The organism is Rhizobium leguminosarum (assembly GCF_010668065.1).
In the GTDB taxonomy this organism is placed as follows: Bacteria; Pseudomonadota; Alphaproteobacteria; order Rhizobiales; family Rhizobiaceae; genus Rhizobium; species Rhizobium leguminosarum_S.
In genome coordinates, this window is sequence record NZ_WUEN01000012.1 from 54,552 (window position 1) to 110,333 (window position 55,782).

General features: G+C 62.1%; 58 protein-coding genes (2 of these 58 running past the window's edge). 33 read left to right on the forward strand and 25 right to left on the reverse strand.

Features of this window, described 5'->3' with window-relative positions:
• On the forward strand, positions 1–602 hold the 3' portion of the coding sequence (gene dmeF / locus GR198_RS26780; RefSeq protein WP_164069799.1) for a CDF family Co(II)/Ni(II) efflux transporter DmeF. The gene continues 412 nt to the left of window position 1, outside the view; the window shows 602 of its 1,014 coding nt (coding positions 413–1,014); its start codon lies beyond the left edge, outside the window; its stop codon occupies positions 600–602.
• A gap of 146 nt (positions 603–748) precedes the next feature.
• Positions 749–1,651, forward strand: coding sequence for a class A beta-lactamase (gene bla / locus GR198_RS26785; RefSeq protein ID WP_164069800.1), 903 nt, complete (start codon positions 749–751; stop codon positions 1,649–1,651).
• A 270-nt stretch (positions 1,652–1,921) separates the two neighbouring features.
• Here the strand turns inward: bla and GR198_RS26790 are convergent, their stop codons facing one another.
• The 4 genes from GR198_RS26790 to GR198_RS26805 form a co-directional block, all read right to left on the reverse strand.
• On the reverse strand, positions 1,922–2,386 hold the full coding sequence (locus GR198_RS26790; protein WP_164069801.1) for a hypothetical protein: 465 nt from the start codon (positions 2,384–2,386) through the stop codon (positions 1,922–1,924).
• Positions 2,387–2,457: 71 nt separating this feature from the next.
• Positions 2,458–4,797 (reverse strand): glucose/quinate/shikimate family membrane-bound PQQ-dependent dehydrogenase, encoded by a 2,340-nt coding sequence (locus GR198_RS26795; protein ID WP_164069802.1) that lies wholly within the window; start codon positions 4,795–4,797, stop codon positions 2,458–2,460.
• 207 nt (positions 4,798–5,004) lie between these two features.
• Positions 5,005–6,735, reverse strand: a complete 1,731-nt coding sequence (locus tag GR198_RS26800; protein WP_164023152.1) for an ABC transporter ATP-binding protein — start codon at positions 6,733–6,735, stop codon at positions 5,005–5,007.
• Positions 6,736–6,890: 155 nt separating this feature from the next.
• Positions 6,891–8,393: a protein adenylyltransferase SelO gene (locus tag GR198_RS26805; protein ID WP_164069803.1), complete on the reverse strand. Its 1,503-nt coding sequence runs from the start codon at positions 8,391–8,393 to the stop codon at positions 6,891–6,893.
• Positions 8,394–8,633: 240 nt separating this feature from the next.
• Between GR198_RS26805 and GR198_RS26810 the strand changes: the two genes are divergently transcribed.
• Positions 8,634–10,088 carry an MFS transporter gene (locus GR198_RS26810; RefSeq protein ID WP_164069804.1) on the forward strand — a complete coding sequence of 485 codons (1,455 nt, stop codon included), beginning with the start codon at positions 8,634–8,636 and terminating at the stop codon, positions 10,086–10,088.
• 245 nt (positions 10,089–10,333) lie between these two features.
• Here the strand turns inward: GR198_RS26810 and GR198_RS26815 are convergent, their stop codons facing one another.
• Positions 10,334–11,281: a homocysteine S-methyltransferase family protein gene (locus GR198_RS26815; protein ID WP_164069805.1), complete on the reverse strand. Its 948-nt coding sequence runs from the start codon at positions 11,279–11,281 to the stop codon at positions 10,334–10,336.
• Positions 11,282–11,499: 218 nt separating this feature from the next.
• On the opposite strand from GR198_RS26815, the gene GR198_RS26820 reads away from it, so the two are divergent.
• Positions 11,500–12,129: a TetR/AcrR family transcriptional regulator gene (locus GR198_RS26820; RefSeq protein WP_164069806.1), complete on the forward strand. Its 630-nt coding sequence runs from the start codon at positions 11,500–11,502 to the stop codon at positions 12,127–12,129.
• Between the two features lie 7 nt (positions 12,130–12,136).
• Here GR198_RS26820 and GR198_RS26825 read toward each other — a convergent pair whose 3' ends face one another.
• Together GR198_RS26825 and GR198_RS26830 are read right to left on the reverse strand one after the other, a co-directional pair.
• The gene (locus GR198_RS26825; RefSeq protein WP_164069807.1) at positions 12,137–12,661 is read right to left on the reverse strand and encodes a DUF1697 domain-containing protein; all 525 of its coding nucleotides are present in this window, start codon (positions 12,659–12,661) and stop codon (positions 12,137–12,139) included.
• Between the two features lie 267 nt (positions 12,662–12,928).
• Positions 12,929–15,037, reverse strand: coding sequence for a S9 family peptidase (locus tag GR198_RS26830; RefSeq protein ID WP_164023145.1), 2,109 nt, complete (start codon positions 15,035–15,037; stop codon positions 12,929–12,931).
• Between the two features lie 250 nt (positions 15,038–15,287).
• Between GR198_RS26830 and GR198_RS26835 the strand changes: the two genes are divergently transcribed.
• On the forward strand, positions 15,288–15,677 hold the full coding sequence (locus GR198_RS26835) for a DUF930 domain-containing protein (RefSeq protein WP_003546591.1): 390 nt from the start codon (positions 15,288–15,290) through the stop codon (positions 15,675–15,677).
• 101 nt (positions 15,678–15,778) lie between these two features.
• Entirely contained in the window at positions 15,779–16,591 is an 813-nt protein-coding gene (locus GR198_RS26840) for a polysaccharide deacetylase family protein (protein ID WP_164023144.1), read from the forward strand.
• Between the two features lie 251 nt (positions 16,592–16,842).
• Here the strand turns inward: GR198_RS26840 and GR198_RS26845 are convergent, their stop codons facing one another.
• The 3 genes from GR198_RS26845 to GR198_RS26855 form a co-directional block, all read right to left on the reverse strand.
• A complete protein-coding gene (locus GR198_RS26845; RefSeq protein ID WP_164023143.1) occupies positions 16,843–18,135 on the reverse strand; it encodes an NAD(P)/FAD-dependent oxidoreductase in 1,293 nt (430 codons plus the stop codon).
• 18 nt (positions 18,136–18,153) lie between these two features.
• Positions 18,154–19,320, reverse strand: coding sequence for an AI-2E family transporter (locus GR198_RS26850; RefSeq protein WP_164023327.1), 1,167 nt, complete (start codon positions 19,318–19,320; stop codon positions 18,154–18,156).
• Positions 19,321–19,519: 199 nt separating this feature from the next.
• Positions 19,520–20,485, reverse strand: coding sequence for a VOC family protein (locus GR198_RS26855; RefSeq protein WP_204337238.1), 966 nt, complete (start codon positions 20,483–20,485; stop codon positions 19,520–19,522).
• Positions 20,486–20,676: 191 nt separating this feature from the next.
• Here GR198_RS26855 and GR198_RS26860 point away from each other — a divergent pair, with 191 nt between their 5' ends.
• From GR198_RS26860 to GR198_RS26875, 4 genes are all read left to right on the forward strand, one after another.
• Complete coding sequence (locus GR198_RS26860; RefSeq protein WP_029875312.1) at positions 20,677–21,096, forward strand: universal stress protein; 420 nt, start codon at positions 20,677–20,679, stop codon at positions 21,094–21,096.
• A gap of 113 nt (positions 21,097–21,209) precedes the next feature.
• Positions 21,210–21,878 (forward strand): PAQR family membrane homeostasis protein TrhA, encoded by a 669-nt coding sequence (gene trhA, locus GR198_RS26865; RefSeq protein ID WP_029875311.1) that lies wholly within the window; start codon positions 21,210–21,212, stop codon positions 21,876–21,878.
• Positions 21,879–21,944: 66 nt separating this feature from the next.
• A complete protein-coding gene (locus GR198_RS26870) occupies positions 21,945–22,496 on the forward strand; it encodes a GNAT family N-acetyltransferase (RefSeq protein WP_164069808.1) in 552 nt (183 codons plus the stop codon).
• Positions 22,497–22,670: 174 nt separating this feature from the next.
• On the forward strand, positions 22,671–23,372 hold the full coding sequence (locus tag GR198_RS26875) for a pentapeptide repeat-containing protein (protein WP_029875309.1): 702 nt from the start codon (positions 22,671–22,673) through the stop codon (positions 23,370–23,372).
• Positions 23,373–23,593: 221 nt separating this feature from the next.
• Here GR198_RS26875 and msrB read toward each other — a convergent pair whose 3' ends face one another.
• On the reverse strand, positions 23,594–24,007 hold the full coding sequence (msrB, locus tag GR198_RS26880) for a peptide-methionine (R)-S-oxide reductase MsrB (protein WP_017959622.1): 414 nt from the start codon (positions 24,005–24,007) through the stop codon (positions 23,594–23,596).
• 189 nt (positions 24,008–24,196) lie between these two features.
• On the opposite strand from msrB, the gene GR198_RS26885 reads away from it, so the two are divergent.
• The 9 genes from GR198_RS26885 to GR198_RS26925 all read left to right on the forward strand — a co-directional run bounded on the left by GR198_RS26885 (position 24,197) and on the right by GR198_RS26925 (position 31,443).
• On the forward strand, positions 24,197–24,412 hold the full coding sequence (locus tag GR198_RS26885) for a hypothetical protein (protein ID WP_029875308.1): 216 nt from the start codon (positions 24,197–24,199) through the stop codon (positions 24,410–24,412).
• Between the two features lie 230 nt (positions 24,413–24,642).
• On the forward strand, positions 24,643–27,000 hold the full coding sequence (locus GR198_RS26890; RefSeq protein ID WP_029875307.1) for a putative monovalent cation/H+ antiporter subunit A: 2,358 nt from the start codon (positions 24,643–24,645) through the stop codon (positions 26,998–27,000).
• Positions 27,001–27,004: 4 nt separating this feature from the next.
• Positions 27,005–27,424, forward strand: a complete 420-nt coding sequence (locus GR198_RS26895) for a Na(+)/H(+) antiporter subunit B (RefSeq protein ID WP_029875306.1) — start codon at positions 27,005–27,007, stop codon at positions 27,422–27,424.
• Positions 27,424–27,801 carry a Na+/H+ antiporter subunit C gene (locus GR198_RS26900; protein ID WP_032984803.1) on the forward strand — a complete coding sequence of 126 codons (378 nt, stop codon included), beginning with the start codon at positions 27,424–27,426 and terminating at the stop codon, positions 27,799–27,801. Before GR198_RS26895 ends, GR198_RS26900 begins: the two co-directional genes overlap by 1 nt.
• Before the next feature lie 67 nt (positions 27,802–27,868).
• Positions 27,869–29,422, forward strand: a complete 1,554-nt coding sequence (locus tag GR198_RS26905) for a Na+/H+ antiporter subunit D (protein ID WP_029875304.1) — start codon at positions 27,869–27,871, stop codon at positions 29,420–29,422.
• Entirely contained in the window at positions 29,419–29,892 is a 474-nt protein-coding gene (locus GR198_RS26910) for a Na+/H+ antiporter subunit E (protein WP_029875303.1), read from the forward strand. Before GR198_RS26905 ends, GR198_RS26910 begins: the two co-directional genes overlap by 4 nt.
• The gene (locus GR198_RS26915) at positions 29,889–30,239 is read left to right on the forward strand and encodes a cation:proton antiporter (RefSeq protein ID WP_029875302.1); all 351 of its coding nucleotides are present in this window, start codon (positions 29,889–29,891) and stop codon (positions 30,237–30,239) included. The genes GR198_RS26910 and GR198_RS26915 overlap by 4 nt, the downstream gene beginning before the upstream one ends.
• Positions 30,239–30,571 carry a monovalent cation/H(+) antiporter subunit G gene (gene mnhG / locus GR198_RS26920; RefSeq protein ID WP_029875301.1) on the forward strand — a complete coding sequence of 111 codons (333 nt, stop codon included), beginning with the start codon at positions 30,239–30,241 and terminating at the stop codon, positions 30,569–30,571. Before GR198_RS26915 ends, mnhG begins: the two co-directional genes overlap by 1 nt.
• A 440-nt stretch (positions 30,572–31,011) precedes the next feature.
• A complete protein-coding gene (locus tag GR198_RS26925) occupies positions 31,012–31,443 on the forward strand; it encodes a MucR family transcriptional regulator (protein WP_003546634.1) in 432 nt (143 codons plus the stop codon).
• A 329-nt stretch (positions 31,444–31,772) separates the two neighbouring features.
• On the opposite strand, the gene GR198_RS26930 is transcribed toward GR198_RS26925, so the two are convergent.
• Both GR198_RS26930 and GR198_RS26935 read right to left on the reverse strand, forming a co-directional pair.
• Positions 31,773–32,195 carry a SufE family protein gene (locus GR198_RS26930; protein ID WP_029875300.1) on the reverse strand — a complete coding sequence of 141 codons (423 nt, stop codon included), beginning with the start codon at positions 32,193–32,195 and terminating at the stop codon, positions 31,773–31,775.
• 329 nt (positions 32,196–32,524) lie between these two features.
• Positions 32,525–33,019 carry a DUF5330 domain-containing protein gene (locus tag GR198_RS26935; RefSeq protein ID WP_029875299.1) on the reverse strand — a complete coding sequence of 165 codons (495 nt, stop codon included), beginning with the start codon at positions 33,017–33,019 and terminating at the stop codon, positions 32,525–32,527.
• 412 nt (positions 33,020–33,431) lie between these two features.
• Here GR198_RS26935 and GR198_RS26940 point away from each other — a divergent pair, with 412 nt between their 5' ends.
• From GR198_RS26940 to GR198_RS26960, 5 genes are all read left to right on the forward strand, one after another.
• Positions 33,432–35,012 (forward strand): sensor histidine kinase, encoded by a 1,581-nt coding sequence (locus tag GR198_RS26940; protein WP_204337239.1) that lies wholly within the window; start codon positions 33,432–33,434, stop codon positions 35,010–35,012.
• The gene (locus GR198_RS26945) at positions 34,984–35,937 is read left to right on the forward strand and encodes a peptidoglycan-binding domain-containing protein (protein ID WP_164069810.1); all 954 of its coding nucleotides are present in this window, start codon (positions 34,984–34,986) and stop codon (positions 35,935–35,937) included. Before GR198_RS26940 ends, GR198_RS26945 begins: the two co-directional genes overlap by 29 nt.
• Positions 35,938–36,448: 511 nt before the next feature.
• Positions 36,449–36,799 (forward strand): hypothetical protein, encoded by a 351-nt coding sequence (locus tag GR198_RS26950; protein ID WP_155248987.1) that lies wholly within the window; start codon positions 36,449–36,451, stop codon positions 36,797–36,799.
• A 172-nt stretch (positions 36,800–36,971) separates the two neighbouring features.
• Entirely contained in the window at positions 36,972–37,739 is a 768-nt protein-coding gene (locus GR198_RS26955) for a Crp/Fnr family transcriptional regulator (RefSeq protein ID WP_164069811.1), read from the forward strand.
• A 46-nt stretch (positions 37,740–37,785) separates the two neighbouring features.
• The gene (locus GR198_RS26960; RefSeq protein ID WP_029875294.1) at positions 37,786–37,992 is read left to right on the forward strand and encodes a hypothetical protein; all 207 of its coding nucleotides are present in this window, start codon (positions 37,786–37,788) and stop codon (positions 37,990–37,992) included.
• A gap of 37 nt (positions 37,993–38,029) precedes the next feature.
• Here GR198_RS26960 and GR198_RS26965 read toward each other — a convergent pair whose 3' ends face one another.
• Positions 38,030–38,206, reverse strand: coding sequence for a hypothetical protein (locus tag GR198_RS26965; RefSeq protein WP_166471192.1), 177 nt, complete (start codon positions 38,204–38,206; stop codon positions 38,030–38,032).
• A gap of 315 nt (positions 38,207–38,521) precedes the next feature.
• Positions 38,522–39,559, reverse strand: a complete 1,038-nt coding sequence (locus tag GR198_RS26970) for an AraC family transcriptional regulator (protein ID WP_029875293.1) — start codon at positions 39,557–39,559, stop codon at positions 38,522–38,524.
• 58 nt (positions 39,560–39,617) lie between these two features.
• Between GR198_RS26970 and GR198_RS26975 the strand changes: the two genes are divergently transcribed.
• The 3 genes from GR198_RS26975 (at position 39,618) to GR198_RS26985 (ending at position 42,604) form a co-directional block, all read left to right on the forward strand.
• Positions 39,618–40,592 (forward strand): oxidoreductase, encoded by a 975-nt coding sequence (locus tag GR198_RS26975; RefSeq protein WP_029875292.1) that lies wholly within the window; start codon positions 39,618–39,620, stop codon positions 40,590–40,592.
• A 135-nt stretch (positions 40,593–40,727) separates the two neighbouring features.
• Complete coding sequence (locus GR198_RS26980; RefSeq protein ID WP_029875291.1) at positions 40,728–42,176, forward strand: methyl-accepting chemotaxis protein; 1,449 nt, start codon at positions 40,728–40,730, stop codon at positions 42,174–42,176.
• Between the two features lie 83 nt (positions 42,177–42,259).
• Positions 42,260–42,604, forward strand: coding sequence for a DUF1491 family protein (locus GR198_RS26985; RefSeq protein ID WP_017990823.1), 345 nt, complete (start codon positions 42,260–42,262; stop codon positions 42,602–42,604).
• A gap of 66 nt (positions 42,605–42,670) precedes the next feature.
• Here the strand turns inward: GR198_RS26985 and GR198_RS26990 are convergent, their stop codons facing one another.
• Complete coding sequence (locus GR198_RS26990; protein ID WP_029875290.1) at positions 42,671–43,720, reverse strand: DUF2336 domain-containing protein; 1,050 nt, start codon at positions 43,718–43,720, stop codon at positions 42,671–42,673.
• Between the two features lie 247 nt (positions 43,721–43,967).
• Positions 43,968–44,174 carry a hypothetical protein gene (locus tag GR198_RS26995; RefSeq protein ID WP_011651094.1) on the reverse strand — a complete coding sequence of 69 codons (207 nt, stop codon included), beginning with the start codon at positions 44,172–44,174 and terminating at the stop codon, positions 43,968–43,970.
• Positions 44,175–44,714: 540 nt separating this feature from the next.
• Between GR198_RS26995 and GR198_RS35540 the strand changes: the two genes are divergently transcribed.
• Positions 44,715–44,882 carry a hypothetical protein gene (locus GR198_RS35540; RefSeq protein WP_165447569.1) on the forward strand — a complete coding sequence of 56 codons (168 nt, stop codon included), beginning with the start codon at positions 44,715–44,717 and terminating at the stop codon, positions 44,880–44,882.
• Positions 44,883–44,895: 13 nt separating this feature from the next.
• On the opposite strand, the gene GR198_RS27000 is transcribed toward GR198_RS35540, so the two are convergent.
• The 3 genes from GR198_RS27000 to GR198_RS27010 all read right to left on the reverse strand — a co-directional run bounded on the left by GR198_RS27000 (position 44,896) and on the right by GR198_RS27010 (position 48,573).
• The gene (locus GR198_RS27000) at positions 44,896–45,444 is read right to left on the reverse strand and encodes a DUF1254 domain-containing protein (protein WP_017963550.1); all 549 of its coding nucleotides are present in this window, start codon (positions 45,442–45,444) and stop codon (positions 44,896–44,898) included.
• Positions 45,437–46,024 (reverse strand): DUF1214 domain-containing protein, encoded by a 588-nt coding sequence (locus GR198_RS27005; protein ID WP_164069812.1) that lies wholly within the window; start codon positions 46,022–46,024, stop codon positions 45,437–45,439. Before GR198_RS27005 ends, GR198_RS27000 begins: the two co-directional genes overlap by 8 nt.
• A 338-nt stretch (positions 46,025–46,362) precedes the next feature.
• Positions 46,363–48,573: a transglycosylase domain-containing protein gene (locus tag GR198_RS27010; protein ID WP_164046097.1), complete on the reverse strand. Its 2,211-nt coding sequence runs from the start codon at positions 48,571–48,573 to the stop codon at positions 46,363–46,365.
• 204 nt (positions 48,574–48,777) lie between these two features.
• Here GR198_RS27010 and GR198_RS27015 point away from each other — a divergent pair, with 204 nt between their 5' ends.
• From GR198_RS27015 to GR198_RS27030, 4 genes are all read left to right on the forward strand, one after another.
• The gene (locus GR198_RS27015) at positions 48,778–49,254 is read left to right on the forward strand and encodes a YcgN family cysteine cluster protein (RefSeq protein ID WP_029875287.1); all 477 of its coding nucleotides are present in this window, start codon (positions 48,778–48,780) and stop codon (positions 49,252–49,254) included.
• 225 nt (positions 49,255–49,479) lie between these two features.
• The gene (locus GR198_RS27020; protein WP_164023124.1) at positions 49,480–50,463 is read left to right on the forward strand and encodes a TerC family protein; all 984 of its coding nucleotides are present in this window, start codon (positions 49,480–49,482) and stop codon (positions 50,461–50,463) included.
• Positions 50,464–50,508: 45 nt separating this feature from the next.
• The gene (locus GR198_RS27025) at positions 50,509–50,811 is read left to right on the forward strand and encodes a hypothetical protein (protein ID WP_029875286.1); all 303 of its coding nucleotides are present in this window, start codon (positions 50,509–50,511) and stop codon (positions 50,809–50,811) included.
• Between the two features lie 29 nt (positions 50,812–50,840).
• Positions 50,841–51,467 carry an exopolysaccharide biosynthesis protein gene (locus tag GR198_RS27030; RefSeq protein WP_029875285.1) on the forward strand — a complete coding sequence of 209 codons (627 nt, stop codon included), beginning with the start codon at positions 50,841–50,843 and terminating at the stop codon, positions 51,465–51,467.
• Here the strand turns inward: GR198_RS27030 and GR198_RS27035 are convergent.
• Positions 51,464–52,033: a TetR family transcriptional regulator gene (locus GR198_RS27035; RefSeq protein WP_164046096.1), complete on the reverse strand. Its 570-nt coding sequence runs from the start codon at positions 52,031–52,033 to the stop codon at positions 51,464–51,466. The genes GR198_RS27030 and GR198_RS27035 overlap by 4 nt on opposite strands.
• Positions 52,034–52,263: 230 nt before the next feature.
• On the opposite strand from GR198_RS27035, the gene GR198_RS27040 reads away from it, so the two are divergent.
• Positions 52,264–53,178, forward strand: a complete 915-nt coding sequence (locus tag GR198_RS27040; RefSeq protein ID WP_164046095.1) for an SDR family oxidoreductase — start codon at positions 52,264–52,266, stop codon at positions 53,176–53,178.
• Positions 53,179–53,282: 104 nt separating this feature from the next.
• On the opposite strand, the gene GR198_RS27045 is transcribed toward GR198_RS27040, so the two are convergent.
• The 4 genes from GR198_RS27045 to GR198_RS27055 form a co-directional block, all read right to left on the reverse strand.
• Entirely contained in the window at positions 53,283–54,350 is a 1,068-nt protein-coding gene (locus GR198_RS27045; RefSeq protein WP_164023326.1) for a fatty acid desaturase, read from the reverse strand.
• Positions 54,351–54,652: 302 nt separating this feature from the next.
• Positions 54,653–54,796 (reverse strand): hypothetical protein, encoded by a 144-nt coding sequence (locus tag GR198_RS35545; RefSeq protein ID WP_003546677.1) that lies wholly within the window; start codon positions 54,794–54,796, stop codon positions 54,653–54,655.
• A 458-nt stretch (positions 54,797–55,254) separates the two neighbouring features.
• Positions 55,255–55,590, reverse strand: coding sequence for a hypothetical protein (locus GR198_RS27050; RefSeq protein WP_003546678.1), 336 nt, complete (start codon positions 55,588–55,590; stop codon positions 55,255–55,257).
• Positions 55,591–55,685: 95 nt separating this feature from the next.
• On the reverse strand, positions 55,686–55,782 hold the final stretch of the coding sequence (locus GR198_RS27055) for a hypothetical protein (RefSeq protein WP_011651107.1). The gene runs 281 nt beyond the window's last position; only the last 97 of its 378 coding nucleotides appear in the window; the start codon falls outside the window, past its right edge; it ends in the stop codon at positions 55,686–55,688.

Sequence of the window (55,782 nt, forward strand, 5' to 3'; positions counted from 1 at the left end):
TGGCGGTGATCGGCCTTGCCGTCAATCTGGTGAGCGCCTGGCTGCTGGCCGGCGGCGGCCATGTCGCGCATGGCAATCATGCGCATCACGGGCATGGCCATCACGGGCATGGCAGTCATGCCCATGCCCATGGCCATCATCATCACGGACATGGCGATCATGCCCATCACGCAAAGACCGGAGACAACAATATCCGCGCCGCCTATCTGCATGTCATCGCCGATGCCCTGACCTCCGTGCTCGCCATCGCGGCGCTGACGCTCGGCAGCCTCTATGGCTGGCTCTGGCTCGATCCGCTGATGGGCATTCTCGGCGGGTTGGTGATCGCTAACTGGTCCTGGAGCCTGATGAAATCTTCGGGCGGCGTCCTGCTCGATGTCATTTCCGAAGGCGAGACGCTGCCGGCCGAGATCCGCGGCGCCATCGAGACGGAGGACGACCGGATCACCGATCTGCATGTCTGGCAGGTCGGCCCCGGCCATCATGCCGCGATCGTCGCCGTCCTCACCTCGCAGCCGCGCGACCCGGCTTTCTACAAGGGCAGGCTCTCGGCGCTGGGAGAACTGTCGCATGTGACGGTCGAGGTCACGCGCGCCGCATGATCGAGGCGGGCGGAGATGCTCGGCGGACGACAAGATCGCTCGACGGACGATTAACATCGCTCGGCGGACGACAAAGGTCGCCGCGGGGACGAGATGCCGCCGCAATCGCTGCTTAGCTCTGTCCTCCTGATTCGCCGGAGGATTTCATGGATCTCAGTCTCACCCGCCGCATGCTGATAGGCTCGGCATTGTGCCTACCCGTGCTGACGCTTCGAGCCAATGCTGAGGAGGGGGCAAAAGAGAGTGCAGGCGAGGGCGAGGACAATATTGAACATCGCCTTGCCGCTTTGGAAAAACGCACCGGCGGCCGCCTCGGGGTCTCGGTGCTCGACACCGAGACGAGCATCTCATTCGGCTATCGCGGCAGCGAGGCCTTTCCGATGTGCAGCACCTTCAAGGCGCTGGCCGCCGCTTTCGTGCTTGCCCGGGGCGACAAGGGCGAGGAGAACCTCGACCGGCGGGTGAGCTACGGCAAGGACAAGCTCGTCGACTATTCGCCGATCAGCGAAAAACACGCCGGAACCGATGGCATGACCCTTGCCGAACTCTGCGAGGCGGCGGTGACCGTCAGCGACAACACCGCCGGCAATCTACTGCTCGAAAGTTTTGGCGGGCCCGCGGGCCTGACCGACTGGCTGCGCTCGATCGGCGACGGCACGACCCGTCTCGACCGCACCGAACCGACGCTGAACGAGGGCAGGAAGGGTGATCCGCGCGACACGACGACACCGGATGCGATACTCGACACGCTCGGCAACGTGACGCTCGGCTCGGTCCTGGCCGAGGCCTCCTCAGACAGGCTGATCGCCTGGCTGGTGGCAAGCGCGACGGGCAAGGAGCGGCTCAGGGCCGGCCTGCCGGCGGATTGGAAGGTCGGCGACAAGACCGGCACCGGCCCGAATGGATCTCTCGGCGATATCGCGGTGATCTGGCCGCCGGATCGCGGCCCGATCGTCGCCGCCGTCTATATCAGCGAGACGACCGTGCCGGTAAAGGAGCTCAACCCGGTCTTTGCCGAAGTCGGCCGCATGATCGTCGAGATGGTGTGAATCGGGAAAGCTGAAGCGCGTTTCCCGCGAGTTGTATGAAATCGGCGAAACCAGCCCCTCATCCGGCTGCCGCCACCTTTTCCCCGCCTGCGGGGAGAAGGGATATGCCGCAACCTCTCCGTTCTCCACAACCTCTCGCAGGGCACGTCCCCTCGCCCCGTTTTTACGGGGAGAGGGTTAGGGTGAGGGGCAGCCATCGGCGCCAACCGACAGCCGTGGACGGAGCCCGAGAAAAGCACTGCAATTCGAAACGCGCAGATTTTCCAGCGCTCAAGCAGCCGGAACGTCTTCCGTCGTCTCGGTGCCGTCATCCTCGATGCCGGCCATCTCGCGCTTGATCTGGTCGGCGATTTCCTTCTCGATTGCGGCGCGCTGGTCGGCCGGCATGGCGGCCAGATCGGCCTCGGTCAGATCGTGCTGCTCGAGGTAGCGGGCCCGGATATATTCCGCCGGCGTCATGTTGCCCCATTTGGAGAATTCGTCGACCAGGGAGTCATGCGCAGCGCTTGCCGCCACTTCTTCGTCGGAGGGCGGGTTGATATAAGGGCCTTCGCTGCTTTGAAGAGCCCAGATCGTATTGGCGATCGAAGGCGGCGTGCTGCTGGGCTCGAGACCGGGCGCGGTATTGCGCGCTGTTTTGGTGAAGTCCGTCGTCTGCTGATTCTTGGATTTGGCCGGCTGATCGAAAAGGCCGCCGATGCCGTAATAGTTGCGAATATTGCTAGAGATTTCCATAAAAACTCTCCCCGAAAACCGGGGAGAGAATGAAGCGGTAAACCTGCGCAGAGCTTGCGGGAAGCTTCGCGTCACGGCAACGTAAAGGCGATCACATAATCGCCGGGCGTGGTGCCGACCGAGCCGTGGCCGCCGGCGACCATGACGACATATTGCTTGTTGTCGTCGGTCATATAGGTCATCGGCGTCGCCTGGCCGCCGGCGGGAAGCCGTCCCTGCCAGAGCTCCCGGCCACTCGTCACGTCATAGGCGCGCAGGTAGTTGTCGACCGCGGCCCCCAGGAAGGCGACGCCGCCCTTGGTCAGCATCGGCCCGCCGATGCCGGGCACGCCCACCTTGAAGGGCAGGGGCAATGGCGTCATGTCGTGGACGGTGCCGTTCTTGTGCATATAGGCGATCTTGCCGGTGCGCAGGTCGACGCCGGCGACATAACCCCATGGCGGCGCCTGGCAGGGGATTTGGAGCAGCCCGAGGAAGGGACCCATGAAGACGCCGTAGGGCGCGCCGTCATTGCGGTTGAGCCCCTGTTCGCTGCCCTTCTCGTCCTGGCCTCTCGGAGGAATGTCGGCGGCCGGCACCAGGCGCGAGGTGAAGGCGAGATAGGTCGGCATGCCGAACATGATCTGCCGCTCCGGATCCACCGCCACCGAGCCCCAGTTGAAGGTGCCGAAATTGCCGGGATAGACGATCGTCCCTTTCAGCGAAGGCGGCGTAAAGCGGCCCTCATAGTGGTAGCGGTGGAAGTCGATGCGGCAGGCCATCTGATCGAACAGCGATACGCCCCACATGTCTCTTTCCTGGAGCGGCTCTGGCGAGAAGGTGAGGTCCGAGATCGGCTGCGTCGGCGAGGTATGATCGCCCGAGACCGCGCCGCCTGGCGCTGGTATTTCCTTGATCGGGATGATCGGCTCGCCGCTGCGCCGGTCGAGCACATAGATATCGCCCTGTTTGGTCGGGCCGACCAAGGCCGGAACCACGGTGCCGTCTTGCTTCGTCAGGTCGATCAGCGCCGGCTGGGCCGGCACGTCCATGTCCCAGAGATCGTGATGCACTGTCTGGCGCACCCAGCGCAACTGGCCGGTGGCGATATCGAGCGCGACGATAGAGGAGGAGAATTTCTCGACATTGTCGCTGCGGCCGATGCCGATCTGGTCGGGTACTTGGTTGCCGAGCGGGATGTAGACCATGCCGAGCGCCTCGTCGACGCTGAAGACCGACCAACTGTTCGGCGAGTTGGTCGTATAGGTCTGGCCCTCGGTGATCGGCGTCGTCACATCGGGATTGCCGGAATCCCAATTCCAGACCAGGGCGCCGGTATTGATGTCGAAGGCGCGGATGACGCCGGATTGCTCCTCAGTCGAATAATTGTCGTTCACCGCCCCGCCGACGATGATTTTGCCCGCCACCGCGACCGGCGGCGAAGTGGAATAATAGTATCCGGCCGGGTTGAACCGCATGCCGGTTTCCAAATGCAGCACGCCCTGGTCGGCAAAGCTGGTGCAGACCTTCCCGTCCGCCGCATCGAGCGCGATCAGCCGGGCGTCTGAGGTCGGCAGGTAGACGCGCTCGGCGCAGGGCTGGCCGGCGGCAACGGTTGGATCGGCATAATAGGTGACGCCGCGGCAGGTCTGATGCTGCCGGTCGGGGTTCATGCCCGAGTTGGCGTCGTATTTCCATTTCTCCTTGCCGGTCTTGGCGTCGAGCGCGATCGCCCAGTTATGCGGCGTGCAGAGATAGAGCGTGTCCTTCACCTTCAGCGGCGTCACCTGATAGGTCGTCTCGCCGACATCGTCCGGCCGCTTGACGTCGCCGGTCTGGTATCGCCACGCTTCCTTGAGGGTGGAGACGTTCTCGGCGGTGATCTGGTCGAGTGGCGAATAGCGCTGGCCGAAGGGCGTGCGGCCGTATTGATGCCATTCGCCGTCCGGGACGCTGCCGCCGAAGGCGGGATTGGCGGCGACCGTATCCTTGGGCAGCTCGCCGGCGAGATCATGCGGGTCAGTCGTCATCGAATAGAGGGCGACAAGGATGGCGAGAATGACAGGCGCGGCGAGCGGCCAGGGGTTTGCGGCATAGGTGATGCCCGTTGGGCTGCGCAGGCCAAGCGGCCGGCGGATCCATGGCGTCAGCAGCCAGAGCCCGAGCAGGATGATCATGCCGCCGCGGGGCCCAAGCTGCCACCAGTCGAAGCCGACCTCCCAAATCGCCCAGGCGAGTGCTGCGACGACGAGCACCGCATAGACCCAGAGCGCCACCGCCTTGCGCATCAGCAGCAGCCCGGCGGTAATCAGGAACATCAGCCCGGCGAACAGATAGAAGACGCTGCCGCCGAGCGTGACGAGCCAGAGCCCGCCGCCGCCGAGCGTGAGCCCGACGATGATGAAGAAGATGGAGGTGACGATGATCGCCATAAGGCTGTCTCCCGCTGAGGTTAGCCGGGCTGAAGGATCGGCGGAAAAGTCCCGCCGATCAGGCAGATAGCGCGAAGGAGATGCCTTTCAACGGCCACAATTGCCGCAGGGGCTGCAGCGCCACGCGTCTTTTAAGACGCGCAAAGGACGCTGTAACACTTTGAATGCTGCATAACTTTAGCCTTAAATCGATTCCGATTTAAGGAATTATGCAGTCGGTCCGGATGCACCGAACTGGGCTTGATGCAGCCTGGCGTAGCCGCCTTCGCGCGCCAGCAACTGGCTGTGCGTGCCCTGTTCGACGATGCCTGACGTTCCCACTACGACGATGCGGTCGGCGTTGCGGATGGTGGCGAGTCGATGGGCGACGACCAGCGTGGTGCGTCCCTTGGAGAGCGCCGACAGCGACTGCTGGATGGCATATTCGGTCGCCGAATCGAGCGCCGAGGTGGCTTCATCGAGGATGAGGATCGGCGGATTTTTCAGGAAGATGCGGGCGATCGCCAGGCGCTGCTTCTGCCCGCCGGAAAGCTTGACGCCGCGTTCGCCGACGACGGTATCGAGCCCGTTCGGCAGCGACAGCACGTATTCGTCGAGGGCGGCGCGCCGCAACGCGTCGATGATCGCCGCGTCGTCGGCGCCAAGCCGGCCATAGGCGATATTGTCGCGGATGGTGCCGCCGAACAGGAAGACGTCCTGGGCGACGATGCCGATCTGCGAGCGCAGCGACTTCTGGGTCATGTCGCGGATGTCGATGCCGTCGATCAGGATCGAGCCGGAATCCACCTCGTAAAAGCGCGGCAGCAACGAGCAGATCGTGGTCTTGCCGGCGCCGGACGGACCAACGAAGGCGATCGTCTCGCCGGCCGCGATCGAGAGTTCGAGCCCGTCGAGCACCTTGCCGTCGCCGGTATAGCCGAAGCTCACATTGCTGTAGACGATGTTGCCGGTAAGGTGATCGACGCTGGTCGCGTTCGGCCGGTCGGCGATATCTGGGGCGGTGTCGATCAGCTGCGTGAAGCGCTTGAAGCCGGCGATGCCCTTCGGATAGCTCTCCAGCACCGAGGTGATCTTGTCGATCGGCCGGAAGAACACATTGACCAGCAGCAGGAAGCCGACAAAGCCGCCATAGCTGAGTTCGCCCGATATGACGAACCAGGTTCCCGATATCATCACCACCAGCTGCACGAAGCGCGTGCTGAAATAGCTGAGCGTGATGCTGGCGGTCATATAGGCATAGGCGTTGAGTTTGGTTGCCCTGTAGCCCTCGTTGTTGCGGGCGAACAGATCCCGTTCGTGATCCTCGTTGGCGAAAGCCTTGACGACGCGGATGCCGCCGACGCTCTCATGCACGCGTGTATTGAATTCGCCGACCTGCCGGAACAGGTCTCGCCAGTTGAGCGTCATCTTGGCGCCGTAGCGGCTGACCAGCCAGGTCATGAGCGGCACGATGGCCGTCGTCAGCAGCGCCAGCTTCCAGTGCACGGTGAACATCAGGATGAAGGCACCGATGAAGGTCATGATCGCGATGAACAGATCTTCGGGACCGTGATGGGCGACCTCGCCGACTTCCTCGAGATCCTTGGTCACATGGGTGATCAGGTGGCCGGTCTTGTTGTTGTCGAAATAGCGGAAGGACAGCTTCTGGATATGGTCGAAAGCCTGCCGGCGCATATCGGTCTCGATGCCGATTCCGAGCGCATGGCCCCAATAATTGACCACCGCCATCAGCGCCGTGTTGAACAGGTAGATGATGAGCAGCAGCCCGGCCGTCGCCGCAATCAGCCACCAGTCCCGCTGCGGCAGCAGGGTGTCGACGAAGAGCTTGACGGCGATGGGAAAGCCGAGCTCGAGCAGCCCGGCAACGACCGCGCAGCCGAAATCGAGAAAGAACAATTGCTTGTAGGGACTGTAGTAGCGAAAAAATCTGAGCAGCATGGACGGCCCCACGGGAAATGCAGAAGGAGGCGCCGCTCCTCGTCAAGAACGCTGTAGCGGCGGTGATCCCGCAAGGACAGCCCTATTCTTCGCAGGCCGGATAGAAGCGGATCGTTGTGGCGCAACTGCCGCAGCGAAAACGATCGAAGCGCCCGTCACGTTCCGCAGAAGGTCGCAAGCACCCGTTCGCTGGGCTTCGGCGGTTCCCTATAGGCGACAAAGCCCGGCTGGTCCTCATAGGGTTTCGAAAGCACGCTCAGCAGCGCCTCGAACAGCGAGAAATCGCCGTTCTCGACCGCGGCCTCGATCGCCTGTTCGACGCGGTGATTGCGCGGAATGAAGGCCGGATTGACGCGGCGCATGGCAATGGCGCGCTCGGTTGCCGTCTGCGGATCGCGTGAGAGCCGCTCGCGCCACTGCGTAAGCCACGTGCCGCAGGCTTCCGGCTCGCGGAAACTCGCCGCGAATTCAGGCTCTGCGGCGTCATCGCCTGCAAGATCCGACAGCCGCCGGAAGGTCAGGGTGAAATCGGCACCCTGCGCCTGCATCAGCGACAGTAGCGCCTGCACCAGGTCGAGATCGCCGTCCTCTTCGCCGGCAAGGCCGATCTTTTCGCGCATACCGGCCACCCAATGCGCCTGGAAGCGTTCGCCGTAACTCTTGATCACGACATTTGCCTTGTCGACCGCGCTGTCAGGCTCGGCGTCGATCAGCGGCAGCAGCGTTTCGCCGAGCCTTGCGAGGTTCCATTGGCCGATGCCGGGCTGGTTGGCATAGGCGTAACGCCCATGCTGGTCGATCGACGAAAAAACGGTCGCCGGATCATAGGCATCCATGAAGGCGCAGGGGCCGAAATCGATCGTCTCGCCGGAGACGGTCATATTGTCCGTGTTCATCACGCCATGGATGAAGCCGACATGCAGCCAGCGGGCAATCAACGCCGCCTGGCGTTCGCAGACCGCCTCGAACAGTGAGAGGTAGGGGTTCTCGGCCTCTTTCAATGTGGGATAGTGCCGGTCGATCACATAGTCGGCCAGAGCCCGCACGCCGTCGGTGTCGCCCCTGGCCGCGAAGTATTGGAAGGTGCCGACGCGGATATGGCTGGCCGCGACGCGGGTGAAGACCGCGCCTGGCAGCACCTCTTCGCGATAGACCGGCTCGCCCGTCGTCACCGCCGCCAGCGCTCGTGTAGCGGGAATGCCGAGCGCAAACATCGCCTCGCTGATGATATATTCCCTGAGTACCGGCCCGATTGCCGCACGCCCATCGCCGCGGCGCGAAAACGGCGTTGGCCCGGCGCCCTTCAGCTGGATATCGTAGCGCTTGCCGCTGCGGTCGACCACTTCTCCGAGCAGGATCGCCCGCCCGTCGCCAAGCTGCGGCGAGAAGCCGCCGAACTGATGCCCGGCATAGGCCATCGCCAGCGGTTCGGCTCCTTCGGGAAGGAGATTGCCGGAAAAGATCGCCGCACCGTCGCGGCGCAAGGCGTCGACGTCGAGCCCGAGTTCGGCGGCGAGCGCCTCGTTGAGCTTGATCAGCCAGGGCTCAGCCACCGCGGTCGGCGCTTGCGCCGCAAAGAAGTGCGGCGGCAAACCGACATAGCTGTTGTCGAACGGAAAGGCCGCACCGGGCCGGTTTTTCTGCAGGGCGGAGGTCATGGTTCATAGGTAGGGCCGGGGTGCCTGCGGCGCAAGCCGGACCTTCACGAAGATCGAGCCGATGCAAGGAATCGTGACCTGCCTTTACCTCTCGTCAAAGCAGCTTTGCCATAAACGACATAGCGCCGCCATGATCGCGGGCGTATAGCAAATCGTCTCCCCTTGGCTTTGCGCCATGTCATCCCCCGCGGCCTTGCTGCCTTGTGTGCTCCGCCGCGCCACCGCGAGTGATCCCGGACGATGTCGGATCAGATTTACCAGGCGCCGATGGTTCGGCGCGCCGCGCCCAATTTCCGGGTGATCGCGATGATTGTCGCGAGTGCGATGCTGATGGAAAACATCGACGCGACCGTACTTGCGACCGCGCTGCCCACCATGGCGCGCGATTTCGGCGTCGGCGCCCCGGCCATGTCGATCGCCCTGACCTCCTATCTCCTGAGCCTTGCGATCTTCATTCCGGCAAGCGGCCGGATGGCCGACAGTTTCGGCTCCCGCACCGTTTTCCGCTCGGCCATCGCCGTCTTCGTCGTCGGCTCCATCCTCTGCGCGCTGGCGCCGACACTGTCCTTCCTGGTGCTGGCGCGGCTGCTGCAGGGCATCGGCGGCGCGATGATGATGCCGGTCGGGCGCCTGGTGCTGATGCGCAGCGTCGACCGCAAGGATATGGTCAGCGCCATGTCCTGGCTGCTCGTGCCGGCGCTGATCGGCCCGATCGTCGGCCCGCCGCTCGGCGGCTTCATCGTCACCTATCTCGACTGGCGCTGGATCTTTTATATCAACGTGCCGATCGGCATCATCGGCATGATCCTCGTCTCGATCTACATCGACGAGGTCAAGGGTAAGGCGAACGGTCGCTTCGATACGATCGGCTTCATCCTCTCGGGCATCTCGCTCGGTTCGCTGCTCTTCGGCTTCGAAATGTCGAGCCATGAGGGGGAGGGTGCGTTTTCGATCTTCCTGATCGCCATCGGCCTGCTCTTCGGCATCGGCTATCTCAGACATGCCCGCAAACACCCGTCGCCGATCATGGATTTCTCGCTGATGAAGGTGCCAAGCTTCGGCACGTCTGTTATCGCCGGTTCGCTGACCCGCATCACGCAAGGGGCGCAGCCCTTCCTGCTGCCGCTGCTCTTCCAGATCGGCTTCGGCCTGTCTGCGGCTGCGGCCGGCCAGATCATCATCGCGACCGCGCTTGGCGCTCTCGCCATGAAGCCGATGGCGAAGTTTGTCTTCCGCCGGCTGGGCTTCCGGCGAAGCCTCATCCTCAACGGCATCCTCGGGACGATCGGCTATGGCCTTTGTGCTGCCTTCCGGCCGGACTGGCCGATGCCGCTGATCTTCGTCGTCCTGGTGCTCAGCGCCTTCTTCCTGTCGTTCCAGTTCACCGCCTATAACACCATCGCCTATGACGAGATCAGCAAGGAGCGGATGAGCTCGGCCACCAGCTTCTACACCACCTTCCAGCAGCTGATGTTGTCGCTCGGCATCTGCATCGGCGCCTTGGCGCTGCACGGCTCCATGGCTTTCAACGGTGCCGAAACGCCGGCCCTTGGCGATTTCTCGGCGGCCTTCATCGTCGTCACCATCATCTCGATCACCGCCACCTTCTGGAACCTGCGCTTCTCGCCGACCGCCGGCGAGGAGATCACCGGCTACAAGGCCAAACAGAGGAAAGGCGCCGTCGCCGAAAGCTAACGTGGGCTTTGTGCCGTGTCAGCCCCCCTCTGCCCCGCCGGGCATCTCCCCCACGCGGGTGGGGAGATTGGCTGGGCGCACTGGCTTCCCCAAACAACAGGTGTCACAGCGCGGCGAAACGGTAGATGGGCAGGAAGGTTTAGCCACTTGTGATCTCCCCACCTGTGGGGGAGATGCCCGGCAGGGCAGAGGGGGGCACACACGGCATACCCTAGCCGGATACAGCGTCTCCCCCTCTCAGGTCGTCATGCCGCCTGCGGCAGGCATGCCTCGCAGATCGCTGCGACATGGCGGTGGTCGGTGCCGCAGCAGCCGCCGAGCACGCGCAGCGCAGGCATGCGGTCGATGAGCTTGCGGTAGCGGCGGCCGAGATCCTCGGGATCGCCCGCATCCAGCGTCTCGCTATTGTCGAGTTGCTCATGGCTCATGGTCGAGGCATTGGCGCGGATGCCGGAAATGCGCTTCACCCAAGTGCTTCCAGGATCGAGTGCCGTTTCGAAATGCGTCGGGTGGGCGCAGTTGATCATGTAATAGGCCGGCGCCCCGCCGGTCATCGCATCGGTCGTCTCGATGGCCTCCTGAATGCTGCGGCCCGTCACCAGCCGGCCATCCGTTTCCAGCGTGAAGGAGATGGCCGAGGGCATGCCGAGCGCCTGCGCCGCCCGCGCCACGCCGATCGCCTCGTCGATATTGGTGAGCGTGAAGGCGCTCACCATATCCGCCTCGGTGCCGGCGAAAGCCCCGATCTGGAAGGCGTGGTAGTCTTCCGCCTCGGCTGCATCCATGACGCCTGCCTTGTAGCCGTCGCCGCGCGGGCCGATGGCGCCGCTGATGACGATCGGTTGCTCCGGCCGCTCATAGGCGCTGCGCAAGCCGATGAGCAGGTCGACGGCTTCCTCGTTGACCGCCTTCAGGGCTTCGCTCGTATAGCCGAGCTTCTGCCCCCAGTCCGGATTGGCCCGCCATGTGGCAGTATCGAGCACGAAGCCCGTGCCGTGCCGCCGTGCGACATCGAGATAACGGCGATAGTAATTCTGCATCCGCTGCCGCCCGTCTTCGGAAGACAGCAATATGAAGGCGGCGAAATGCGGAAGCTCGATCCCTTCCTGGAAGATCATCGTCGTTTCCATGCCGCCATCGGTAATGAAGGTGCCGCCTTTGAGCTGCGGCAAACCGTTTCTGTACTTAGCCATTGTTGTAGCCTCTCCCTCGCGACATCCGATTGGCTGCCGTCGATGAATGATGTTCTGGCGCTTAATCGGCTGTCAAACTAGGCGACTTCAGGTATACTCCAAGCGGTTTTGGTTTTTGCGGATTGATATCAATCGCTTGCTTCAACCGATCCTGCTGGGGGCGGAGGCAGATCTGATCGTGAGACGCTGAAAACTGTACCGCCGGTACAGGAGGGGATATGCGAAAGGGCGAGGAAACGCGGACCCGCATCCTCGATGTGGCCGAAGCGGCCGTCTTGCAGAAGGGTTTCGGCGGCACCTCCATCGAGGAGCTGATCGCCGAGACCGGCATCACCAAGAGCGGCTTCTTCTATCATTTCAGGGACAAGAACGAGCTCGCCAAGGCGCTGCTCAATCGCTACATCGAAAATGACGAGCGCATCTACGATGAGATCTTCAGCCGCGCGCGCGAGCTGACCGGCGATCCGCTGCAATCCTTCCTTCTCGGCCTGAAATTGCTTTCCGAATTGCTCTCCGACCTGCCGAACGGCCATCCCGGCTGCCTCGTGGCGACCGTCTGCTATTACGAGCGGCTGTTCGATCGGGAGATACAGGAGACCAACCGGAATGCGGTGCTTGCCTGGCGGCGGCGTTTCGGCCGCATGCTCCGGGAGATCATGGAGGTCTATCCGCCGCGCGAACCCATCGATGTCGACCAGCTCGCCGACATGGTGTCCTCCGTCCTGGAAGGCGGCATTGTTCTGTCGAAGACGCTGAAGGAGCCGAACACGCTGGCCGAACAGGTGCTGATGCTCCGCACCTTCGTGAAGATGCTCTTCCTGCCGGTGGCGGAGATGCCGAGGGCTTAGCCGGCGCTCAGTCCCCGTCCTCCAGCGCCGCCGCCATGTCCGCGAGCTTGCGCACGGTGTTGCGGTTGCGCGAGGTCCCCGGTTTCAGCGCCGGCAGTTTCAGCTTCGAGCGGCCGGAACCATTGGGATAATGCACATAGATTTCCCGGCCGGCGAGCTTGGCCTCCTCGCCGTCGGGCGCCACCATCTTTTCCAGCGCATCGCCGGGCGGCTTTTCGGGCAGGAAATAGACGAGCAGGAAGTTCGGCTTGGCATCGGGAAAGGGTGCGTCGGCGGCAATCCCGTCGAGTTCCTTGCGGTTGCGCACCATCACGCCTGGCCGCTTGCCCAGCTTCTTGCCGAGCGCCTCGTCGAGCCGCTCCTCCACCGTCTTTTCCGCTTCATCCGAACGGAAAAGCACGTTGCCGCTCTGGATGTAGGTCTTGACGTCGGTGAAGCCCAGGCCTTCGCAGATCGCCTTCAACTCGGCCATCGGCAAAGAGCCGGTGCCGCCGACGTTCACCGCGCGGAGTAGGGCGACATAGACGGGCATTTCTCTCTCCCTTGACCTTGTGCCGAGCCCGCCCCCCTCTGCCCTGCCGGGCATCTCCCCCACAGGTGGGGAGATTGGCTGGGCGCTCTGGTTTCCCCAAACAATCAACGCTGCAGCACGGCGAAACGGTAGATGAGCAGGACGGCCAACCCACTTGTGATCTCCCCACCTGTGGGGGGTCCGAAGGACGGGTCGAGACACGTGGCTCGACCCCGGGCCCGGCAGGGCAGAGGGGGGTGCCACAGCACGCCCCACGCCTTCTAACCTTTACATCTTCCCAGCAACCTTGATCGCAAACGCATATTCAAACGCGATCTCTTCCAGCCGCTGGAAGCGGCCCGAGGCGCCGCCATGGCCAGCGTCCATGTTGGTCTTGAGCAGGATCGGCGCGTTACCCGTCGTCTTGTCGCGCAGCTTTGCCACCCACTTGGCCGGCTCCCAATAGGTGACGCGCGGGTCGGTCAGGCCGCCGAGCGCCAGGATCGGCGGGTAGGCTTTTGCGTCGACATTGTCGTAAGGCGAGTAGGAGGCGATCTGCTCGTATTCTTCCTTGCTGTCGATCGGGTTGCCCCATTCCGGCCATTCCGGCGGGGTGAGCGGCAAAGTGTCGTCGAGCATGGTGTTGAGCACGTCGACGAAGGGAACGGCGGCGATGAGGCCGGCGAATTTCTCCGGCGCCATGTTGGCAACCGCGCCCATCAGCATGCCGCCGGCCGATCCGCCCTCGGCGATGATCTTCGCGTAAGAGGTGAACTTCTGTTGATTCAGATAATCGGCCGCTGCGACGAAGTCCTTGAAGGTATTTGTCTTCTTGTCCATCTTGCCGTCTTCGTACCAGGAAAATCCCTTGTCCTTGCCGCCGCGGATATGGGCAATCGCATAGACGAAGCCGCGATCGGCGAGCGACAGGCAGTTGGTGTTGAAGCCGGCTGGAATGGTGATGCCGTAAGCGCCATAGCCGTAGAGCAGGCAGGGCGCGCTGCCGTCGAGTGGAGTATCCCTGCGATAGAGCAGGGTGACCGGCACCTTCTCCCCATCCCAAGCCGGGGCAAAGACGCGGCGCGTGACGTAGTCGTCGGGATTGTGGCCGGACGGCACTTCCTGCGTCTTCAACAGCGTGCGCTCGCGCGTCACCATGTTGTAGTCGTAGAGCTGCGACGGCGTCGTCATCGACGAATAGGAGAAGCGGATGATATCCGTGTCGTATTCCGCCGCACCCTGCAATCCCAGCGAATAGGCTTCCTCGGCGAAGGCGATCGCATGTTCCTCGCCGGTCGCCCGATCGCGGATCATGATCTGCGGCAGCCCATCCTTGCGTTCCAGCCACAGAAGATGGCGGGCATAGGCCATGTGGCTGATAACAAGCGTGCCGGGTTTGTGGGCGACCACTTCGCGCCAGTTCTCTTTCATCGGATTGTCGACCGGCGCTTCCATGATTTTGAAATCCTTGGCGCCGCCGTCATTGGTGAGGATGTAGAAGACGTCGCCGCCCTCGGTCAGCGAATATTCGATGCCTTCCTCACGCGCCGCCACCAGCTTCGGTTCGGCTGTCAGGTCCTTGGTCGACAGCAGCCGGTATTCGCTGGTCTCGTGGTCGTGAATGTCGATATAGATGAAATCGTCGAGCAGCGAGCCGCCGACGCCCATGAAGAAGCCGGCATCCGCTTCCTCATAGACCAACCGGTCTTCCGACTGCGGCTGGCCGAGAATATGGTGGAACACCTTCGACGGCCGGTGGTTCTCGTCGAGCGCCGAATAGAAGAAGCTCTTGCCGTCAGGCGCCCAGACGCCGCCGCCGCCGGTATTTTCGATCCGGTCGGCCAGGTCTTGCCCGGTCTGGAGGTCGCGCACCTGCAGCGTGAAGAATTCCGAGCCCTTGTCGTCATAGCCCCAGATGCCACGGCTGTGGTCACTCGAATGGTCGAGACCGGCGAGACGGAAATAGGCCTTGCCGGCCGCCTCCTTGTCGCCGTCGAGCAGCACGGTGCGGATCGTCTCGTCGGCGACATTGGCATCGCGGGCGATGCGGAAAAAGCGCGGCTGTTCGCCGCCGGTCACATAGAAGGTGCCGTAGGCATAGGCGCCGTCCTTCATCGGCACCGAGCTGTCGTCTTCCTTGATGCGGCCGCGCATTTCGGCAAACAGCACCTTCTGCAGCGGCTTGGTGTCCTCCATCGCCGCGTTCATATAGGTGTTTTCGGCTTCGAGATGGCGGCGGATCTCAGGATCGAGAATCGACGGATCCTTGAACATCGCCTGCCAGTTGTCGGCGCGCAGCCAGGCATAATCGTCCGTGCGGGTGATGCCGTGGCGCGTATCGGAGATCGGCTTCTTCGGTGCGGCAGGCGGTGTCGGCAGGCTCTTGAAAACGGACAAGGAATGGCTCCGGGTCGGAATGTCGGGTTGGCAAGAGATAGAGGCGCACCGGTCCCGGATCAAGCGGCAAGGCTGCGCCAAGGGTAGAGGTGCCCTTCCACAGACAAGGAGGACGCCCAGCCCACCTTGCCTTGATGTCACCACAATATTTAAGAAAGTCCGCTATCTCAGTGAATTTGCACGTGCCAAGCTCCCGGCAAGCTGTCGGCGGTAGGGTGAAAATTGCAGAACAGTAAGGGATTTCTCCTCAATGCCGAAACGTCTGGTCCTGTTTCTATCCCTCGCAAGCCTTGCTGCCCCCGCCTTTGCCGTCGATCCCGCCATCAAGAAGCAGCTGGAAAAACTCGATCCCTCGACCCGCCTGGAACAGAGCTGCGACACCGAGGCGATGAGCCGCATCAACAAGGACAGCACCGGCTTCAAGCCCGACAAGGTGATCGCCTATACCTTCAAGGACCCGATCCCCGGCGACAATTCGCTGGACGCGCCGGGCGCCGTCTTCCGCAGCAAGGGCGACTGGTACCATCTCTCCTACAATTGCATCACCGGTCCGCAGCATATCAACGTGCGCGAGCTCAACTACGAGATCGGCGAGAAGGTGCCGCGCGAGAAGTGGAACAAGTATTATCTCTATGATTGATACGGCCTGTCCGTCCGAGCGGCTGCGGTGACATCCGGCCGCATGGCGCCGGGGGAGAGCTGCCGCTAAAATCGGCAGCTCGAATCATAGAAACCCATTATATGAACCGCATCCTGCTCGCTTCGGCGTTCCTTCTGGTCAGCATCCCCGCGGCATTCGCAGACGGAATTCCGTCAGCGGTGCCGGCCGCAGTCAGTTCGGTCCCGGCTGCAGTCAGTCCGGCCCCGAAGGCGTCGGCGCCAAAGCTCGTGGAGCCGCATCTGCATATCGCTCGGTCCAACATCGCCGGCCATGCCCGCATTGCGCTGACCTTCGATGCCTGCATGGGGCAGGCGGACGAGCGCATCCTTTCCACCTTGGTGGGGGAACGTATCCCGGCAACGATCTTCGTCACCGCCCGCTGGCTGAAGCGCAATCCTGCTGCACTTGCCGTGTTCCTGCAAAACTCCGATCTCTTCGAACTCGAAAACCACGGGGAAAACCATATTCCGGCCGTCGACACGCCGACGCTGATCTATGGCATCGCGTCCGCCGGCTCGCCGCAGGCGGTGCGGCAGGAAGTCGAAGGCGGCGCTGCCGCCATGGTCGCAGCCGGCATCCCGGCGCCGCACTGGTTCCGCGGCTCGACCGCCAAATATGATCTTTCCGCCATCGGCGAGATCCGCGCCATGGGCTATCGCATTGCCGGTTATTCGGTAAACGGCGACGGCGGCTCGCTGCTCGGGGCCGTCATCACCGAAAAGCGCATCGCCTCGGCCAAGGATGGCGACGTCGTCATCTCCCACATCAACCAGCCGACCCATGCGGCCGGCGAGGGCGTGGCCAAGGCGCTGGTCGATCTCAAGGCCAAGGGCACGGAGTTCGTCCGTCTCGAGGATGTCGAGGATATGGGCGACGACAAGACGACGGAGTGATTGAAGGTGTGCCGTGGGGACACCCCCCTCTGGCCTGCCGGCCATCTCCCCCACAAGGGGGGAGATCGGCAAGAAGCGATGCCTCGCCCTAAGTTCACGATTCATGTGACGGCCAGTTGTTTAGGGAAGCCATCGCGCCCAGCCAATCTCCCCACCTCCGAAGGACGGGTCGAGACGCGTGGCTCGACCCCGGGCCCGGCAGGGCAGAGGGGGGTGCCCCACGGCACGACAGCTAATGTGAGACCTCTTACTTACCTCAGCTCCTTCCCGGCCCGTACCACATCCTCTCCAAAACGGCGCAAACCCGGTCCATCCCTGTCGAGCGCGAAATCCTCGAACCAGTCGCGATGCATGCCGGCGAGTATGGCGCCGATCATCTGGGCGGCGAGATAGGAAAAGGTGATGCCGTTGCCGCCGTAGCCATAGGCTGCGAACACATGCGGCGTCTCCGGCACCGGGCCGATCAGCGGCAGACCGTCGACCGTCTCGCCGAAAGTGCCGCACCAGGTGTGTTCCACCCGCGTATCGGCTTTCGGCCACAGTCGCTTCATCTTCTCCTGGATCGCTAGGGTCTTTGCCGGCAGCTTGCGGTCGCGCGCCTCCGCATCGATCGTCTCGTCATCCTCGCCGCCGGCGACGATGCGATTGTCCGCCGTCGTGCGCATGTAGAGATAGGGGTGGCTGTCCTCCCAGATCAGCGCCCTGTCGCGCCAGAAATTTGCCGGGTCCTGCGGCACGGTGGCGAGCGCCCAGCTTGAACTCGAGCGGTGCAGCTTCGGCATGTCGAGACCCGGCATCGAATAGCCGGTCGCCAGCACGACACGCCGCGCCTCGATGACATGGCCTCCATCGGTCTCTGCCGTGACGTGGTCGCCTTCGCTGTGAAGCGCGGTCACGGAAGCGTTGACCAGCCGCGCACGGCGCCGCACCGCCATCTCGATCAGGGCCCAGGTCAGAAGCAGCGGATCGCACTCCGCCGAACCCGGCGAATAGATCGCGCCATCCCGGTCGAGCTCGAATTGTGTGAAGAGATCGGGATGTTCGAGATAGACGCCGGGCAAGCCGGCCCGGCGGCGAAGCTGGCGCTCCTCCAGGAGGTCGCGCGCGCCTTCGCGGCCGTCGGCCAGATAGAGCGTGTTGCGCGGCCGGAAGCTGCAGGCGATGCCGTTGGCGGCGATCAGCTTGGAAAGGCCGGCAACCGCGGCACCGCTGCGGCGGTAGATGCCGGCCGCGCGCTCGAAGCCGTAATAGTCCTCGAGTTCGGTGAGCGTGCTGTCGATCTCCCATTGCAGCATCGCCGTGCTCGCCGCGGTGCTGCCGAAGCCGGGCTCCTCCCGGTCGATGAGCGCCACGGAAAAACCGCGGGCCGTCAAATGTTCGGCAACCAAGGCACCGGTGATGCCGCCGCCGATCACGGCGACGTCGGTGGAAAAACTTTGGTCGATCGGCCGCCATTCCGGCCGTATGCCGCTTTTCCCCCAAAGAGAACGGCCGCTCACCATCTGGTCGTGATCGGATTCGGCAAGATCGAGATCAGATGCCACTGACGTCCCCCCGGTTGATCATTTCGGCAACTGCGGCTGCGGCTTTTCCTCGATCAGCAGTTCGTCGATGACAGTCATGACGATCAGCGAGAGCGGCAGCGCCAGCATGGCGCCGACGGCGCCCCACATCCATGTCCAGAACAGGATGGCGAGGAAGACGACGAAGGGATTGATTTCCAGCCGCCGTCCCATCACTGCCGGGAAGACCAGGTTCTCCATGAGCAGATGCACGGTGAAGAAGGCAGCGGCCGGCATCAGGCCGATAAGGAGGCCATCATGGGTCAGGATGCCGGCGACCGCGACGGCAAGCGTCATCAGCGTGATGCCGAGATAGGGGATGAAGCTCGACACGAAGGCAAAGAAGCCCCAGAGCACCGGGGCCGAAAGCCCGCCGGCATAGGCGATGACAGTCATGACGACGCCGAGCCCGACATAGATCAGCGAGGCCGTTGCGAAATAGAAGCCGAGCACCTGCTCGACGGCATTTATGACGCGGATCGCCGCCAGGCGCTGCGTGCGGGTGCGGAAGGTCATGATGATCGTCTTGCGCAGGTTGACCCGACCAGCGAGGAAGAACAGCAGCGCCGCAAAGAAGATCAATCCCTGCACCAGCGCCGGCGTCAGGTTGGTGGTCACCACATGCAGCACGTTGCCAGTGTTTTCGAGCAGCGCACCGATCGACATCGACCCGCTTTCGAATGTCGCCGGCGTGATATGCAGCCATCTGATACGTTCCAGATAAGGCATGACCCGGTTGATGGTTCGCTCGGCGAAGGCCGGCCCCTCATTGGCAAGCGTCATCAGCGGGTCGGCAAGCGAGTTGATCAGCAGGAAGATCACCAGCGCCACGCTGCTTGACAGGATGAAGGCGTTGGCAAGCCGCGGCACACCCATCTTGCTGAGCTTTTCTGCCGCCATGCCGAGGATCATGCCGACGACGACCGCAAGTGTGATCGGAATGAGGATCAGTGACATCAGGTAGACGGCGGCAAGGAAGAGAATGCCGAAGATGCCGATGATCGCCCAGGCCATGCTGACATCGAGCCCGTCTTTTTCCAGCCGGTGCAGCGGCGGCGGCGGCAACTCTTCCGCCGCCTCCTTCAGCGACTGTGCCCAGGCGCTGGTGTGGCGTTCGCCGATCGCGATCTTCTTTGCTTGTTTGCGGATACCATTGGCGATGCCCATTGCGGTGAGGTCCCCGAAGCCCCATTGCTTCGTCACGGAAACGCGCCGATAGGGTTCCGGTTCCTCAAGCGTGTGACAATGTGGCGCGGTGCAGGTGAAGGCGCGCGGCATTGGCGCCCGTTGCCGTCCGGCGTCCAACCGAAGCAGGCCGATTTCCGCTGTTATTCCTTCAGCGAGAGCTGATCCGTTGTTGCAGGAGTTACGCCGAAAGCGTCAGGCCGATACCCCAGGGATCCCTCAGGAACACGCCGCCGTCGCGCTTCTCGCTGTTGATCTCCAGCGCATCGAGCTTGGAGACCGCCGTATCCAGCGTCACCTTGTCGTTGAAACGGATCTTGTAGTCCGAAAGTCCGGTCATGTTGCCGGCGCGTGCCGTGGCGCCTCGGCTGTTCCAGATATTGGCGCCGAGATGGTGATGGTAACCGCCGCTCGCAAAGAAGCTCGCGCCCGGATAGCGCGCCATCAGCTTGAGGCCGAGGACGTCGCGGTAAAAGGCGTCTGCCTGCGGGATGTCGCCGACCTGCAGATGCAGGTGGCCGATCGCCGTCCCCGCAGCCATGCCGTCCCAGCGCTCATCAGGCGCGCTGTTGTAGAGCGCCTGCAGGTCGAGGCGTAGCGTCGCCATCTCCACCATGCCGTCCTCATGGAATTTCCATTGTTCGTGCGGCCGGTCGGCATAGATCTCGATGCCATTGCCTTCGGGATCGGAAAGATAGATCGCCTCGCTGACGAGATGGTCCGAGGCGCCGTCGAGCGCGACATTGTTGTTTGCCGCATGGCGCAGCCAGCGTGCGAGCTCCGTCCGGTTCGGCATCAGGAAGGCGGTGTGGAAAAGGCCGGCGGCATTGCGCGGCGCGATGGTCGCATCTTTTGCGGTCGTCAGCGTCAGCAAAGGCAGGTCGCCAACACCCAGCACTTCGCCGCTCGCCGTCTTCTCGATCACCTTCAGGCCGAGCATCGATTGGTAGAAGCCGGAAACCAGACCGAGGTCGGTCACGACCAGATGCGACTGGTCGATATAGGCCGGCCGCGTCAGCGCATAGGAAGTTTCGGTCGTCATGGCTTGTTCTCCTGCCTCTGAATTGGCCCGTAGGATAGAAGGCGTACCGGCGGTAGCGGCAAACATGCCGCCTGTGGCAAGCCCGAGGAAGTTTCGCCGGTTCATTCGCTTCTGATCTCCCCTCGGCTGCCGTACTTGACCCCTATATGGCGCATTCCGATTGTTCACAGAAGACCCGTTTTTGAGGATGAAGCGTTGAACAGATGTTGACGATGACTTGCGCCCACTTGATTGCGATCAATGCGTTCATATCTTCTTTAGAGGATGCTTATGCATCGCAGTCATGGAGGGAAGCCATGTACAGGAAGATCATCGTAGCGATCGCCCTCGGCGGCATCGAAAAGGGAGAAAAGATCCTCCGCAAGGCCGCGTCCTTGCTCGATGACGGCGGTGAGATCATCGCGCTCAACGTCATCGAAGATGTGCCGAGTTATGTCGCGATCGAGTTGCCGGCCAATATGGTCGAGGACGTCATGAAGGACAGCCGCGTGCAGCTGGAAGCGCTGCTCGCCGCAGCCGGTGTTGCGGCAACTGTCGAGATCGGCAACGGCCCGCCTGCCAAAGCGATCATCTCGGCCGCCGAAAGCCACGGCGCCGATCTGATTATCGTCGCCTCGCACGTTCCCGACTTTTCCAACTACTTCATCGGCGCCACCGCCGATCGGGTCGTGCGCCATGCCAAATGCTCGGTGCTGGTTGACCGTCAGAAGGTTTGACTTTACGCCCTGCTGCCTGTCACGAAGATTTACCGCCCGTGCGCTTTGCCGCAGTTGCGCGCCCGTCCGTTCGATGCGACGATTGCAATCGGGTATGAAACGGATTGGCGTGCATGGGCGAGTTCAACGGCATTCGCTGGGCTTATGATAGATATGAATTGATCGCCGACGGTATCGTCCATGGCGTCGGCCTTGTGTTGGCGCTGATCGGGGCCACGGTGCTGATCTTCTACGCCACGGTCTGGAGTTCCTATGGCGCGCTCGCCGCCGCCTGGATCTATGGCGTCGGGCTGGTGCTGACGCTTGCCATTTCCTTTTCCTACAACGCCTGGCCGGTCTCGCGCACGAAATGGTATCTGCGCCGCTTCGATCATTCTGCGATCTTCCTCTTGATCGCCGCCACTTATACGCCCTTCCTCGAACGCGGCGCCGACGATCCGCTGCTCTTGTTCATGCTGGTCGCGATCTGGCTGTTTGCCGCCGTCGGCATTGTCCTGAAATGCGCCTTTCCCGGGCGTTTCGACCGTCTTGCCATCCTGCTTTATCTCGCCATGGGCTGGAGCGGCGTACTTGTGGCCGAGCCCGTCGCCTCGCGCATTCCCGCCGCCTCGATGCTGCTGATCGTCATCGGCGGTGTCATCTATTCGCTCGGCGTCATCTTCCATGTCTGGGAGAAGCTGCGCTTCCAGAACGCCATCTGGCACGGTTTCGTCGTCACCGCCGCGGCGGTGCATTATTCGGCCGTCTTCACCTGTTTCAGCCTGTCGGCGCCGGGCCTCTGAACGACTGATGTGCCCGAAGCCGTTGCTAGTGCGCATCCGCCGTTTACATCTTTGCAGGCGGGGCGTATGCCCGCCTTCGCAAACAATATGAACCCGAGCATCATGACAGACGCTGTCCTTCTCCGCGACGCCACCGAAGCCGATCTTTCCGCCATTCGCGATATCTACAATCACGCCGTCGAGCACACGACGGCGATCTGGAACGATACGCTGGTCGATCTCGAAAACCGGCTGGAATGGTTCAGGGCGCGCAAGGCCCGGGGCTTTCCCGTCATCGTCGCCGAAGTGTCGGCCAAGGTCGCAGGCTACGCCTCCTATGGCGACTGGCGGCCTTTCGACGGCTACCGCCACACGGTCGAGCATTCCGTCTATGTCGACAGGGATTGCCGGGGTGGCGGCATCGGCCAGCGCCTGATGCGGGAACTGATCGCGCGTGCTGCGGCCGGCAATATCCATGTGATGATTGCCGGTATCGAGGCGGAGAACACCGCCTCGATCAGGCTGCACGAAAAGCTCGGCTTCCGCATCGCCGGCAGATTTTCCGAAGTCGGCACCAAGTTCGGCCGCTGGCTGGACCTCACCTGCATGGAGCTTCGCCTGCCAGGCAAGGCGGATTGATCCACCTGCCCGGCAAGGTGGATACCACCTGCCAGGAAAAGCCGGACAGCAATCCATTGTGAACGGCGCTCGCCATCTTTTTATTGTAGTCTGAGCTGTGTAAGAAAATGGAAGGCTGCTTCACGAAAGGCGGCCTGAAAGCGTCACGTAAGCGTCATGGGGGTGAATAGTTCAATGGCAATGCACGGATCGTCGCTCGGTCTCCTTGCCCTCGTCCTTTTGGCATTTCCGCCGGTTGCCGCACGAGCCGCCGATTGCGGCAGCCTGGCCTCGCCGAAGCTCGACTGGCAGGATTGCACCAAGAAGAACCTGATGCTGCAGGGCAGTGATCTCGAAGGCGCCAATCTCGTCGGCACCGATTTCTCGCTGACCGATCTCGCTGGCGCCAATTTCAAATCCGCCAATCTCGAGAAGGCGACGCTGGTGCGCGCCTCGCTCGAGGGCGCCCACGCTGAAGGCGCCAACTTCGCCAAGATTGAGGCCTATCGCTCCAGCTTCGCCAGTATCGCCGCCGATGGCGCATCCTTTGCCGGCGCCGAGCTGCAGCGGGCCAATTTTGCCGGCGCCCGGCTTGCCGGCGCGAGCTTCGAAAAGGCCGAGCTCGGCCGCGCCGATTTCGACAAGGCGGTGCTGACGGCCGCGAAATTCTCGTTCGCCAATCTCTCACGTGCCGACTTCTCCGGGGCCACTTTCGAAACAACGCCGATGTTCGACCGCGCCTTCATGTTCCTGACCCGTATCGAAGGCCTTGACCTCTCGGCCGCAACCGGGCTCGAACAGGCGCAGATCGACCTGGCTTGCGGCGATGCCTCGACCAAGCTGCCGGCCGGCCTCTCGGCACCGACAACCTGGCCCTGTCCTGCTGAGCACGAGTGATCGGACGGGGCGTCATTGGCGTCGATGGTAGCCCCTCACCCTAACCCTCTCCCCGTAAAAAACGGGGAGAGGGGACGTGCCCTGCGAGAAGTGAGCGAGGGACGGAGAGGTCGCGGCATATCCCCTTCGCCCCGTTTACGGGGAGAAGGTGGCGGCAGCCGGATGAGGGGCTGCTCTCGGCTCACGCATCGGGATAACTCGATTTCCAAGCTTGAGGCCGCCTACTTCCCGGGCTCGAACACCATGGAGTGGCCGTTGATGCAGTAGCGCAGGCCGGTCGGCGGTGGGCCGTCCGGAAAGACGTGGCCGAGATGGGCGTCGCAGCTACCGCAGCGGATTTCGGTGCGCACCATGCCGTGGGTCGTGTCGCGATGCTCGATTACCGCTTCGGGTGACACCGCTTCGAAATAGCTCGGCCAGCCGCAGCCGGCATCGAATTTCGTGTCGGAGCGGAAAAGCGGGGCGTTGCAGCCGACGCAGCGGTAAAGCCCCGTCTCGAAGGAATCCCAATAAGGGCCGGTGAAGGCGCGTTCGGTGCCGTGCTGGCGCGTGATGCGGTATTGCTCGGGGGTGAGCTGCTCTTTCCATTCGGCGTCGGTCTTGTGGATCTTGGCGGTCGTCGCAGTTTCGGACATGAGGTGCTCCTTTCGCCGAGGGGCGGGTTCCGTTTCGCGAGAAAATGTGGTGCGCCGCGTTCACTTCATCAAGTCTGCCGCGGCGCGCCATGAGGTTGGCCGCATACCCAATTAGGGGAAGAGGCTTGCTTTTACATCCGTTAGGGGTTTTCTGTTAGGGTTAATGTTGCGTGCATTGGAGAATCACTGGTGTTTGAAACAGCAATCGTCCTGCTCTACGGCCTCGTGGCCGTGGCCGCCATGGCGGTCACGCTGTTGGAAGGCTGGGCCAACCATGACGGCTTGACGCTTCATCGTCTCGCCGGGCTCCTCGCTTGCCTGGTCTGGCCGCTGACGCTTCTGGTCTTCATCCTGCACGGTTGTATCGCCCGGCTGCTGACGCGCCTTTCCAGATCGACGGCCTGATCGGCTTCGAAGATCGCCTGCTTCGCCGGACCGGCCGAAATCGCTTGAGACACTCCCCCGTTTCGCCTAAGTCAGAAGACAGGCCGGTTTTCGCCGGCTTTTCGTCTGTTGCCTTTCCGGTGTCGCGCGTCTTTTCAGGCGCAAGGGATGCTGTAACGCTTTGAATTGCTGCATAATTTCATTCCTTGAATCGATTCCGGTTCAAGGAGTTATCCAGTAGAGGAGAAGACATGGCCGATGTCACGGCTCTGACATTTCTGGCCCTGTGTCTGCCGCTCGCCGGCGCTCTTGCTGCTCCCTTCGTCATCCGTATCTTTGGCGCAAACGGTGCCTGGCTGCTGGCGATCGCTCCCTTGCTCGCCTTCCTGCATTTCCTGCGGTTTATTCCTCAGATAGCGCGCGGGGAGGTTGTCACCGGCGGCTATTCCTGGGTGCCGAGCTATCATCTCTCTTTCTCCTGGTTCCTCGATGGCCTGTCTCTGGCTTTCGCGCTGCTGATCACCGGAATCGGCACCTTGATCGTGCTTTATGCCGGCGGCTATCTCAAAGGACACAAGGATCAGGGCCGCTTCTTCTCCTTCATCTTCCTCTTCATGGGCGCGATGCTCGGCGTCGTCGTTTCCGACAGTTTCCTGATGCTCTTCGTCTTCTGGGAGCTGACGTCGATCACGTCCTTCCTGCTGATCGGCTTCGATCACGAGCGTGAGGCGGCTCGCCGCGCCGCCCTGCAGGCGCTTGTTGTGACCGGCGGGGGAGGGCTCTGCCTGTTGGCCGGTCTGCTGCTGCTCTGGAACATCTCTGGCGTCACTGAGATGTCGCGGCTCATCGGTGCCGGTGATATCGTGCGCGAAAGCCCGCTCTATCTGGCTGCCCTCATCCTGGTCCTGGGCGGCGCCTTCACCAAGTCGGCGCAGTTTCCCTTCCATTTCTGGCTGCCGAACGCCATGGAGGCGCCGACGCCGGTTTCCGCCTACCTGCATTCGGCGACGATGGTGAAGGCAGGCGTCTATCTGCTGATGCGGCTCAATCCCGTCATGGGGGCAACGCCTGCCTGGGAAATCCTTCTGCCCTTCTTTGGCGGGCTGACGCTGGTGGTCGGCACCGCGCTTGCCATCCGCCAGACCGACCTGAAGCTCAAGCTCGCCTATACCACCGTCTCCTCGCTCGGCCTGCTTGTCATGCTGATCGGCTTCGGCTCGGACCATGCAGTGGAGGCGGCAGCACTCTATCTGGTGGCGCATTCCCTCTTCAAGGGCGCGCTCTTCATGGTCGCCGGCATCATCGATCATGAGACCGGCACCCGCGATATCACCAGGCTCAGTGGCCTGATGCGGGCGATGCCGCTTACCTGGATGATCGCGCTTGCGGCGGCCTTGTCCATGGCCGGCCTGCCGCCCTTCTTCGGCTTCCTCGCCAAAGAGGAGATCTACACGGCACTCGTCGGTGCCGATGTCCGCGCGATCACCTTCATCGCCATAACCGTCTTCGGCAATGCGCTGATGTTTGCCGTGGCCTTCGCCGTGGCGCTGAAACCCTTCCTCGGCCGGCCGGTGGAGACGCCGAAACCGCCGCACGAAGCGCCGATCCTGCTCTGGCTCGGCCCGGCCGTTCTCGCTGTCCTCGGCCTGCTTGCGGCGATCTTTTCCGGCTTCACCCATACCGTCCTGTCCTCGCCGATCGCCTCCGCCATCCGCCAGACACCTGTCGAGATCGATATTTCGCTGACGCCGCATATCGGCCTGCCCTTGGCGCTCTCCGCCCTGACCGTGCTGCTCGGTATCGGCGTCTACTGGCAGCTGGCGCGCGCCCGTTTCCTGATGGCCGTCTTCCTGCGCGCGGCCGGACCTGGGCCGGACCATGGCTTTGATGTCGCTATATCGGGTCTTGTCCGCTTTTCCGGCCGCCTCATGCGTGTGCTCCAGCCGGGGCGGCTGGAGATCTATGTCACCTGCACCTTCCTCTGCGTTGCCGCCATCCTCATCATCCCCCCAGTCGTCTACGGCGAACTGCCGCGCCTTCCGGCCTGGCCGGCCGATGTCAGGCTCTATGAATGGGCGGTCTTCCTGATCGCCGCCTTCGGCCTTGCCGCCGTGCTCGTTGCCCGTGATCGGCTGACGGCGATCGTCTCGCTCGGCATCCAGGGCTTCGCCGTTGCCATCATCTTCCTGCTGTTCGGCGCACCGGATCTGTCCTTCACCCAGTTCATGGTCGAAACCCTTTCAGTGGTGATTCTCGCCCTGGTCATGACCAGGCTTCGCCTATCTCCTGCCGATCGGCGGCCGCTCGGCCGCAAGCTCTTCGACGGCGCGCTGGCGCTTGCCTGCGGCCTCGGCTTCACGCTTTTGCTGATGCGGGCAACCGAGGCGCCGTTCAACCACGCGCTGACGGCCTTCTTCAACGCCTATTCCAAATCGATCGCCCACGGCGCCAATGTCGTCAACGTCATCATCGTCGATTTCCGCGGCACCGACACGCTCGGCGAAATCGCCGTCGTTGCAGTCACCGGCCTTGCCATCCTGGCGCTGATCCGCATCCGTGCCGGCAGCGAGCGCAAGCTTGCCGCCAATGATCCCGCGGCGGAGGGCTGATCGCGTGAACACCCTCATCTTCCGCACCGTCGCCCCGTTCCTCACCGCGCTGATGCTGCTCTTTTCCGTCTTCGTACTGCTGCGTGGCCATAACGAGCCGGGCGGCGGCTTCATCGGCGGGCTGATCGCCGCCTCGGGACTGGCGATCTACGGCATTGCCCGCGGCGTTGGCGCCGTTCGCCGGGCGCTGTTTTTCCATCCGCTGTCGATTGCCGGCTTCGGCCTGCTCCTATCCACCGTGGCCGGTCTTCTCTCCATCCTGTTTGCCTTTCCCTTCATGACCGGCCTCTGGATCTATCCGACGCTTTTCGGCGCCGAGGTGCCGCTGTCGAGCGTCATGCTCTTCGATATCGGCGTCTATCTTGTCGTGCTCGGCGCCATCACCTCGATCGCTCTGGCATTGGAAGAAAAGGAGGTGGAATGATGGAGCCGCTTCTGGCGATCCTCGTCGGCCTGTTCTTCGCCGCCGCCATCTATCTGATGCTGTCGAAATTCTCGATCCGCATCATGCTCGGCATCGCCATCCTCGGCAACGCCGTCAATCTGCTGCTCTTTACCGGCGGCCGGCTGACGCGTGAGGTGCCGCCGATCATCCCGGCGGGTCTCCACAGCTTGCCCGCAGGCACGGCCAACCCGCTGCCGCAGGCGCTCATCCTGACGGCGATCGTCATCTCCTTCTCCTTCCTTGCCTTCCTGCTGGTGCTGACCTACCGCGCCTATCAGGACCTCGGCACCGACAACACCAGCGACATGCGCGCCGCCGAGCCCGACGACCGGCCTCTGCCGCCATTGGGGTATTGAGGCGGATGTTGGTGCGGATGCTCACCCCAAGGCAAACCCTCTCGTGCGATAGCGGAGGCGCCATCTGATGGCCGCCCCCACCGCCACCGTCGATCTCTCCGCCGCCCTAATCACCGCTCCGGTGCCGATCGGTCACTGGCTTGCCATCCTGCCGGTCGCCCATTGCATCACGCTCGGCGCCGTCCTCTTGATGCTGCGCGCCTATCCCCGTCTGCAGGCCTGGCTTGCCATCCCTGGCCTTGCGACGCTGGCGCTGATCGATGCGGCGCTGCTTGCCAAGGTCGCGGCCGACGGGCCGCTGACCATGGTCATGGGCCGCTGGCTGCCGCCCTTCGGCATCGCCTTCACTGTCGATCTCTTCGGTGCGCTGATGGCCTTCACCGCGGCCCTTGCCGCGCTCGCCGGCGGCATCTATGCGCTGGCCGATATCGGCGAAAGCGGCCGGCGATACGGCTTCTTCCCGCTGCTCATGCTGCTGATGGCCGGCGTCACCGGCGCCTTTCTCACCGGCGATGTCTTCAATCTCTATGTCTGGTTCGAGGTGCTGCTGATTTCCTCCTTCGGGCTGATCATCCTTGGTTCCGAACGTGAGCAGATCGACGGCGCGCTGAAATATGCGGTGCTCAATCTGATCGCCACGACCCTGTTCCTGGTCGGCGTCGGCATTCTCTATGCCGCCTTCGGCACCCTCAACATGGCCGATATCGCGGCAAAAGCTGCGGATTTGCGCGGCACGGCGCCGCTGATGACGCTGGCAAGCCTCTTCCTGCTTGCCTTCGGCATGAAGGCGGCAGCCTTCCCGGTCAATTTCTGGCTGCCCGCCGCCTACCATACGCCACGCATCGTGGTCTCGGCGCTGTTTGCCGGCCTGCTGACCAAGGTCGGCATCTACGCGCTGATCCGGGTGATGGTCATGCTGTTGCCAATGGAGCGCCAGGAATTGAGCCTGGTGATCGCGATCGCCGCCGCCGCGACCATTGTCGTCGGCGCTCTCGGCGCGCTTGCCGAAAACGATATCCGCAGGCTGTTTGGCTATGTCGTCGTATCGGGCATCGGCAACATGCTTGCCGGCGTCGCCCTCGGCGGCCTTGGCGGCATCAGCGGCGCTGTCTTCTACGCGCTCCACTCGATGGTGCTGATGACGGCGCTTTATCTTGCCGCCGGCGAGATCGCCCGGCGCGGCGGCGGCTTTTCGCTATCGGCCCTCGGCGGACTCTACAGGCAAAGCGGCGGCTTCACCGCGCTCTCCCTCGTGCTCTTCCTTGCCGCCTGCGGCCTGCCGCCCTTTTCCGGCTTCTGGCCGAAAGTCATTCTCGTCAAGGCCTCGCTCGATCTCGGCGCCTGGTGGCTGGCGGCCTCGATCCTCCTCGGCGGTTTTCTAACGACGATCGCCTTCGGCCGTCTCTTCCTGCTCGCCTATTGGCGCCCGGCGGCCATAGAACTGACGCCGTCCGGACCGAGGTGGCGCACCGGTCTGCCGCTCGCCGCGCTGACAGCGTTGGTCGTCGGCTTCGGCATCCTGCCGGAACAGCTGCTGGCGCTGTCGCAATCGGCGGCTACCGGCCTGGCCGATCCCCAGGCCTATCTTCATTCGGTCTTCCCGGAAGGGCGCGCGCCGTGATCTTCTTCCTCTTCAACCTCTTGCTTGCCATTGCCTGGGTCGCTGTTACCGGCAGCGCCTCGCTGCACAATCTCGTCCTCGGCTTGCTGCTCGGGGCCTTGGCGTTGGTCATCATCCGTGAATCCTTCGGCGGCAAGGGACATATCCCTCGCGTTCTCCCGGTACTCTCGCTCGCCGCTCTGTTCCTGAAGGAATTGTCGCTGTCGGCCTGGAAGGTCACGGTCACCGTCCTCTCGCCCGATATGAAGCTGAAGCCCGGCATCTTCGCCTTCCCGCTGACGGTGACGAGCGATTTCGAGATCACCCTGCTTGCAAACCTCATCACGCTGACACCCGGCACGCTTTCGGTCGACGTCTCCCCAGATCGCCGCACGCTCTATGTGCACGCGCTCGATTGTTCCGATCCCGAGACGACCAAGCGCGATATCGCCAACGGTTTCGAACGCAAGATCATGGAGGCCTTCCGGTGATCACACCTGCCGCCATCGTCGCGGTCGCATCCTCGGCCGCACTCGTCATCCTCGGCCTGGCGTTGATGCTGACCGTCTGGCGTGTCGTCGCCGGCCCGACATTGCCGGACCGGATCCTCGCCCTCGACATGCTGACCGGCATCGCCATCGGCTTCATCGCCGTCATCGCGGTCAAAACCGGCTTTTCGCTCTATATCGATATCGCCATCTCGCTCGGCCTCGTCGGTTTCCTGGCGACCGTCGCCTTCGCCCGATTCGTGCTGTCGCGCGGCAACATCAAATCGAAGCCGCCCGTCGCTGCGGCAAATGGCAACACGCAAAAGCGCCGGGAGCGGGGGAAGAAGTGATGATCGATTATATCGTGGCTGCCATCACCGCCCTGCTTTTGATCGTCGGTGCGCTCTTTGCGCTTGCGGCGGCTATCGGCCTGGTCCGGCTGCCCGATCTCTATACGCGCATGCATTCGGCCTCGAAGGCGGGGACTGTCGGCTCCGGGCTGTTGCTCCTTGCCGCCGGCCTCTATTCAGAGGACCCGGCGATTCTCGCCCGCGCCCTTGCCGGTTTCGTCTTCTTCCTGCTGACGGCGCCGGTGTCTGCCCATCTGCTTGCCAGAGCTGCCCATCGTTCGGGATATGATCTCGGTGCACTCTCGGTCCGTGACGATATCAGGGGTCGTTGAGCCTATGCTGTTCGGCGACTTTACCAGATTTATGCAAAACTTATGCACAGGAAGCTGTGAGTAAAGCTTGCCGAAGAGACCCTCAATTCTTCATCTGTCATTTTTTCTCAAGAAAAACGACAAATAATAATTGGCCTTTCGACCAAACGATGGTATTTGACAATGCAAGTAGAGTTCTGATTGTGAATTGCAATCGTACTGCTTCCAAGTCCCTCAGTTTTGATTTTTAATGTCTAAACTGAGGCCATCGCCTGGGGCATGACGTAGTGGTTTCCAGTCAGGCAGTATAAGAACAGGTCACGCTCTTCGGAATCTAGGGGTGGATTTCGCGTTTTTCGAAACAGAAGGTCGCTTCCTGTGCTTTTGCTGTTCGCTTCTACGAGGCGGGTCTTTGGCGTGTCAGTCAAAGACCGTTTGAGCATGCTAACAGGAGAAAGAATATGACGGATATAGCGACCGGCAGTGCGCCGGAGCTGCTTGTGGAACTGACAGCCGACATCGTCGCGGCCTATGTCAGCAACCATGTTGTACCGGTCAGCGACCTGGCCAATCTGATTTCCGACGTGCATTCGGCACTGAGCAACACGTCCGTACCGCAGCCTGCTGCGGCGATCGTCGAAAAGCAGAAGCCTGCAGTTTCTGTCCGCAAGTCCGTACAGGACGAGCAGATCACGTGTTTGGAATGCGGCGGCAACTTCAAGTCCCTCAAGCGTCACCTGATGACGCATCACAGCCTCTCGCCGGAAGAATACCGCGAGAAGTGGGACCTGCCGACCGATTACCCGATGGTAGCGCCCGCTTATGCCGAAGCGCGTTCGCGCCTGGCAAAGGAAATGGGCCTCGGGCAGCGCCGCAAGCGCGGCCGCGGCTGAGCTTTTTCGAAAGCATCGACGACAAAAAGCCGGGTCTTGTGCCCGGCTTTTTTGTGTGCCTTTTCAAGACGAAGAAATACTCTTTCCGGTATTGAGAGCCTTTCCGGGTTAGATTGAAGCATTCCGTTGGCTCAAACGGAGTCGGCCGGTCGATCAGCCGGCCCGTTTCGGCCGGACGCGACGACAGCGTAAGCGATCCCGTCTTATGCTTTGCCGACAGGCTTAGAATGTATTCCTATACTATGAGCAAGTGTTAATGTACTCGATTGCAGAGCCGGCACCCGCTCGCCCGTCCTGTAGCTCTCAAAGCCGGCCAGCCAGGAGTACGGTCAAGCCGCAGCGCGGACTCTTGCCTCTTCGCGGATCCTGTTCACCATCGACCGCAGTCCGTTCGAACGCTGCGATGACAGGTTCTCCACCAAGCCGATTTTCGAGAATATCTCGAAGGCATCGAGCCCGGCGATCTCCGATGCCATCTTGCCGGAATAGGTGGCAAGCACGATGGCGACGAGGCCGCGCACGATATGGGCGTCGGAATCGCCCTCGAAGCTCATGACGGGATTGTCGGGATCGCCTGCCGTATGGGTCACCAGCCACACCTGACTGGCGCAGCCCATCACCTTGTTCTCCGAGGTGCGCTTCTCCTCGGCCAGGTCGGGCAGCGCCTTGCCGAGTTCGATGACATAGCGGTAGCGGTCTTCCCAATCGTCCAGGAAAGCGAAGTCGTCGATGATCTGGTCGAGGGATGCCATGCGAAAGCCTTTCACTATTAAAGCAGTTCCAGCAAAAGTGCACAGCGGTTTTGCGTCCGGAATGCGTCAGGAAGTGCTCTAAGACTGCATATAGGTGAAAGACCGGCAGATTTGAACCGCTAAAAAGAAACGCCGTGAGGGATGGGCATCCTCACGGCGCAGCAACATGCTGAATTAAACAGGGCAGGCACGTCAGGCATGGGGCATCTCCGCGTCATGCGGACCACCGATGCAAGCTCAAAGCAATTCCAGGAAAAGTGCGAAGCGGTTTTCCGTCCGGAATTGCGTAAGAACAAATGCGTTGCGGGCGATTACCCGCAGGAATTTCGTCAGGTCGCCGGCTTCGGCGTCGGCAGCGGAATAGCGCCTGTTACCACCGTCTCAGAGGAGGCATCGTCCTCGACCGGCGGACGGTAAGGCATCGGCTGGTTGAGCGCGGCTTTTGCCTCGCGCACCTTTTCCTGGATGGCAGGCGTGGTGAGGGAAGGCATGTTGAGCGCCACCGGCATCTGCGGTTCGGCAAGCTTTGCGGTCGCCGGCGCCTCATCCTTGAACTGGCTGTCGAGAAGTTCATAGGCAACGCGGGCGCCTTCGCGGGCCCGGTAGCCGAGTGCGGTAAGGGTCTCGGTGCCCTTGGCGCAGACCTCAGGCTTCTCCGAGCACATGCCGGTCAAATAGTCATAGGCGCCGCTTGCCGCCGTGAACGCGTCGGACAGTTGCAATTGCGGGCCATTGGCGAGCTTGTCTGAACTCTCCGTACTGAAGACGGAAAGAAGCACGAGCACGAGGCCAAACCAGAAGGATCCTTTGATCAGAAACCACATTGTCGTTGCCCATCCTGTTTCCCCGTCCGGTTCTTGTCGCCGAATCAGGCCGGTTGTCCGGTGTGTTTTCACCCTACCGCCAAGTTGCGAATGCCGCTTTTCGAAACTCACGCGCATTTGCGGCAAATTTAGTTCAAATTTTAGCGAACGGCATTTGAGCCGCATTTTAGTCGAATGCGAGCGATCGCCGTTAAGCATCAGGGCAGCACCTGCTTGCAATTGCAGGACTTTTGCCGGCTCGCCTTGCCACAGGAGTTAACGCAATGCTGAAATATGAGGAAAATCCGTCGCTTACCCCCTATTAACCACAAAAGGCAAAGAGCCTTCCAGATGCTTCAAAACGAGAATTTCGGCCGTTTCAGGCTGTGAACAGCGCTTTTGCCTTATCCTTTCTTTAAGTCGCCAAGGCCTATTGTCCGGATCGATAGACAGCCTTTCGGGCGGGTATTGCGTGCGTGTATTGAGTAACATTGGCGGCTGGATGACGGCCCTCGTAGACCGGGCAGCGACAAGCTGGCTCTCCCGGACGGGCGGCGGTGAAGCCGTGCGCCAACGCGAGCTCGCGATCCTGCGCCGCCTCGTGCTGCTCTCGTCGGCTGCTCTCGTTGCCGCTCCTATCGGCCTTTCGGCGGTCACCAGTCCGGCCGTGGCGCTGCCGGCAGGTGTCGCCATGGTCTGCGCCGCCTTTCTCTTTTCCGCCGTCGGCAGCATCGCGCTCGCCCGTCAGGGTTCGTCCGCCGGTATCGCCACGCAGTCGGCCGAGGATTTCTACCTTGCCGCCACCCCGGGCCTCGTCTTCTTCCTCGACCCGCACGGCAGTGTGGCGACCGTCGGTGGTCGCGACCGACGCGATTTCCTCGCCTGGATGCGCGATCCCAAGGGCAGGGGCTTCCTCGAGCAGGTGCATGTCTCCGACCGCATTCTTTTCCTGCAGGCGCTCGATGGCCTGCGCCGGGGCGAGGATGCTCAGAGCGTCGACCTGCGCCTCGACCGGCCCTCGGTCTCGCGCGATCAGCGCCAGTTCGCCTATCTAAGAATGGACATGACGGCCCGGCGCGATGCCGACGGCGAACTTGCCGCCATCATTGCCCAGCTGCGCGATGTCTCCGTCGAGCAGCAGCTGCGTGACGAAGCCCAGAACCGCGCGGCCGATGCCGAATCGGCAAATGACGCCAAATCCCGCTTCCTCGCCGCCGTCAGCCATGAGCTGCGCACGCCGCTGAACGCCATTCTCGGTTTTTCCGACATCCTGATCGGCGAATATTTCGGCAAGTTCGAAAACGATCGCCAGCGCGAATATGTCGGCCTGGTCCGCGAATCCGGCGCGCATCTGCTGTCCGTCGTCAACACCATGCTCGACATGAGCAAGATCGAGGCCGGGCGGTACGAGCTGATCCTCGAAGCCTTCGACATATCGAGCTCCGTCAAATCCTGCGAATCGATGCTGGCCTTGCAGGCCAAGACCAAGGGCCTCACCCTGACGAGCCGTATTCAGCGCGGCCTCGGCGAGGTCGTCGCCGATCAGCGCGCCATCCAGCAGATCCTCATCAACCTCGTCGGCAATGCCATAAAGTTCACCGAGGCCGGCGGCGTCGTCTCGGTCGATGCGGCAGCGCGCGACGGCATCCTCAAGCTGACGGTCAGCGACACCGGCATCGGCATCCCGGCCGACAAGCTGGCATTGCTCGGCCAGCCCTTCGTCCAGATCCAGAACGATTACACCCGCCGGTTCGAAGGCTCCGGCCTCGGTCTTTCCCTGGTCAAGGGGCTGGTGGCGCTGCATGGCGGGTATTTCGCCATCGCCAGCCAGCCGGGCGAAGGCACGATTATCACCATCGAGATTGCGACGGACGGCTCGGGTGCACAGCACGCCGAAGACGCCGGTCATGGCGCGACTGTCGAGTTTCCGCCGCGGCTGAAGGGCGCGGTCAATAGCGGTGTAGAATTGGAAGAGGGGCGTTTCGATGGCCGCGCGCAAGCGAAAATCGCCTAAGGGAAAAAGGGGACGGCAGCAGCCGGGCCTTCTGATGTCAGGCGCTGCCGCCCTCGGCGGTCTCGGCCTGCAGGGCGCCTCCGTGCTCGGCGGGGTCGGCCTGCAGGGCGCATCCGTGCTCGGTGGCGTCATCGGCCGCAATCCGTCGGTCGCCGGCGGCGCGATCACCTTCGCCGTCATCTTCTCCTTCGTCGCCGCCAATGCGCTCTGGTATCAGCCGGGCCTGCATCCGCATCCGATATTCCGCACCCGCGATCCGCAGTCTCCGACCGTGCTCGGCGCCCGCCGCCCGGCCGAGGAACAGCAGGGCGACGTCACCACCTTCCGGATCGAACGGCCGCAGGATACTGCCACCACCAACGCGACACCGGCGCCTGCCGCACCCGGCCAGCAGCCAAGCCAGCTCGTCATGGACATCCAGCAGCAGCTGGTGCGCCGCGGCCTCTATAACGGCATTCCGGACGGTATTATCGGCCCCCGCACCAGTGCTGCCATTCTGTTCTTCGAGGAAACCGTCGGCATGACTCAGACCGGCGATCCGACGCCGGAGGTGCTCGTGGCGCTGAAGACCGATGCCGCCGGCCCCTCGACCGTACCCGCCGAAAAGCCGCCCGAGGACGTGAGCTCGAAGGCGGCGGCGGAAGACCCGGTGGCAGCGGCGATCCGCAGCGCCGAGAAGACCGTCAAAACGGTTCCATCGGCGGCAAAGCAGGTTCCATCAAGCCAAATCACCAATGTCGACCTGGTGTTGAAGATCCAGAAGGGTCTTTCCAACATGGCCTATGCCAATGTCGGCGTCGACGGCGTCGCCGGCGAGCAGACCCGCGCGGCCATCCGCCACTTTCAGAAGCATTACAACCTGCCCGAAGACGGCGAGCCGAACCAGGCTGTGCTGAAGAAACTTAAGGACATCGGGGCGATCTAGCTTCCGCGCGTCGCAAAACGGCGCCAGGTCAGTATGGCAAGGCCTTCCTGCACCGCATTGCCGGATGAATCGAAACTGCTGCACGCGACAAGCGTCCCTCGGGCCAATCCCAGCGTCTCGATCCTGAAGCAATGTCAGACGCGAAGGGGCCCTTAGATATTTTTCTGTCGAGCTAAGCTTGCAAGCGGTCGAACCGTTACTTCTCTTAGCCTCGGAGCTCCAACCGGACGACTGAAGATGAGTAGGGCCGCCTATCCCGATTGCGGACCCGACAGCTGATGCCGGCCGCTCCAGCGCGCTGAGAGTCGATACACACGGAACTATTGTTGCAACGGCTCATTGTGCCCGTCAGTATGTGCAAGCTGTGCCAATCTGGCGCGATGTCGTGAAGAATAGAGGGATTTTCCCGTTTTCTTCCTATGGCCAACGAAAAGGCAGACGAGCTTCTTACCCATCCGGTTTGCAACTCACCGACTTCCCGACCATATCAAAAACGCGAGAGGAAATAGCGATGAAACGTCGACCGGCTTCGTCAAGCCGAGTGCAACGTGAGCGCAGGGAGGAATTTGACGACGGGCCGCAGCTTGGCCTCGGCAACAGACAAAACAAGGCTATCAGATTTCTCGACCAATATTATCCTGAGCCGCAGCCGACTTCCGTGATCCCGGGGGTATCGGATATCACCATGGAGGAGCTGATAGCGCGCGACGTTGTCGCCGAGGTTCAAGCTCCCGATGGGAAAGAACGTGTTTTCATTCTCGCTGCGCGCGGGGAAGATGAAGTTCGCCGACTCAAACTTCAGGAGACATCGCTCCGAAACGGCATCGGCAAACGACGACCAGTCGCCGCATCACAAGCGTAACCAGTGTGGGCCAAATCCTCCTCCAAAAACAACGCCTAGGTGCAACTTTTGTACGATTTCGTACAAAAGTTGTTGCGCAGTGCAGTTTTTAAGCGCAACCTTATATATGACGTCAGCCACGTAAGGGCGCTGACGTTTGGAAGATCGTCGTGCTTTCGCCCCAGAGAGCACGATGACCAACCAAAATATGAGCACGTTCAAGAACCATTTGTTGTGTGCCCTTGCCCCTGAAGATCGGCGCCTGCTTGCCCCCAGTCTGGAGAGAATGCAGCTCAACCTTCGTCAGTCGCTCGAAAAGGCGCATCAGCCGATCAACTTCGTCTACTTTTTCGAGACGGGTCTTGGTTCGGTGGTGGCAAGCAAAGAGGGCGGTTCAACCGTCGAGGTCGGCCTTTTCGGCAGGGATGGCATGACTGGAACGTCGCTGGTCCAGGGCGATACAGAAAGCCCATTCGACTGCTTCGTCCAGATGGGCGGCTCGGCGCTTCGTATTTCTGCCGGCAATCTTCAAGACGCGATGTCTCAGAGCGCCGCGTTAACAGAACTCTTGATGCATTATGCCCGTACGCTCGGTATCCAAACCACCTACACCGCTCTTGCAAACGGTCAGATCAAACTGGAAGAGCGGCTGGCGCGATGGATCCTCATGGTTCACGACCGCGTCAATGGCGACAGCTTCTATGTGACCCATGAATTTCTTGCGATGATGCTTGGCGTGCGTAGGCCGGGTGTAACAGTGGCCCTGCAAATTCTCGAAGCGAAGCACTTCATCAAATCGCAACGCGGGGAAATTCTCGTGCAGGATCGCACTGGGCTGATGCACCTGTGCCAAGGCACCTATGGCCCGGCTGAGATAGAAAACGAACGGCTGACCGGCATTCCGCTTGGTAAATCGAAGCTGGTTCCGGATGATGCCGCGCCGTTGATACGGCCTGCCTGATCGACAACTGAACGCATTTGACGTCGGCAACCTTTAAGGATGATGCGTGACCTCATTTTACAATCACCACGTAGACGAGACCGCTTCGACAGTGCTCCTGATCGCCTTCCAAGAGGCCTGCGCTCGGCATGACATCTCGCCCGATAGCGAAGACGGCTCGGATCTCTTAACCGTTCTTTTGTATGCCTTTCAAAAGGGGACGACGACCAAGGATGCGCTGGTCGGCCTCGCGTTAAATCTCATTGGCAAATGAAAGGGAAAATCCCGTCCGTCTCGTCTCGGTTGGTAGATCACCTTTTGAGACGATGCGCGGCGCGATCGGAGGCATCTCGATCAGATCGGTGCAGGTTGAGAATCCGGATCGCGTCCATTCTAGCGATGGCGTGTTTCTGCACAAAATAGTCAAGTTCATAAGCATCGGACACTTTTTTCCGATCCTGTGCGGGTTTGATCACGGTGACAGTCATCATTTTCTCCTTCTATACCAAATCAGTTGATTCAACTTATCAGGGTCGTGACTCGACCGGTGGAATGGTACGGAATGAGACAATGTCATGAGGGGGAGCTGCAATTCATCTTCCGCGGACAGGCGTCGACCCTGAGCGCATCTTCGCTGGCCAACATTCCAGCCAATGGGCCGCATGTCTTCAAAAATACGTCCGGACAACGCTACACAGGCGACGGCCATCTTTAATCCACGTCATCACGGAATGCGGGCGACAGCATTGAGAGCATGATGCTGCTGGGCCGATCGGGCCTAAAATCATGCGGATCTCGCGCCGCTACGATGCCGCCTTCAACAGCCTGTAATGCGTCGTCATCGCCTGCCCCTCGACATCCACCACCTCTTCGATCGGCCCGGCCTCGCGGGCCATCGCCACGCGATAGCGCCTGGGCGCCATACCCGTCATCCGTTTGAAGGCGTTGCTGAAGGCGCTTTCGGATGTGTAGCCGAGCGAAAGCGCCAGCGCCGAAACCGGCATGCTGCCCTCCCGCAGCTCGCGTTCGGCAAGGCGCATGCGCCAGCCGATCAGATAAGTGAGCGGCGCCACCCCCGCCACGGTCTTGAACCGCAGCGCAAAGCTCGTGCGCGACATGCCGGCCGCCTTTGCCAGTTCGCCAAGCTGCCAGGACCGGCCGGGATCGCCATGCATCAGCCGCAGCGCCGGCGCAATGCGATCGTCGCCGAAGGCGCGGAGCCACCCGACCGTCAATGGCGCCGAGCTCATGATGTGCGCCCTCAGCACCTGCACGAACATCAACTGCGCAAGCTGGGTCGAGGCGAGCAGGGCGCCTGGCCGCTTTGCCGCCATCTCCCGGACCAACTGGTCGAGTAGCCAGCGCAGCACGCCGGCTTCGGCAAGGGCGGCGCGCACATGAATGATCGGCGGCAGTACGTCGGACAGCAGCTCCATGCCCTGCGGTCCGAGCGCGATGTGGCCGCCGAGATAATGGAAATCCTCGCCAACGCCGTGGTGTGCCATTCCGTCGACCTTCTCCTTGAAGGCGCCGACCGCATCAGCGGGCGTAACGGCAAGGTCGCTCGCCAGAACGAACGAATGCCGGCCGTTCAGAAGCGCAACGTCGCCTGCCTCGAGCAGAATGGGTTCACTGCCATTGTCGAGGCAAAGCCAGCAGCGCCCTTTGGCAACCGCGCTGATCTTGATTCGGTTCGGCTGGGGGAAACGCAGCGCCCAGGCGCCGCCGGCGATCAGCCCGCCCGACACAAGGCAGCGCGCATCGAGTAGGTTGAGCATTTCAGAGAGTGGGTCACTGATCATTTTTGAACGATGAAGCAGGAAATCCGGATTTGCAAGCATTCAGAATCCCGTTTCCTGGGCGTACATAAGGCCATCATGCAACAACGGAGGGCATGTCATGTCCACCCCACAAGCTCCTATCGGTTCCGGCTTCGGTGCGGCTTCAACCGCCGCCGACGTCATTGCCGGGCACGATCTTTTAGGCAAGGTCGCGATCGTCACCGGCGGTTATTCCGGTCTTGGCCTCGAGACGGCTCGTGTGCTCGCCGAAGCCGGCGCCAGGGTTGTCGTCCCCGCCCGCAATCTTGGAAAAGCCAAGGCGGCCGTGGAAAGCATTCCCGGCCTTGCGGTGGAAAAGCTCGACCTGATGGACCCCGGCTCGATCGACGATTTTGCCGATCGCTTCCTCGAAAGCGGCGAGCCGCTGCATCTTCTCATCAACAATGCCGCGGTGATGGCGAACCCTTTGACGCGTGATGCCCGCGGTTACGAATCGCAGTTCTCCACCAATCATCTCGGCCATTTCCAGCTCACTGCCCGCCTCTGGCCGGCGCTGGTGAAGGCCGAGGGTGCACGCGTCATCGCCGTCTCCTCGCGCGGCCACGTCTTTTCCGGCGTCGATTTCGACGATCCGAATTTCGAGAACCGCGAATACGCGCCCTATCTCGCCTATGGCCAGTCGAAGACGGCAAATGCTCTCTTTGCAATCTCACTGGACGCTTTGGGTGCGAAGCACGGTGTCAGAGCCTTCTCGCTACATCCCGGCGGGATCGTCACCACCAATCTGGTCCGCCATCAGTCGAGCGACTTCCTCAAGGCGAGCGGCTATGTCGACGAGGACGGCAAGCCGGTTATCGATCCGGAAAACAACAAGAAGACGATAGAGCAGGGGGCGTCGACCACCGTCTGGTGCGCCGTCAGCGAGAAGCTCGAGGGTCTCGGCGGCGTCTATTGCGAGAACTGCGATATCGCCGCCGCCGTCCCCGGCGATTCGACCGAGATGCTCGGTGTCCGTCCTTGGGCAACCGATCCGGAATTTGCCGAACGCCTCTGGCAGCTGAGCGAGCGGCTGACGGGCTTCATCGCCAGCTGATGGGGCGCCACACGGCCGGCCCACAGTCACGGGGTCCTCTTTCCCTACAACCTAAGTCTAAGGTTCTGCCGTTGTTTGCAACTTATTAACCATGTTGCCTGAAGCTTTTCTGATTGGGGCGGGGGAGCGTCGGTCATGCATGCGCTGAAGGCGATAGACGATCTGGCCGGAGAACCGGCGGTCGAAGCGGGAGGGCCTGATCGCGAGGCGCTGCGCCACATCCTGCTGCGTCTTGCCGAAGAAGCCTCCACCCTTGGCATCGATCTCGTCGATATCGCCGGCGCCATCCAGGACATGGCGGGAATGTCGGCCCGGCATGCCTCCGCCTTCGATCATGTCACCCGCACCGCGCTGTCGATCGCCGAGACCAACCGCTCGGTCGCCGTGTCGCTGCGCGAGACCGACCGCACCGCGGCCGAGGCCCGTCACATGCTGAAGGAATCGGCCGACCGCCTGACGGGCTCCGTCGCCGAGATCGGCCATATGGTTCAGTCCTCCAACGAGATCGGCGCTGAGATCGCCGGCTTCTCCAAGTCGCTTGCCGATGTCGACAATATCGCCGAGGAGATCAGCACCATCGCCCGCCAGACCAACCTGCTGGCGCTGAACGCTGCAATCGAGGCGGCACGCGCCGGCGATGCGGGCAAGGGTTTTGCGGTCGTCGCCGCCGAGGTCCGGGCGCTTTCGCTGCAGACCTCGAAGGCGACCGGCTCCATCCAGCAGACGCTGGACGAACTACGCGTGAAGATCGACCGGCTGTCGGCCGTCGGCAGCGATGCGCGCGACAGTGCCGCCGGCGTGCGTGACAAGTCGGAGGCGATGCGCGGCGCCTTCGAAAGCATGGAGCATGTCATCACCCGCATCCTCGACAGTTCGACTGTCATGGCCAACACCACCGAGGCGGTCGACCAACAATGCGCCGGCTTCGTCGAGAAACTCGGCGAGATGTCGGCCGAGGTCGCCGGCTCGAATGTCAGGCTGCAGCAGGCGGCAAAACGCGTCGACAGCGTCGTCGGCCTCTCGGAAACCCTGATCCAGCTGACGGCGAGCGCCGGCGTCAAGACCGCCGACAGCCGTTGGATCGAGGAAGCGCAGTCGGTGGCAAGACAGATTTCCGGCGCCTTCGAGCGCGCCGTCGCTGAAGGGCAGATCGGGCTCGATGCTCTCTTCGACCGACGGTATCGGCCGATACCAGGCTCCGATCCGGCACAGATGATGGCGGCCTTCACCGAACTCACCGATCGCTTGCTGCCGCCGATCCAGGAACCCGTCACAAGCTTGGACGAGCGCATCGCCTTCTGCGCGGCGATCGACGAGAACGGCTATCTGCCGACCCACAACCGGAAATTCTCGCAAGCCCAGCGGCCGGGCGACAGCGTCTGGAACACCGCCAATTGCCGCAATCGCCGCATCTTTGCCGATCGCGTCGGCCTTGCCGCCGGCCGCAGCACCGCGCCCTTCCTCGTCCAGACCTACAGGCGCGACATGGGCGGCGGCAATTTCGTGATGATGAAGGATATCTCCGCTCCGATCACCGTCCGCGGGCGGCATTGGGGAGGATTGCGGCTGGCAGTCAAGGTCTGACCCCTGGGGATCAAGGTTTGACCCCGGGGGTCAAACTCTGACCCTGCATTGCCGCCACCGGCGCGCCGGTCTATACCGCACCGATGAGATTACGCGCCGACATCTTCATTTCAGCCCTCCTGCGCCGCGTCTTCGCCAGCGGCGATTTCGCCGCCGTCGAGAAGAAGGGTGCGGAGGAAGCAGGTGCGATCTTCATCCGTCAACACTTCCGCGATGGCCTGGAAACGCTTTATGCGCCGGCGCCGCAGACCGCTTTCGACGAAGGCCAGGCCGGCGACCGCCTGTTCGAGGTCCGCCTGTCGCGCAGCGATCCGGAAGCGGTGCGGGCGATGCTGGAGCGCGAACGCAAATTCGATCCCGATCTCTGGATCGTCGAGCTGGAGGCGGATGAACTGGGGAACATGATCCCGCTTGCGAAGGGCGGCTGAGCCAAGGCGCTCGTCAGCTCAGCGTCATTTTGAACCTCTGTAGGTGGCAAGGTCATCAACCGCGGTTCAGCGAGACCGCCGCCCCATGACGCGCATGTCGCGCTGCGGCGGCGCCTGGCGGATGAAGCGATAGTCGGGTGTTGCCGCCGGCGCGGGCGTATCGGTCGCTTCCGGCTTATAAGTGTAGCGATCGGCGCGCCGCCAGGCTTCGACGCGTTCGTGGCATTCTTCCGGGTCGAGCGCATCGAGCACCATCCAGCCGCGCGTGACGTTGTGCTGCTGTTCGGCAAGGTGCGGATAGAGCCTTTCGAGCACGAAGACGGCATCGAGAAAACCCATGCCGAGGCTGGTCAGCGTCGTGGCGAGCTGCTGGCCGGAAAGATCGAGCATGATGCGCTCGGCAAGCCAGCGGCTGGCGGAAAGCGCATCGGCAAGCGCCGTTGCGAAATGCGTCGCTTCACGCGAACGGGCGAAGCGCACCAGGAGCGCCTCTTGAATGTCGGTGAGCGTGCGCAGACCGAGCCTGTCCTCGTCGGCACGGCCGAGATGGCCGGCAAGGCCGAGGATACGCTCGCGCAATGCCTCTTCATTGGCAACCCGCTGTTCCTCCAGCGCATCTGCCTCGTTGGTCTTGGCCGGCGCCGGCGAAAGCGGCACCGCCGGCGATTCCATGACCGGCGCAGACGCGGCCGCCGATCGCGGCTGGCTCTGTCGCAGCGCCACCAAAGCATCGATGACCTTCGGCGAGAGTGAATCGCGGCTGACGATCGCCTTGACATGCGTTGCGCCCTGCATGCGCGCGATGGTGATCAGCGTATCGTCGGCGATTGCCTTTGAGGCGGCAAGAAAAGGGGCTGCGATCTCGATCGGCTGGTTGCCGATGAACAGCGCCACGGCGGCCGGCATGTTCTCGCATTGGGATAGCGCCGCGACCGCCTGGCGCTTGGCCTCGTCGGAGGAGGCCTGGAACAGCGGCATGAAAAGTTCGGCGAATTGGCGCAGTTCGGACCGTGTCGGATGAGACAGGTTCTCGAAACTGCTGACAGTCGCCATTAGTACCACGTCCTTTTTCCTGACGGCCAAGGGGCCTTCTAGGTCTCGAAACCGGTCACGCACAAAAACACCCCGAAAACGCAGAACAAGGGGACCAAGGCCGATATGCGCTGGCGGAACGCATGTCAGGCCATACGGTTATGAACAAATCCTACACCGGTACGGTTAATGCATGTTGAAGATTTTATTAAAATGCAACAGAAATATACACGCGGAACGTGTCGCGGCATGGTTAGCCGGCCATATAAAATGCGCGGTTTGGAAGGCGTGCTGCGACGATTGCACATCGCTGCCGTGGTGGTGGAAAAACTCAGGCGGCCCTGTGATCGCGCAGCGCGTGCAGCAGTTTTTCGCGGCTGTCGTAACCGGCCTGATAAAGGTCGAGTGCTGCGGATGCCGCGAATTGCGCGTCGACGCTTTTGATGTCGATGCGCCGTTCTGTGCACCAGGCATCAAGCGCACTGCGCAGCACGTCGAGATCTTCAGGCGAGAAAGATGAATTGACCAGCAAAGACATCGCTTGCCCTCCGCATTCCGGCAAGGACGTGGAAAATCCTCGATCGATCGGAGCCCGGAAACGTGTGACCGACATGAGCGAACATACGCGCATCTGAGCGCCTCGCAATTAATATTTTTATGATGTATTTTTGCAACATCGCCTTTTTCCCGGCCGACGGATTCCAGCGCCGCTGTCAACTATATGAATTGGCTCTAATTTTATCCGTTGATCTCCAGCCGGCCGTTTGCACAGGTGGCGTGAAACCAAATCAACTCTCCGAGCGTTAAAGGGGAAGTAACGTGAACTGTGTTTGGCATCGGCCGAGTATTAGTAAACTGTTAACTGTCATCTGTCTCAATTCGGATAGGAACGACGCGATTTGAGTATTTGGATCGTCGAAACTCCGCATCACGGTATTTCAATCAGGTGCCGTGGGAAAGGCGCGAATGCCCTCGGTCCGGTCATTCCGGCACTGCAGGACGCGCCGGCCCGCACATTGGCGGGCAGGGTGAAATCCATCGCAACTTCATCCGTCTCGGGCAGTGCATGGAGACGAGAATGGCAATAGTAGTCGCATTGGCGGATCGGCGGTCGCGGGCGCCGCGTCGCCCGGACAAAGAGCCCCGAGAAGCCAAGATCCTTTGGTTCACCGGCGTCCGCTACGAGCGGTTGGCCGAGAGCCCGAAACATCGTCCGGCGCCCGCGCCGCGCGTCAACAAGAAGTAACCGCTCTTCAACCTCAGCGAGCGGCGAATTGCTCGCAGCCGGCTTCCGTCAGGAAGTTGCGCGCAGCCTCATCGAAGCTCGCCTGCGGCGCCAGCGTCCGCAGCACGGCATAGCCGTCCGGCCTTGCCATTTCCACCAGGATCGCCTGCTGCAATTCCTGCGGCAAGTTCTTGCGCAGGTCGGTCAGCTGGATCGGACTGCCAGCCAGCACATCGAGTGCGCCGCCGACCGATGTCCTATCGTTCATGCTGAAGACCTCGTTGGAGGCGCTGTCGTAGATGGCGATCGACCAGAAGGGCACATTGCCCTTGGCGGTGAAATGTACCGGCGCATCCTCGACGTCGAAGGAGCAGACGGCGGTGCGCAGGAAGGGGTCGCCATTGGCAAGGCCGGCCTCGTCATACTGGTCGCCGAGCAGGTAGAAATTATTGAGGTCGCCCTCCGCCTCCACGCGGGTCGCCGCATCCCTTCCTGTGAAATGCGGCAGCGACAGGATGATGACGAGATGCAGCAGGGCTGCGCCGAAAAGGCCGGTCAGGACGGCGAAGAATATCCTAAGCATTGCCGCATCCGGTCTTGGTGAGCTTCGGCATGGCGAGGTCGATCACACCGGAACTGCCGGCTGTCGGTGTGTCGAACAGCGTCAGCACCAGCCGGAAGGTACCGGCCTCGGGCAAGGCCAGCCAGTTGCCCGGCTGCGCGACGGCTGAGATCCCGATCGAGAAACTGCTGTCTTGATTGCGCAGCACCGTCCAGGAATTGAGCGCTGAGGGATGCCCGGTCTTCACCGCTGCCGGATTGCCGCCATTGTCGGCGGTAAAGAGGGTCCAGAGCCGGGCAGGCGGCGTCTGCCCGCTGATGCGGTAGCGGCAGCCGGCATTCAGCCGCGCGCCCTCGTCGTCGACGCTCGCCGTAAACGTCAGGCCCTCGGCGCTGCCATAGAGCAGCTTGCCGGCGCGCGCCCGATGCGACTTGGCGTAAGGATCGGCCTCGACCGTCTGCAACGCCGGAAAGGCCTCCCAGGCGCCGAGCTTGATCGCCCCGAAACCCTGTGTCGCATCCAGCGCATAAAGCGAAATCATGATCCCGCCGCCGAAGGCGACGATCAGCGTGATCGCGATAAAGAGGGGGAATCGAAACACGTCATGACCTTGGAAACCATATCGGATGAAAGGGTTACCACTGATTCTGGCAGGGTGGAATGCCGCGCGGTGACATAGGCGCCGATTGATCCACGTTATGCAAAGTGCGGCAACAGGGCTGTCCGGTTTGCGCGAATGGCTGCCCCTCACCCTAACCCTCTCCCCGTAAACGGGGCGAGGGGACGTGCCCTACGAGAGGTGTGCGGGGAACGGAGAGGTGGCGACATGGTCCCTTCGCGCCGTTTACGGGGGTCCGAAGGACGGGTCGAGACCTGTGGCTCGACCCCGGCTGGTGGCGGCAGCCGGATGAGGGGCAGTCCGGCAATCTCCTGGGCCAACTACTCCGCGCTCGCCACCTTCGCCGGCGCGAGCGGGGCGGCATCCTTCAGCTTTTCGCCGAGCTTCTTGAGGATGCCAGTCGATTGAACCGAGAGCATGCGCGGCCGGATGAGCTGCGGCAATCCGTCCTGCGGCTTGGCGGCGGCGGTCTTGGCGAGGTCCTTTTCCGAGGGCAGGGGGTTTTCGACGCCGGGGATGGCGCGCAGCGTCACACCCTGATGGGCGTAGTCCATGGCGCGCTTGAAGGTCATCGCCGGCAGCGAACCGCCGGTCATCTCGTTGGTCGAGGTGTAGTCGTCATTGCCGAACCAGACGGCGCAGGTGTAGTTGCCGGTGAAGCCGACGAACCAGGCGTCGCGATAGGCCTGGGTCGTGCCGGTCTTGCCGGCCGTCAGAATGCCATTGTCGAGGGCCGCCTTACGCGCCGTGCCGACATAGGGAACGCGCGACAGCATCTGGTTCATATAGGCGTCGGCCTGTTCGGACAGCACGCGTTTCGGCGCCGGTTCGTCACGGTCGAAATCGTAGAGCACGTCGCCGTCGTAATCGAGGATCTGGGTGATGCCGTGGCGGCGCGACTGATAGCCGCCGGCCGGGAAGGTGGCATAGGCCGTCGCCTGGTCGAGGACCGTCACCTCGGAGGTGCCGATCGGGATGGTGACGTCGTCACGGATCGGCGTTTCGACGCCGAGGTTCTTCGCCATCGCCCGGATCGGCTGAATACCGAGTTTTTCCTTGGCGAGCCGCACCGGCACGGTGTTGATCGACTGGGCGATCGCGGTCTCAAGCGTGATGCGGCCGGCATAGCGGTTTGCGTAATTGTGCGGGCTCCAGTTGCCCCAGTAGATCGGCGCATCGACGATCGTCGTCTGCGGCGTCATGCCGCTCTCCATCGCCACCGCATAGGTGTAGACCTTGAAGGACGAGCCTGGCTGGCGCAGCGCCCTGCTGGCGCGGTTGAACTGGCTCTCGCCGTAATCCCGGCCGCCGACCATGGCGCGCACGGCGCCGCCATTTTCGATCATCACCATCGCGCCCTGCTTGGCGTGATAGGCCTCGCCATATTCGCGCAGCGACGTCTCGACCGAATCCTCCGCCGCCTGCTGGATACCCATGTCGATCGTCGTGCGCACGATCAGCGAATGCTGGTGGAAGCGCGACGACAGCCGCTGCACCTCGTCGAAAGCCCAGTCGAGGAAGAAATCGGGCGATTCCACCTCGTTGCGGTCGACGACGGTGGCCGGATTGCGCCTGGCGGCGATCACCTGGCCCTCGGTCATCAGCCCGCTCTGCACCAGATTGGTCAGCACTTCGTTGGCGCGGGCACGCGCCGCCGGCAGGTTGACATGCGGCGCGTATTTCGCCGGCGCCTTGAACAGGCCGGCAAGCATGGCGGATTCGGCGAGGTTCACATCGGTGATGTTCTTGCCGAAATAGAACTGCGCCGCCGCCGCTGCGCCAAAAGTGCCGCCGCCCATATAGGCGCGGTCGAGATAGGTGGAGAGGATTTCCTTCTTGGAAAGGTTCGCCTCGAGCCAAAGCGCCAGGAACGCCTCGGTGACCTTGCGGTCGATCGAGCGTTCGTTGGACAGGAACAGGTTCTTGGCGAGCTGCTGCGTCAGCGTCGAGCCGCCCTGGACGACTTCGCCGGCGCGCGCATTCTCGCTCATGGCGCGGAAGAGGCCGATGAAATCGATACCGAAATGGTCGAAGAAGCGCCGATCCTCGGTGGCGATTACCGATTTGATCAGCGAATCCGGCAATTCGTCGATCGGTACGGAATTCTGGTGGATGACGCCGCGATGGCCGATGACGTTGCCATAGCGGTCGGTGAAGGTGACGGCGAAATCGCCGCGGTTGCGCCAGTCTTCCTTGGTCGCCTCGAAGGCGGGCTGGGCAAGCAGCAGCATCAAGACCGAGCCGGCCGCTCCGAGCGTCAGTCCTTCGCCGGCAAGTTCGAAGACCATGCGCTTCCAGCCGCGCACGCGGAAGCGGCGGAAGAAAATGGTGATGTCTTCCCAGATCTCGGCGGCGCGGAAGCCGGCGTTCCAGACGGTCGAATCGATCCAGGAATCGATGCGCAACAGAATGTGACGGCTCTTCGCCGGCCGCTTTTCCGCGGCCTCGTTCGCCGCTTTTCCGGGCCTTTTTTCTGGCCCGTTTTCTGGCCCATTTCCTGGCCCATTTCCTGGGTTGTCCGGATCCTGCACGTCCTGTATTCCCGCCTGATTGCGCTTCGGTCATATCCGACGAAAGCGCGAGGCCCGCATATGGCCGCAAAGCTCTCCGATACCAGGAGAGAATTCTCCGAGTACCAGGAGTATACTGAAGGATTGATTGATTTTGCGGCTGATAACAAGAGAGATGCATCAGGGTCACGTGAATTTGCGGGTCGCTGTTGCAAGAAACGAACGATGAACGATCTGCCCTTCTGGAAGAGCAAGACCCTTGCCGAAATGAACGCCGCCGAGTGGGAAAGCCTCTGCGACGGCTGCGGCCTCTGTTGCCTCAACAAGATCGAGGAATGGGATAGCGGCGATATCTATTTCACCTCGGTCAGCTGCAAGCTGCTCGATGGCGAAAGCTGTCGCTGCTCCAGCTATGAGAACCGCTGGGATTTCGTGCCGGACTGCGTGCAGCTGACCAAGGAGAATGTGCCCGATATCGCCTGGCTGCCGCCCACCTGCGGCTACCGGCTGGTCAATGAAGGCCGCGACCTCTACTGGTGGCACCCGCTCGTCTCCGGCGACCCGGAGACCGTCCATGCCGCCGGCATTTCCGCGCGAGGCCGCGCGATCAACGAAAATGAGATCGATCTCGACGATCTCGAAGATTACGTCGTCGACTGGCCGCTGACCGTGGGCGAGGAGAAGGACGATGAGGACGCGTGAGACGGCTGGCGAAGGCTTTCTCTTGCGGGGCGAATGACGCATTCGCACAGCGCACGCCTTATCTCCGGCGCGACATATAAAATTGGCACTGGCCGCTGCTTGATTATTGAAAAGTGAGACCCTACTTGCGGTGCGACCCGCTGGTCCGGGCCCCTCTGGCGAGAGCTTCGGCACTCTTGCGATGTCGGACCCTTCTCCGACAACCAGTGCCGCAGGGGACTATCCTTGAATCTCTCTTTTTTGTTCGTCGAGTGGCTGGGAACGCCGCTCTGGATGTGGTCGAGCTTTTTCGCCCTCGTCATCGCCATTCTGTCGTTCGACCTCGGTATTCTTCATAAGCAGAACAAGGAAATCGGTGTCGGCGAAAGCGTCAGGCTTTCCGCTCTCTATATCGCGCTCGGCCTTACCTTCGGTGGTTGGGTATGGTGGTACCTCGGCTCCGAGGCCGGCCTTGCCTATATGACGGGCTTCGTCGTCGAAAAGACGCTGGCCCTCGACAACGTCTTCGTCATCGCCCTGATCTTCTCCTTCTTTGCCGTGCCGCGCATTTACCAGCACCGGGTGCTCTTCTGGGGCATTCTCGGCGTCATCGTGCTGCGCGCCATCATGATTGGCGTTGGCGCGACGCTGGTCGCCGAATTCGCCTGGCTTCTCTATATCTTCGCCGCCTTCCTGGTCGTCACAGGCATCAAGATGCTGGTTATCAAGGAGGCAGAGCCTGATGTCTCGAAGAACGTCCTCGTGCGCTTCATGCGCAGCCGCTTCAACGTCACCGAGGAACATCACGGCGAACGGTTCTTCGTCAGAAAGGCAAATCCCAGGACGGGGAGGGTGACCTGGTTCATCACGCCGCTCTTCATGGCGCTGGTGATGGTCGAAGTGGCCGACGTCATCTTCGCCGTGGATTCGGTCCCCGCGATCTTCGCGATCACCACCGATCCGTTCATCGTCTACACCTCGAACATCTTCGCGATCCTCGGCCTTCGCGCCCTTTACTTCGCGCTTGCGGCGATGATTCATCGCTTCCGTTACCTGAAGCCGGCGCTTGCCATCGTGCTGATCTTCATCGGCTCGAAGATCTTCCTCGCCGATCTGCTGGGCCTTGAAAAATTCCCGGCCGCGCTCTCGCTCAGCATCACCTTCGCGATCATCGCTGCCGGCGTGGTCTGGAGCCTCCTCAAGACGCGGGATCCGCAGCAGCCCGCCTGAGCGGGCTTTGCACACAGAACACGTTAATAAACGAAGGAAACAGATATGATTTCGAATTTCATCAGCTGGATTTTTGCCCTGCTCGTCGTCGATCCGTTGCAGGCTGAGATACAGCAACAGGCTGAGCGCGCCCGGCTTCCCGTGGAGATCGTCCGCCAGTCCCAGGCCTGCCTGACATCCCAGGGGCCGAAGCTCATAGAGCGCGCCGCCGGCGACTACGGCTGGGCGGCGGCCACAGTCGTCAACATAGCGATCGGCCATACCGCGCCGGCCGAACTTCTCGACGGCAGCGACCCACAATGCGCAGCCCTCGTCGGCGCCCTGAAGGGAGCCGACGAGGGTGCGTGACGGCGGCCAGCTGAAAAATGGACTGCGTGATGTCTGATCAAGACGGAAATAGACGGCGGCCGCGCGGTGTGGCCACAGCGCGGCTCCGGGAGATGCTGGAACTCGCCCGGGTGAAGGGCGGCCTCTCCATCGGTGAGGCTCTGGAGGCGATGGGCTCGACGAGCATCGCCTTCACCATCCTGTTCCTGGCAATCCCGGCGCTGACCCCGATTCCCGGGCCGTTCGGAATGGTTTTCGGTACCGCGCTCGCGCTGGTCTCCCTCCAGATCGTTGCGGGCGGCCGGAAGGTCTGGCTGCCTGCCATTGTCAGGGATCGCCGGGTTTCGTCCGCGGCGCTCGATCTCGTCGTGGGTCACGCGGTCCCGGTGATCGCCCGGGTGGAGAAGGTCGTGCGCGCCGGTCGGCTGGAGGCCCTCACCGGCCCGACGGTGCAGGCGCTTCTCGGCATTCCTGTCTTCCTGCTCGCCGTGGTGATCGCGCTGCCGATCCCCTTCGGCAATATTCTGCCGGTGTTCTCGCTGGTGGTGCTCGCCGTCGCCCTGATGGAGCGGGATGGTCTCGTCACCCTGATCGGACTGCTGCTCACATTGGCGACCATCGTCGCGACCGCCGCTTTGCTTTATTTTATCAAGGCGATGATCTTCACAGTCTCCTAGGCTGAGTGGACAGGTACCGCGGCGAGGAAGCGCCGAAGCTCCGTCTCCACATAGGCGGCCACCGGCCCCTCGGCGCCAAAACCCCACCAGATGAGCGAACCCTGCCATTGCGACAGCATCAGCCGGGCGATCGTCTCCGGAGCAGTCGCCGATCCGAAACATCGAGCGATCGCCGTCGTTAGTGCCGTTCCCCAGGCCGCCCCTCGGGCGCGCAGCACCGGATCGCGAAAATCCTCGCGAAGCACCAGCAGTCCCTCGCCATAGGCGGCGGCATTGTCGCCGTAATCCTGCGACAGGCCGACGAGCAGCGCGATGGCCCCTTCCGGCGTTTTCGGGACGGTCTCGGCAAGCCGCGCCGTTTCCGCATCCAGCCGGTCCCAGGCATAAAGCAGCGCGGCGCGCAGCATAGCCGCTTTTGTGGCGAAACGCTGCACCAGCGTCGAACCGGAAAGTCCGCTCGCTTTCGCCACCGCCGCAAAGGTCGCCGCGTCCGGCCCCTCGGCATGAATCAGCGCCAGCACCATGGCGAGAAGCTGTTCGTCGGACAGTGTACGGCGGCGCGGCATGAAATTCCTCTTGCATTCACGTTATATATAAACGATCATTCGTTTATAAACAAGGAGCGCCAGCTGGAGCAATTCCAGGAAAAGTGTGAAGCGGTTTTCCGTCCGGAATTGCGTAAAAACAAAGAGCCAATTCCTGGCGCTTCGACGGCATGAGGCGTTCTACAGCGCGGCGCCTCTTTGGAGGCGCAAAGGACGCTGTAACACTTTGCAGTAGCGTGGAGGATGGAGAAGTGACAGCGAACTTGCGGGAGAAAGTGGCCTTGGTGGCGGGTGCTACGCGCGGCGCCGGCCGAGGCATCGCGGTGGAGCTTGGTGCCGCCGGCGCCACCGTCTACGTGACCGGGCGCACGACGCGCGCCCAGCAATCCGAGTATGCCCGACCGGAGACGATCGAGGAGACGGCCGAGTTGGTGACATCAGCCGGCGGCAAGGGCATTGCCGTGCAGGTGGACCATCTCGTCCAGCAACAGGTCCAGGCGCTGGTCGCCCGCATCCGCGGCGAAGCCGGCCGGCTCGATATTCTCGTCAACGACATCTGGGGCTGCGAGAAGCTGTTCGAATGGGACAAGGCCGTCTGGGAGCATTCGCTGGACAAGGGCCTGCGCATGCTGCAACTCGGCATCGAGACGCATCTGATCACCGCCCATTACGCTCTGCCGCTGATGATCGAGCGGCCCGGCGGGCTGCTGGTGGAGATGACCGACGGCACGGCCGAATACAATGCCACCCATTACCGGCTGTCGCCCTTTTACGACCTCGTCAAAACGGGTGTCACCCGCATGGCCTGGGCGCATGCGCAAGATTTGGAAAAACACGGCGCCACCGCCGTTTCCATCACGCCCGGCTGGCTGCGCTCCGAAATGATGCTGGATGCTTATGGTGTTGGCGAGGAGAACTGGCGCGAGGCGACGAAAGTGCAGCCGCATTTCGCCATTTCCGAAACCCCGCGCTTCGTCGGCCGGGCCGTTGCGGCGATCGCCGCCGATCCCGATCGCGCCCGCTGGAACGGCCAGTCGCTGTCGAGCGGCGGAGTGGCCAAGACTTATGGCTTCGACGATATCGACGGTTCGCGGCCGGATTGCTGGCGCTACATGGTGGAAGTGCAGGATCCGGGCAGGCCGGCGGATGTGACAGGCTATCGCTAAACAATTCCAGGGAAGGAGGCGGCTTTCCCTGGAATTGGATGCAGGCAAAAGGTCAGAGCGGCTCTGCGCTTCCGTGAAAGCTAAACCGCTCTAACGCCCCGTCATCATGCTGCGGCAAGCCGCGCCGCCTCGCGAAACGAGACCAGTCGTTTCGTCTGTTCGTCCCACAGCACCAGCTTGACGCAACGCAGGCTTTCCATGAGCGTGATGCGGCCCAGATCGGCAAGCTCAGGATGATCTCGTAGCACTTCCGGCAGCCGGTAATACGGCACCCGGCTCGACAGATGATGTACGTGGTGGATGCCGATATTGCCGGTGATCCAACGCAGCACCGGCGGCAGGTCGTAATGCGAGGCGCCGTGCAGGGCCGCATGCTGGAACTGCCAGTCCGGCTCCTTCGACCAATGTGTTTCCTCGAATTGATGCTGGACGTAGAACAACCAGACGCCGGCAGCACCTGCCAGAAGTACGGTCGGCAGATGCACCAGGAGAAAGGGGACGATCCCGACCGCCCAGATCAGCAGCGCGGCGACCACTGCGATGGCAAGGTTGGTCGCCATGGTCGAGATCCAGGGCAGGGCGCCGGAGCGCATCATGCCGAAAGGCAGGCGCTGCTTGAAGAGGAACAGCCATGCCGGTCCGATCCCGAACATCACGATCGGGTGCCGGTAGAGCCGGTAGCCGAGCCGGCCCCAGTGCGACAGCGCGTTATATTCGGCGATCGTCAGCGTTTCGATGTCGCCAACGCCGCGTTCGTCCAGGTTCCCGGCCGAGGCGTGGTGTTCCGCATGCGCCCGGCGCCAATAGTCGTAAGGCGTCAGCGTCAGGATGCCGATCGTGCGTCCAACCCAGTCGTCGACACGGCGACGGGCGAAAAACGAGCCGTGGCCGCAATCATGCTGGATCATGAACAGCCGGAGCAGGAAAGCGGCGGCGGGAAGGACGAGGATCAGGCCGGGCCAGAAGCTGTAATGAACCGCTGCCCATGCGGCAGCCCAGAACAGCGCGAAGGGGACGACGGTGACGGCAAGCTCGAAGGCGCTGCGTCCGGCCCGCGGCTGGCGATATCCGGCAAGGATCTTCAGCCAGCGCTTTTCAGCGAAAAGCGCCGCTTGCTCCGCGGATCGATCCGGGTTTTCGGATCGCTCCGGGTTGTCGTCGGGCTCACCCATAGGGGCCACTTGGATTTCCTCGCACTCGCTGCGGCGCGCAGATTCGATCACAGAGTGACGCCGTGAAAGGCGGCGATCGCCGAAAAGCCGAGTGCAATCACCACGGCCGAACGAATGAGGAAGAGCGGATAGTCGAAGTGGTACATCGTATGAAGAGTGGTCATGGTTACAGCAATTCCTGTTTTTCTGAAAACATGTCAATGGGTGATGGTGTCACGCCGGAGCGCGGCGCGTCCGACAAGACGCGCTATCACTTGCGCTGTTATGCGCACGGGGGCGGAGCGGGGGCTCGATAAGAGGTTCTATTTCTTTGGAGCACTGCCCTGCGGGGCGGTTTTGGTCGCCGTCTTCATCTGATTGGCGAATGTGCTTTCCACCTTCGCTGCCTGCTTGTCCTTCTTCGGCTTCCGGACCTCGCGATTGCTTCTTACTTGTCCTTTTGCCATCGATAAAATCTCCCTTTAGATCGAAATTGAAAGCCGCAGCCTGCGTGGTATTCGCCCCGCTTGTCGGTCGCGATCGGAGATCGCGGGATCGTCATCAGGGGCAACCCGACAACACCGGGCCGCAGGGATGGAATGAAAATGATGCCTGCTGAAACCGCATCGCTGTCTGGAGGCGGATGACCGGAGAGGTCACCGAAAGCCAAACCCGACGTTGAGACGGGACGTCACCATGCTTTCGCGATCGGGAAAATGGCGGGGCCGGAAACCCGGTCACCGCAAATGCCGCATCGGCCAAATCAGCGAGCCCTCCTTATAGAGGAAAATTGAGGTGCCATTAAGGCCACCGCCGCAGGAAAGCCATATTTCCACAGGGGATAAAGCGAGCCGCGCAAAACTGGGCGGCGGTTTTGCGATAACGGCATGCGAAACAAGCGCGAGGGATGAATCTTCCGATGCGCTTAGTCATTCACGGGAAACAGGCGGATCAGCTTCGTTCTTTCCATCTCCGCACGACCTGATGCAGACATGATGCCGCGGGCCAAACAGAGTTCTATGTCCCGTCCGATATCGAGCGGTACCAGCATGCCGCCGGCCTTGAGCAGGCGGTCTGTCATCGACAGAAGCAGATCCACTTTCGCCCGGCAGCCATCGATTTCCAGGAGCGCCACCCGGCGCTCCCTGTCGATGTCGGCAAGATCTCTAGCCTGCTCGCGTTGTTGGTAAGCCCCGAATTGCACCCATCCGAAATAACCGGCCGCTGCGACGCAGATACAAAGCAAGAGGGCTTTTCGCACAATATTCCTTCGGAGCCGGGCGGCTCGCTTGCCGCTAGAAATCAGTGAGAGCATGATGTCGTCCGAAAACCGCTCACACTTTTCGGCATCACGCTCTAGACGGCGGCGCGTCTTTCGCGGGGCAATCCCTGTATCGCATATCGGTTAAAGACGGGGGTTACCGGTTTCGGCGGCGTCTTCAGCTTGCCGAAA

Excerpts from the sequence above, each read along its gene's own strand:
- GR198_RS27025 (WP_029875286.1), top strand. The coding sequence starts at position 50,509 with ATGATTTCGAATTTCATCAGCTGGATTTTTGCCCTGCTCGTCGTCGAT.
- GR198_RS26930 (WP_029875300.1), bottom strand. The coding sequence starts at position 32,195 with ATGGCATCCCTCGACCAGATCATCGACGACTTCGCTTTCCTGGACGAT.
- GR198_RS26820 (WP_164069806.1), top strand. The coding sequence starts at position 11,500 with ATGCGAAAGGGCGAGGAAACGCGGACCCGCATCCTCGATGTGGCCGAA.
- GR198_RS26965 (WP_166471192.1), bottom strand. The coding sequence starts at position 38,206 with ATGACTGTCACCGTGATCAAACCCGCACAGGATCGGAAAAAAGTGTCC.
- GR198_RS26810 (WP_164069804.1), top strand. The coding sequence starts at position 8,634 with ATGTCGGATCAGATTTACCAGGCGCCGATGGTTCGGCGCGCCGCGCCC.
- bla (WP_164069800.1), top strand. The coding sequence starts at position 749 with ATGGATCTCAGTCTCACCCGCCGCATGCTGATAGGCTCGGCATTGTGC.
- GR198_RS27035 (WP_164046096.1), bottom strand. The coding sequence starts at position 52,033 with ATGCCGCGCCGCCGTACACTGTCCGACGAACAGCTTCTCGCCATGGTG.
- GR198_RS26790 (WP_164069801.1), bottom strand. The coding sequence starts at position 2,386 with ATGGAAATCTCTAGCAATATTCGCAACTATTACGGCATCGGCGGCCTT.
- msrB (WP_017959622.1), bottom strand. The coding sequence starts at position 24,007 with ATGTCCGAAACTGCGACGACCGCCAAGATCCACAAGACCGACGCCGAA.
- GR198_RS26850 (WP_164023327.1), bottom strand. The coding sequence starts at position 19,320 with ATGGGCATCGCCAATGGTATCCGCAAACAAGCAAAGAAGATCGCGATC.
- GR198_RS26975 (WP_029875292.1), top strand. The coding sequence starts at position 39,618 with ATGTCCACCCCACAAGCTCCTATCGGTTCCGGCTTCGGTGCGGCTTCA.
- GR198_RS26950 (WP_155248987.1), top strand. The coding sequence starts at position 36,449 with ATGAAACGTCGACCGGCTTCGTCAAGCCGAGTGCAACGTGAGCGCAGG.
- mnhG (WP_029875301.1), top strand. The coding sequence starts at position 30,239 with ATGATCGATTATATCGTGGCTGCCATCACCGCCCTGCTTTTGATCGTC.
- GR198_RS26945 (WP_164069810.1), top strand. The coding sequence starts at position 34,984 with ATGGCCGCGCGCAAGCGAAAATCGCCTAAGGGAAAAAGGGGACGGCAG.
- GR198_RS26970 (WP_029875293.1), bottom strand. The coding sequence starts at position 39,559 with ATGCTTGCAAATCCGGATTTCCTGCTTCATCGTTCAAAAATGATCAGT.
- GR198_RS26835 (WP_003546591.1), top strand. The coding sequence starts at position 15,288 with ATGCCGAAACGTCTGGTCCTGTTTCTATCCCTCGCAAGCCTTGCTGCC.
- GR198_RS26935 (WP_029875299.1), bottom strand. The coding sequence starts at position 33,019 with ATGTGGTTTCTGATCAAAGGATCCTTCTGGTTTGGCCTCGTGCTCGTG.
- GR198_RS26980 (WP_029875291.1), top strand. The coding sequence starts at position 40,728 with ATGCATGCGCTGAAGGCGATAGACGATCTGGCCGGAGAACCGGCGGTC.
- GR198_RS27015 (WP_029875287.1), top strand. The coding sequence starts at position 48,778 with ATGAACGATCTGCCCTTCTGGAAGAGCAAGACCCTTGCCGAAATGAAC.
- GR198_RS27045 (WP_164023326.1), bottom strand. The coding sequence starts at position 54,350 with ATGGGTGAGCCCGACGACAACCCGGAGCGATCCGAAAACCCGGATCGA.
- GR198_RS26900 (WP_032984803.1), top strand. The coding sequence starts at position 27,424 with ATGGAGCCGCTTCTGGCGATCCTCGTCGGCCTGTTCTTCGCCGCCGCC.
- GR198_RS26795 (WP_164069802.1), bottom strand. The coding sequence starts at position 4,797 with ATGGCGATCATCGTCACCTCCATCTTCTTCATCATCGTCGGGCTCACG.
- GR198_RS26805 (WP_164069803.1), bottom strand. The coding sequence starts at position 8,393 with ATGACCTCCGCCCTGCAGAAAAACCGGCCCGGTGCGGCCTTTCCGTTC.
- GR198_RS26840 (WP_164023144.1), top strand. The coding sequence starts at position 15,779 with ATGAACCGCATCCTGCTCGCTTCGGCGTTCCTTCTGGTCAGCATCCCC.
- GR198_RS26985 (WP_017990823.1), top strand. The coding sequence starts at position 42,260 with ATGAGATTACGCGCCGACATCTTCATTTCAGCCCTCCTGCGCCGCGTC.
- GR198_RS26815 (WP_164069805.1), bottom strand. The coding sequence starts at position 11,281 with ATGGCTAAGTACAGAAACGGTTTGCCGCAGCTCAAAGGCGGCACCTTC.
- GR198_RS26870 (WP_164069808.1), top strand. The coding sequence starts at position 21,945 with ATGCCCGCCTTCGCAAACAATATGAACCCGAGCATCATGACAGACGCT.
- GR198_RS26825 (WP_164069807.1), bottom strand. The coding sequence starts at position 12,661 with ATGCCCGTCTATGTCGCCCTACTCCGCGCGGTGAACGTCGGCGGCACC.
- GR198_RS35540 (WP_165447569.1), top strand. The coding sequence starts at position 44,715 with ATGGCAATAGTAGTCGCATTGGCGGATCGGCGGTCGCGGGCGCCGCGT.
- GR198_RS27000 (WP_017963550.1), bottom strand. The coding sequence starts at position 45,444 with ATGCTTAGGATATTCTTCGCCGTCCTGACCGGCCTTTTCGGCGCAGCC.
- GR198_RS26890 (WP_029875307.1), top strand. The coding sequence starts at position 24,643 with ATGGCCGATGTCACGGCTCTGACATTTCTGGCCCTGTGTCTGCCGCTC.
- GR198_RS26955 (WP_164069811.1), top strand. The coding sequence starts at position 36,972 with ATGACCAACCAAAATATGAGCACGTTCAAGAACCATTTGTTGTGTGCC.
- GR198_RS26875 (WP_029875309.1), top strand. The coding sequence starts at position 22,671 with ATGGCAATGCACGGATCGTCGCTCGGTCTCCTTGCCCTCGTCCTTTTG.
- GR198_RS26905 (WP_029875304.1), top strand. The coding sequence starts at position 27,869 with ATGGCCGCCCCCACCGCCACCGTCGATCTCTCCGCCGCCCTAATCACC.
- trhA (WP_029875311.1), top strand. The coding sequence starts at position 21,210 with ATGGGCGAGTTCAACGGCATTCGCTGGGCTTATGATAGATATGAATTG.
- GR198_RS35545 (WP_003546677.1), bottom strand. The coding sequence starts at position 54,796 with ATGGCAAAAGGACAAGTAAGAAGCAATCGCGAGGTCCGGAAGCCGAAG.
- GR198_RS26800 (WP_164023152.1), bottom strand. The coding sequence starts at position 6,735 with ATGCTGCTCAGATTTTTTCGCTACTACAGTCCCTACAAGCAATTGTTC.
- GR198_RS26860 (WP_029875312.1), top strand. The coding sequence starts at position 20,677 with ATGTACAGGAAGATCATCGTAGCGATCGCCCTCGGCGGCATCGAAAAG.
- GR198_RS26855 (WP_204337238.1), bottom strand. The coding sequence starts at position 20,485 with ATGAACCGGCGAAACTTCCTCGGGCTTGCCACAGGCGGCATGTTTGCC.
- GR198_RS27030 (WP_029875285.1), top strand. The coding sequence starts at position 50,841 with ATGTCTGATCAAGACGGAAATAGACGGCGGCCGCGCGGTGTGGCCACA.
- GR198_RS26925 (WP_003546634.1), top strand. The coding sequence starts at position 31,012 with ATGACGGATATAGCGACCGGCAGTGCGCCGGAGCTGCTTGTGGAACTG.
- GR198_RS26995 (WP_011651094.1), bottom strand. The coding sequence starts at position 44,174 with ATGTCTTTGCTGGTCAATTCATCTTTCTCGCCTGAAGATCTCGACGTG.